This is a genomic window from Burkholderia sp. HI4860, from assembly GCF_002223045.2.
GTDB lineage: Bacteria > Pseudomonadota > Gammaproteobacteria > Burkholderiales > Burkholderiaceae > Burkholderia.
Window position 1 is genome coordinate 341,000 of the sequence record NZ_NKFO02000005.1, and the last position, 57,671, is coordinate 398,670.

The 57,671-nt window shown below is 66.7% G+C and carries 49 protein-coding genes and 3 pseudogenes (2 of these 52 running past the window's edge); 19 read left to right on the plus strand and 33 right to left on the minus strand.

The annotated features are described in order from the left end of the window. On the minus strand, positions 1-418 hold the beginning of the coding sequence (locus CFB34_RS35665) for a DEAD/DEAH box helicase (RefSeq protein WP_179243787.1). The gene continues 1,028 nt to the left of window position 1, outside the view; the window shows 418 of its 1,446 coding nt (coding positions 1-418); its start codon is at positions 416-418; its stop codon lies beyond the left edge, outside the window. Positions 419-797: 379 nt separating this feature from the next. On the opposite strand from CFB34_RS35665, the gene CFB34_RS35670 reads away from it, so the two are divergent. After that, entirely contained in the window at positions 798-1,532 is a 735-nt protein-coding gene (locus CFB34_RS35670; protein WP_089444374.1) for an ABC transporter substrate-binding protein, read from the plus strand. A 227-nt stretch (positions 1,533-1,759) separates the two neighbouring features. Here the strand turns inward: CFB34_RS35670 and CFB34_RS35675 are convergent, their stop codons facing one another. After that, positions 1,760-2,404, minus strand: a complete 645-nt coding sequence (locus tag CFB34_RS35675; protein WP_089429778.1) for a carbonic anhydrase — start codon at positions 2,402-2,404, stop codon at positions 1,760-1,762. A gap of 362 nt (positions 2,405-2,766) precedes the next feature. Between CFB34_RS35675 and CFB34_RS35680 the strand changes: the two genes are divergently transcribed. After that, entirely contained in the window at positions 2,767-3,558 is a 792-nt protein-coding gene (locus CFB34_RS35680; protein WP_089444375.1) for an MHYT domain-containing protein, read from the plus strand. 162 nt (positions 3,559-3,720) lie between these two features. On the opposite strand, the gene CFB34_RS35685 is transcribed toward CFB34_RS35680, so the two are convergent. Further along, positions 3,721-4,650, minus strand: a complete 930-nt coding sequence (locus CFB34_RS35685) for a LysR substrate-binding domain-containing protein (protein WP_089444376.1) — start codon at positions 4,648-4,650, stop codon at positions 3,721-3,723. Between the two features lie 112 nt (positions 4,651-4,762). Here CFB34_RS35685 and CFB34_RS35690 point away from each other — a divergent pair, with 112 nt between their 5' ends. From CFB34_RS35690 to CFB34_RS35710, 5 genes and pseudogenes are all read left to right on the plus strand, one after another. Next, entirely contained in the window at positions 4,763-5,935 is a 1,173-nt protein-coding gene (locus tag CFB34_RS35690; RefSeq protein ID WP_089444377.1) for an acyl-CoA dehydrogenase family protein, read from the plus strand. A 39-nt stretch (positions 5,936-5,974) separates the two neighbouring features. Continuing rightward, a pseudogene (locus CFB34_RS35695) lies at positions 5,975-6,181 on the plus strand (FAD-binding protein); the annotation flags it as partial. Positions 6,182-6,257: 76 nt separating this feature from the next. Further along, entirely contained in the window at positions 6,258-7,115 is an 858-nt protein-coding gene (locus CFB34_RS35700) for a MaoC family dehydratase N-terminal domain-containing protein (RefSeq protein WP_089444379.1), read from the plus strand. Between the two features lie 10 nt (positions 7,116-7,125). Continuing rightward, a complete protein-coding gene (locus CFB34_RS35705) occupies positions 7,126-8,325 on the plus strand; it encodes a CaiB/BaiF CoA-transferase family protein (RefSeq protein WP_089444380.1) in 1,200 nt (399 codons plus the stop codon). Positions 8,326-8,328: 3 nt separating this feature from the next. Beyond that, the gene (locus CFB34_RS35710; RefSeq protein ID WP_089444381.1) at positions 8,329-9,180 is read left to right on the plus strand and encodes a CoA ester lyase; all 852 of its coding nucleotides are present in this window, start codon (positions 8,329-8,331) and stop codon (positions 9,178-9,180) included. Between the two features lie 50 nt (positions 9,181-9,230). Here CFB34_RS35710 and CFB34_RS35715 read toward each other — a convergent pair whose 3' ends face one another. From CFB34_RS35715 to uvrA, 3 genes are all read right to left on the minus strand, one after another. Continuing rightward, positions 9,231-9,566: a hypothetical protein gene (locus CFB34_RS35715; RefSeq protein WP_242808760.1), complete on the minus strand. Its 336-nt coding sequence runs from the start codon at positions 9,564-9,566 to the stop codon at positions 9,231-9,233. 16 nt (positions 9,567-9,582) lie between these two features. After that, a complete protein-coding gene (locus tag CFB34_RS35720) occupies positions 9,583-9,870 on the minus strand; it encodes a DUF1330 domain-containing protein (protein ID WP_089444382.1) in 288 nt (95 codons plus the stop codon). 297 nt (positions 9,871-10,167) lie between these two features. Then, entirely contained in the window at positions 10,168-16,062 is a 5,895-nt protein-coding gene (uvrA, locus tag CFB34_RS35725) for an excinuclease ABC subunit UvrA (protein WP_089444383.1), read from the minus strand. A gap of 373 nt (positions 16,063-16,435) precedes the next feature. Between uvrA and CFB34_RS35730 the strand changes: the two genes are divergently transcribed. From CFB34_RS35730 to CFB34_RS35740, 3 genes are all read left to right on the plus strand, one after another. After that, the gene (locus tag CFB34_RS35730; RefSeq protein WP_179243788.1) at positions 16,436-17,413 is read left to right on the plus strand and encodes a chromate resistance protein ChrB domain-containing protein; all 978 of its coding nucleotides are present in this window, start codon (positions 16,436-16,438) and stop codon (positions 17,411-17,413) included. Next, positions 17,410-18,588, plus strand: coding sequence for a chromate transporter (locus CFB34_RS35735; RefSeq protein ID WP_089444385.1), 1,179 nt, complete (start codon positions 17,410-17,412; stop codon positions 18,586-18,588). Before CFB34_RS35730 ends, CFB34_RS35735 begins: the two co-directional genes overlap by 4 nt. A 101-nt stretch (positions 18,589-18,689) precedes the next feature. Further along, complete coding sequence (locus tag CFB34_RS35740; protein WP_089444386.1) at positions 18,690-18,884, plus strand: hypothetical protein; 195 nt, start codon at positions 18,690-18,692, stop codon at positions 18,882-18,884. 107 nt (positions 18,885-18,991) lie between these two features. Here CFB34_RS35740 and CFB34_RS35745 read toward each other — a convergent pair whose 3' ends face one another. The 12 genes from CFB34_RS35745 to CFB34_RS35800 form a co-directional block, all read right to left on the minus strand. Further along, on the minus strand, positions 18,992-20,449 hold the full coding sequence (locus tag CFB34_RS35745) for an amino acid racemase (RefSeq protein WP_089444387.1): 1,458 nt from the start codon (positions 20,447-20,449) through the stop codon (positions 18,992-18,994). Further along, positions 20,449-21,723 carry a dicarboxylate/amino acid:cation symporter gene (locus CFB34_RS35750; RefSeq protein ID WP_089444560.1) on the minus strand — a complete coding sequence of 425 codons (1,275 nt, stop codon included), beginning with the start codon at positions 21,721-21,723 and terminating at the stop codon, positions 20,449-20,451. Before CFB34_RS35750 ends, CFB34_RS35745 begins: the two co-directional genes overlap by 1 nt. A gap of 183 nt (positions 21,724-21,906) precedes the next feature. Continuing rightward, positions 21,907-22,821 (minus strand): LysR substrate-binding domain-containing protein, encoded by a 915-nt coding sequence (locus CFB34_RS35755; protein ID WP_089444388.1) that lies wholly within the window; start codon positions 22,819-22,821, stop codon positions 21,907-21,909. Between the two features lie 246 nt (positions 22,822-23,067). Beyond that, positions 23,068-23,388: a high-potential iron-sulfur protein gene (locus CFB34_RS35760; protein ID WP_089444389.1), complete on the minus strand. Its 321-nt coding sequence runs from the start codon at positions 23,386-23,388 to the stop codon at positions 23,068-23,070. A gap of 140 nt (positions 23,389-23,528) precedes the next feature. Next, entirely contained in the window at positions 23,529-23,879 is a 351-nt protein-coding gene (locus CFB34_RS35765) for a cytochrome C oxidase subunit IV family protein (protein ID WP_089444390.1), read from the minus strand. A gap of 7 nt (positions 23,880-23,886) precedes the next feature. Beyond that, positions 23,887-24,606 (minus strand): heme-copper oxidase subunit III family protein, encoded by a 720-nt coding sequence (locus tag CFB34_RS35770; protein WP_089444391.1) that lies wholly within the window; start codon positions 24,604-24,606, stop codon positions 23,887-23,889. After that, a complete protein-coding gene (locus CFB34_RS35775; protein ID WP_089444392.1) occupies positions 24,603-25,214 on the minus strand; it encodes a cytochrome c oxidase subunit 3 in 612 nt (203 codons plus the stop codon). Before CFB34_RS35775 ends, CFB34_RS35770 begins: the two co-directional genes overlap by 4 nt. Further along, positions 25,211-26,971, minus strand: a complete 1,761-nt coding sequence (ctaD, locus tag CFB34_RS35780; RefSeq protein WP_089444393.1) for a cytochrome c oxidase subunit I — start codon at positions 26,969-26,971, stop codon at positions 25,211-25,213. Before ctaD ends, CFB34_RS35775 begins: the two co-directional genes overlap by 4 nt. 31 nt (positions 26,972-27,002) lie before the next feature. Next, positions 27,003-28,151: a c-type cytochrome gene (locus CFB34_RS35785; RefSeq protein ID WP_089444394.1), complete on the minus strand. Its 1,149-nt coding sequence runs from the start codon at positions 28,149-28,151 to the stop codon at positions 27,003-27,005. A gap of 104 nt (positions 28,152-28,255) precedes the next feature. Further along, on the minus strand, positions 28,256-28,771 hold the full coding sequence (locus tag CFB34_RS35790) for a hypothetical protein (protein WP_089444395.1): 516 nt from the start codon (positions 28,769-28,771) through the stop codon (positions 28,256-28,258). Between the two features lie 219 nt (positions 28,772-28,990). Further along, entirely contained in the window at positions 28,991-29,500 is a 510-nt protein-coding gene (locus CFB34_RS35795) for a DUF1269 domain-containing protein (RefSeq protein ID WP_089429798.1), read from the minus strand. 209 nt (positions 29,501-29,709) lie between these two features. Then, the gene (locus CFB34_RS35800) at positions 29,710-29,925 is read right to left on the minus strand and encodes a DUF3820 family protein (RefSeq protein ID WP_089444396.1); all 216 of its coding nucleotides are present in this window, start codon (positions 29,923-29,925) and stop codon (positions 29,710-29,712) included. A 123-nt stretch (positions 29,926-30,048) separates the two neighbouring features. On the opposite strand from CFB34_RS35800, the gene CFB34_RS35805 reads away from it, so the two are divergent. Continuing rightward, the gene (locus tag CFB34_RS35805; RefSeq protein WP_069250279.1) at positions 30,049-30,237 is read left to right on the plus strand and encodes a hypothetical protein; all 189 of its coding nucleotides are present in this window, start codon (positions 30,049-30,051) and stop codon (positions 30,235-30,237) included. A gap of 249 nt (positions 30,238-30,486) precedes the next feature. On the opposite strand, the gene CFB34_RS35810 is transcribed toward CFB34_RS35805, so the two are convergent. Beyond that, positions 30,487-30,828 (minus strand): hypothetical protein, encoded by a 342-nt coding sequence (locus CFB34_RS35810; RefSeq protein ID WP_089444397.1) that lies wholly within the window; start codon positions 30,826-30,828, stop codon positions 30,487-30,489. A 226-nt stretch (positions 30,829-31,054) separates the two neighbouring features. After that, a complete protein-coding gene (locus tag CFB34_RS35815; RefSeq protein WP_089444398.1) occupies positions 31,055-31,996 on the minus strand; it encodes a LysR substrate-binding domain-containing protein in 942 nt (313 codons plus the stop codon). Positions 31,997-32,077: 81 nt separating this feature from the next. Here CFB34_RS35815 and CFB34_RS35820 point away from each other — a divergent pair, with 81 nt between their 5' ends. Then, a complete protein-coding gene (locus CFB34_RS35820; protein WP_089444399.1) occupies positions 32,078-32,476 on the plus strand; it encodes a nuclear transport factor 2 family protein in 399 nt (132 codons plus the stop codon). 237 nt (positions 32,477-32,713) lie between these two features. On the opposite strand, the gene CFB34_RS35825 is transcribed toward CFB34_RS35820, so the two are convergent. The 4 genes and pseudogenes from CFB34_RS35825 to CFB34_RS39140 all read right to left on the minus strand — a co-directional run. Further along, the gene (locus CFB34_RS35825; RefSeq protein ID WP_089444400.1) at positions 32,714-33,376 is read right to left on the minus strand and encodes an OmpA family protein; all 663 of its coding nucleotides are present in this window, start codon (positions 33,374-33,376) and stop codon (positions 32,714-32,716) included. A 125-nt stretch (positions 33,377-33,501) separates the two neighbouring features. Continuing rightward, a complete protein-coding gene (locus tag CFB34_RS39135) occupies positions 33,502-33,984 on the minus strand; it encodes a YadA-like family protein (RefSeq protein ID WP_256976978.1) in 483 nt (160 codons plus the stop codon). Continuing rightward, positions 33,959-34,054, minus strand: a complete 96-nt coding sequence (locus tag CFB34_RS39225; protein WP_306427088.1) for a hypothetical protein — start codon at positions 34,052-34,054, stop codon at positions 33,959-33,961. Before CFB34_RS39225 ends, CFB34_RS39135 begins: the two co-directional genes overlap by 26 nt. Before the next feature lie 101 nt (positions 34,055-34,155). Further along, positions 34,156-35,406, minus strand: a pseudogene (locus CFB34_RS39140) (adhesin); the annotation flags it as partial. On the opposite strand from CFB34_RS39140, the gene CFB34_RS35850 reads away from it, so the two are divergent. After that, positions 35,348-36,670, plus strand: coding sequence for a hypothetical protein (locus CFB34_RS35850; RefSeq protein WP_242808816.1), 1,323 nt, complete (start codon positions 35,348-35,350; stop codon positions 36,668-36,670). The pseudogene CFB34_RS39140 and the gene CFB34_RS35850 sit on opposite strands and share 59 nt — an antisense overlap. Positions 36,671-36,676: 6 nt before the next feature. Here the strand turns inward: CFB34_RS35850 and CFB34_RS35855 are convergent. Beyond that, a pseudogene (locus tag CFB34_RS35855) lies at positions 36,677-38,379 on the minus strand (ESPR-type extended signal peptide-containing protein); the annotation flags it as partial. A 1,443-nt stretch (positions 38,380-39,822) separates the two neighbouring features. On the opposite strand from CFB34_RS35855, the gene CFB34_RS35860 reads away from it, so the two are divergent. Together CFB34_RS35860 and CFB34_RS35865 are read left to right on the plus strand one after the other, a co-directional pair. Beyond that, positions 39,823-40,659, plus strand: coding sequence for a response regulator (locus CFB34_RS35860; protein WP_089444402.1), 837 nt, complete (start codon positions 39,823-39,825; stop codon positions 40,657-40,659). Beyond that, complete coding sequence (locus CFB34_RS35865; RefSeq protein WP_089444561.1) at positions 40,652-42,997, plus strand: sensor histidine kinase; 2,346 nt, start codon at positions 40,652-40,654, stop codon at positions 42,995-42,997. The genes CFB34_RS35860 and CFB34_RS35865 overlap by 8 nt, the downstream gene beginning before the upstream one ends. Positions 42,998-43,137: 140 nt before the next feature. Here the strand turns inward: CFB34_RS35865 and yjfF are convergent, their stop codons facing one another. From yjfF to CFB34_RS35885, 4 genes are all read right to left on the minus strand, one after another. Further along, positions 43,138-44,226: a galactofuranose ABC transporter, permease protein YjfF gene (gene yjfF / locus CFB34_RS35870; protein WP_089444403.1), complete on the minus strand. Its 1,089-nt coding sequence runs from the start codon at positions 44,224-44,226 to the stop codon at positions 43,138-43,140. Continuing rightward, positions 44,223-45,263: an ABC transporter permease gene (locus CFB34_RS35875; RefSeq protein WP_089444404.1), complete on the minus strand. Its 1,041-nt coding sequence runs from the start codon at positions 45,261-45,263 to the stop codon at positions 44,223-44,225. Before CFB34_RS35875 ends, yjfF begins: the two co-directional genes overlap by 4 nt. Beyond that, a complete protein-coding gene (locus CFB34_RS35880) occupies positions 45,260-46,774 on the minus strand; it encodes a sugar ABC transporter ATP-binding protein (protein WP_089444405.1) in 1,515 nt (504 codons plus the stop codon). The genes CFB34_RS35875 and CFB34_RS35880 overlap by 4 nt, the downstream gene beginning before the upstream one ends. Before the next feature lie 73 nt (positions 46,775-46,847). Beyond that, the gene (locus CFB34_RS35885; protein ID WP_089444406.1) at positions 46,848-47,810 is read right to left on the minus strand and encodes an ABC transporter substrate-binding protein; all 963 of its coding nucleotides are present in this window, start codon (positions 47,808-47,810) and stop codon (positions 46,848-46,850) included. A 643-nt stretch (positions 47,811-48,453) separates the two neighbouring features. Between CFB34_RS35885 and CFB34_RS35890 the strand changes: the two genes are divergently transcribed. Further along, positions 48,454-49,500 (plus strand): DNA topoisomerase IB, encoded by a 1,047-nt coding sequence (locus tag CFB34_RS35890; protein WP_089444408.1) that lies wholly within the window; start codon positions 48,454-48,456, stop codon positions 49,498-49,500. A 160-nt stretch (positions 49,501-49,660) separates the two neighbouring features. Here CFB34_RS35890 and CFB34_RS35895 read toward each other — a convergent pair whose 3' ends face one another. From CFB34_RS35895 to CFB34_RS35910, 4 genes are all read right to left on the minus strand, one after another. Next, the gene (locus CFB34_RS35895) at positions 49,661-50,485 is read right to left on the minus strand and encodes an alpha/beta fold hydrolase (protein ID WP_089444409.1); all 825 of its coding nucleotides are present in this window, start codon (positions 50,483-50,485) and stop codon (positions 49,661-49,663) included. Between the two features lie 195 nt (positions 50,486-50,680). Beyond that, entirely contained in the window at positions 50,681-51,673 is a 993-nt protein-coding gene (locus CFB34_RS35900; RefSeq protein WP_089444410.1) for a LysR substrate-binding domain-containing protein, read from the minus strand. A 613-nt stretch (positions 51,674-52,286) separates the two neighbouring features. Beyond that, a complete protein-coding gene (locus tag CFB34_RS35905; RefSeq protein ID WP_089444411.1) occupies positions 52,287-53,159 on the minus strand; it encodes a ferritin in 873 nt (290 codons plus the stop codon). A 37-nt stretch (positions 53,160-53,196) separates the two neighbouring features. Next, positions 53,197-54,144, minus strand: a complete 948-nt coding sequence (locus CFB34_RS35910) for a fatty acid desaturase (RefSeq protein WP_089444412.1) — start codon at positions 54,142-54,144, stop codon at positions 53,197-53,199. Positions 54,145-54,560: 416 nt separating this feature from the next. Between CFB34_RS35910 and CFB34_RS35915 the strand changes: the two genes are divergently transcribed. The 3 genes in view from CFB34_RS35915 to CFB34_RS35925 are tightly spaced (each overlapping or abutting the next) and all read left to right on the plus strand, a layout consistent with a single transcriptional unit that may run on beyond the window. Continuing rightward, positions 54,561-56,324 carry a fatty acyl-AMP ligase gene (locus tag CFB34_RS35915; RefSeq protein WP_242808762.1) on the plus strand — a complete coding sequence of 588 codons (1,764 nt, stop codon included), beginning with the start codon at positions 54,561-54,563 and terminating at the stop codon, positions 56,322-56,324. Continuing rightward, positions 56,321-57,031, plus strand: coding sequence for an ABC transporter ATP-binding protein (locus CFB34_RS35920; protein ID WP_089444414.1), 711 nt, complete (start codon positions 56,321-56,323; stop codon positions 57,029-57,031). The genes CFB34_RS35915 and CFB34_RS35920 overlap by 4 nt, the downstream gene beginning before the upstream one ends. After that, positions 57,003-57,671 carry the 5' portion of an ABC transporter permease gene (locus CFB34_RS35925; protein ID WP_089444415.1) on the plus strand. It continues 549 nt past the right edge of the window, so 669 of the gene's 1,218 nt are visible here — the first part of the coding sequence; its start codon is at positions 57,003-57,005; its stop codon lies off the right edge, out of view. Before CFB34_RS35920 ends, CFB34_RS35925 begins: the two co-directional genes overlap by 29 nt.

Genomic DNA, 57,671 nt, shown 5'->3' on the forward strand with positions numbered 1-57,671 from the left:
GATTGAGGTCCAGCAAACGGCCCGGCGTGGCCACGAGCACGTCCACGCCCTTGCGCAACTTCATCATCTGCGGATTGATGCTCACGCCGCCGTAAGCGGCCAGAAACCGCAAATCGAGGCCCTTGCCGTACGCGATGAAGCTTTGCAGCACCTGTTCAGCCAGTTCACGCGTGGGCACCAGCACCAGCACACGTGCGCGGTTGCTGGACACCGCCGGGCCGTGTTGCACCAGCCGCTGCAGCAGCGGCAGCGCAAACCCGGCCGTCTTGCCGGTGCCGGTCTGGGCGCCCGCCATCACGTCCTTGCCACCGAGCACGGCAGGAATTGCCTTGGCCTGCACCGGCGTAGGGGCCTGGTAATTGAGGTCCTGCAGGTTACGCAGCAAGGGATCGATCAGGCCGAGCGAGGCAAAAGACATGGACGTATTCCGGACTAAAACCGCAATTCTAGCGGTTGCCGGGCGAATCAAGGCCCACTGCGCCCGGCGGGACGGCGTCGACAGGGAACCACGCCACAGCCAGCCGACAGCCGCCGCTGGCGCGAAGCAAGCAAATCGCCCCCTCTTCCCGCTTCAAATCGCCTCTCGCAGCCACGTAATCCCATTGCCCGTCCATCGCTGTCGGGGCTGCACGATGACGGGAACGCACCTGTCTCGCGGCTCCAGATGGGCGCCGAAGGCACGCTTGCGCCGCCCGACGCCGCTCGATGACGAAAGCCAGGTGATAAGCTCGATGCCGACGCACGGTTGCGCATCGCCGCGCGCCACACCCTGCCCCTACGACTGCCACGAGCCTCCCATGCCCCTCGCCCCTTCCGTCCTCTCCGCGTTCACGCCGACCGGCAAGCTGCGCGCGTCGATCAACCTCGGCAACCCGATCCTCGCGAACCGCGACCCGGCGACGGGCGAACCGTTCGGCGTGTCGATCGACCTCGCGCGCGCGTTCGCCGAGCGCCTGTCGGCCGAGCTGGAACTGGTCGTGTTCGACACTGCCGGCAAATCGGTGCAGGCGCTGACCGACGAGCGCGCCGACTTCGGCTTCTTCGCGGTCGATCCGCTGCGGGGCGAAACGGTCGCGTTCACGGCGCCGTATGTGCTGATCGAAGGGTTCTATCTGGTGCGGGACGCGTCGCCGATCCGCACGAACGCGGACGTCGACCAGCCGGATAACCGCGTGACCGTCGGCAAGGGTAGCGCCTACGACCTGTTCCTCACGCGCGAACTGAAGGCCGCGCAGATCGTGCGTGCGCCGACGTCGCAAGCCGTCGTGCAGACCTTCGTCGAACAGCAACTGGAAGTGGCCGCAGGCGTGAAGCAGCAGCTCGAGGCCGACGCCGCTAAAACGCCCGGCCTGCGCCTGCTCGACGAGCGGTTCATGGTGATCCGGCAGGCCATGGGCGTGCCGAAGAGCCGCGGCGAAGCGGCCGCGGCGGCATTGAATGCGTTCGTCGAGGAAATGAAGGCGTCAGGCTTCGTCGCGGATTCGCTGCGGCGGCATCGCATCTCGGGCGCATCCGTCGCGCCGCAAGCGTGACGGCACGGGGCGTTGCGCAGCGATCTACAGCTGCGATCGCCCCGCTTTACGGCCGCCCGACTTCGCGCGGCCGCGTCGGGTGCAGGAAGCCGTGATCGAGATGAAGACGTCGGGCATGGGCGGAACCGACCTTCGCGACTGCCTATACAGATCGGACCGCTGATCGGCGCTTTCGATTGTCCGACTCGGCCGGGTGGATACGACCGGCCGGAACGAAGCGCCGGCGCTCAGTACGACTTGACCGCCACCGTGGCCGGCGACTCGCTCAACGGGACGAAGCGGCGCGTGGTGCCGTCGAGTGCGTCGATGCGCCCCATCTCGATGTCGTAGACCCAACCGTGCAGATTCATGCGCCCTTGCTCGAGCGCGAGCGCAACCGACGGATGCGTGCGCAGGTTGGCGAGCTGCGCGATCACGTTCTCGCGCACCAGACCGTCCAGCTTGTCCCGAGGGGAGTCGAACTGATGCGCGGCATTGATCGCTTTCGCGGCATCGGAATGGCGCAACCAGTTCGCGACAGCCGGCATATGGTCGAGACACGTACACCGTGAGATCGCGCCCATCGCGCCGCAATCCGAGTGCCCGCAAATGACGATGTCCCGCACGCCGAGCACAGCGACCGCATACTCGACGGTCGCCGACACGCCGCCCGGTTCCGGTCCGTACGACGGGACGATGTTGCCGGCGTTGCGAATCACGAACAGCTCGCCGGGCTCGCGCTGCGTCAGCAGCTCGGGCACCACGCGGCTGTCCGAGCACGTCACGAACAGCGCCTTGGGATTTTGGGCGGTGGCGAGCTGCTTGAACAGCTCGACACGTTGCGGATAGACCTCGCGCTGAAAGCGCAGGAAGCCGTCGATGATGTCGCGCACGGGACTCTCCTGTTACGAATTCACGGCGGGCGGGCAACGAAATCGTACGCTGCCGTCCGCCAAGGCGGCCGACATTATCGCAGATCGGCGACGTCGTGATGAGGCCGGCGCGGACGGCGGCCAGCCGGACTACCCCCGCGCGCCCCATGCGCGCACGGCGTATTCGATCCGGTCCGCCCGGGACCGCAAAACCGGCACGATCCCGGGATGTCCGTCGCCCCGACGCCCCCCTGAGTCGGCAGCGGCGCCCTTGATTCGATGCCGGGTTTCGGTATATTTGCGGGACACACGAGGGGATGGCGCACTCGCAAAAACAGGGCGCCCTCAAACGACCAAAAAGCCTATAACCGAGAATAACGATCATGTCCGGCACCTACGACCCGACGCTCGTCGTCCTTTCCTGCCTGCTTTCGATCCTCGCATCGTTCACGGCACTCAATATCTCCGACCGCCTGAATCTCATCGGGAATCGTTCGATCTGGCCCTGGATCGCGTTCGGCGGGTGCATCATGGGCCTCGGCATCTGGTCGATGCATTTCGTCGCCATGCTGGCATTTCACCTGCCGGTGGCCGTCGGATACGATATTCCCACCACCGTCGCGTCCTTGCTGATCGCGATTGCGGCTTCGACGGTCGGCTTCGTCCCGCTCGCCCGCTTCGCCCTGCACTGGCCGCAACTCATCGTGAGCGCAATCGTCATGGGGCTCGGCGTCGCCGGCATGCACTATCTCGGCATGCAGGCCATGAGCATCTGCGCCGGTATTCGATACCAGCCCTGGTTGGTCGTGCTGTCCGTCATCATCGCGATCCTCGCGAGCGGCGCCGCCTTGTTGCTGGCCTTCGACCTGCGCAGGCCGAGCACATTCGGCAGGACACGCCAGATCGGTTCGGCCATCGTCATGGGCGTGGCCGTGTGCGGGATGCACTATTGCGGCATGGCAGCGGCCAGTTTCGAACGAGGCAGCGACGCGACGGCGACCCTCGCCAATCTCCCCGCGCCGTGGCTGGCCGGTATCGTCGTGACGGTCAGCTTGGTGATTTTCCTGGTCGCCGCCGTGATCATGCTGCTGGATGCCAGGATCAACACCCAGGCGCGGGAACGCGTTCAGGCAACGTTGAACACCCATCTCGATCGACGGAATCCGACTCGCTGACGGCGCACGCTCGACTGCATCCGGGCCCGTCAAACGGGCCGTTCCCCCGCTCTCCCGGCCCGGCACATCCGGTGCACGGGTGGCCGGCCGCTTCGGCGCGCCGGCCTGTCCCGCCGGGGTAGGACCGCATCCGAGGCGGCTCACCCCGACAACACGCTCGCCCTAGCCCAGCCAGCGCGCATCGGGCCAGTCGCCCTGGTCGAACGTCGCCTTCACGCAATCGAGCAGCACACCGACCACGCACCGCACCGGCGCCGTGGCCTGCCGGCTGCTGGGCGCCGCGAGCACGATCGTGCGCCGGACGCCCGGCGACGCGAGCGGCGCCGCGCTCAGGATGCCGCGCTCGACCTCCTGCGTCACACCAACGGCCGGCAGGATCGTCCAGCCGTGGCCTTGCGCGACCAGTTCCTTCTGCACGCTCAGCGCATTGGTTTCGGCGAACACCTGCAACGTCACGCCGGCCTCGGCCGCCGCGTGCCCGATCGCCGCGCGCAGGCCCTGCGGCGCGGAAGGCAGGATGAACGGCTCGCGCGCGACCCGATCCAGCGACACCGGCCGCTTGTGCGACAGCTTGGCCGATGGCGCGGCGACGGCCCACAGACTCTCGTCGATCAACGCCTTCACGTGCAGCGCGGGCGTCTCCTTCTGCCCGTACAGCAGCGCCGCATCGACATCGCCCGCTTCGAGCCAGTCCTGCAGGTGGCCCGCGTAGCCGATCGTGAGCCGTAGCCGGATGTGCGGGTAGCGCCGCGCCACCTCGCCCGCCAGCCGCGTGGCCAGCAGGTCCGACGTGCTGGCCAGCAGCCCGATGCTCACGTTGCCCGCCACCGGCCCGTCGGTCGGCTGGATCTCGGCCTTGGCGCGCGCCACCTCGTTGAGGATGCGGCGCGCGTATTCGAGCATCGTCTTGCCCGACGGCGTGAGCTGCATGCCGTGGCGGCTGCGGTCGAACAGTTCCGTCCCCATGTCGTCCTCGAGCAGGCGCAGCTGGCGCGACACGGCCGGCTGCACGAGATTCAACAGGCTCGATGCCCGGGTGACGTTGCCCGTTTCGGCCACGGTGACGAACGCGCGCAATTGCTTGAGATCCATCGCGGATACCTCGATACCAAAAACTGATTCGACGATCAGGAAATTCTATTGTTTAAGAAATCCATCAAAACTTATTATGGACTCGACCCATGCCAATGACGAGACACGATTCATGAGCGCCTCCGTTTTTTCCGCCCCCGACCAGTACCAGGCAATCCGCGACGCGGTACGCGGCCTGTGCAATCAGTTTCCGGCCGACTACCACCGCAAGATCGACGAGGCGCGCGGCTACCCCGAAGCGTTCGTCACGGCCCTCACGCAGGCCGGCTGGCTGGCCGCGCTGATTCCGCAGGAATACGGCGGCCCGGGGCTGTCGATGGCCGAGGCGTCGGTCATCATGGAAGAGATCAACCGCTCCGGCGGCAATTCGGGCGCGTGCCACGGCCAGATGTACGTGATGAACACCATCGTGTTCAGCGGCACCGACGCGCAGAAGCGGCGCTACCTGCCGCGCATCGCGGCGGGCGAACTGCGCGTGCAGTCGATGGGCGTGACCGAGCCGACCACCGGCAGCGACACCACCAAGCTCAAAACCACGGCGGTGAAGAAGGACGGCCGCTGGGTCATCAACGGCCAGAAGGTGTGGATCTCGCGGGTTCAGCACAGCGACTTGCTGATCCTGCTCGCGCGCACCACGCCGCTCGACCAGGTGCAGAAAAAGAGCGACGGGCTGTCGTGCTTCATCGTCGAGCTGGACAAGGCGATCGGCAACGGGCTGACGGTGCGCCCGATCCTCAACATGGTCAATCACGAGACCAACGAGCTGTTCTTCGACAACCTGGAGCTGCCGGAAGACGCGCTGCTCGGCACTGAAGGCAAAGGGTTGAAGGTGATCTTCGACGGCCTGAACGCCGAGCGTACGTTGATCGCGGCCGAGTGCATCGGCGACGGCTACTGGTTTCTCGAGAAAGCGCGCGATTACGCGGTCGAGCGCAAGGTGTTCGGCCGCCCGATCGGGCAGAACCAGGGCATCCAGTTTCCGCTCGCCGAATCGTTCATCGAGCTCGAGGCCGCGAACCTGATGCGCTGGCGCGCCTGCGAGAAGATCGACGCGCGCCAGAACGCCGGGGGCGAGGCCAACATGGCCAAGTACCTGGCGGCGAAGGCAAGCTGGGAAGCGGCCAATGCTTGCCTGCAGACGCACGGCGGCTTCGGCTTCGCCTGCGAATACGACGTGGAGCGCAAGTTCCGCGAAACGCGCCTTTACCAAGTTGCGCCGATTTCCACCAACATGATCCTCGGGCATGTGGCCGAGCACGTGCTGCAGCTGCCCCGTTCCTACTGATTCCGGAAGGATTCCTCTCCATGAAGATGCTCGTCCCCGATCGGCCAGAACGGCAAGATCGTCGCGCCGCAGCGGTACGTCGCGGTCGGTATCTCGGTGGCGATCCAGTGTTTGGCCGGCATGAAGGATTCGGCGGTGATCGTCGCGATCAACAAGGATTCCGAAGCACCGATCTTCATCGTGATCGACTACAGCCTCGAAACCGGCCTGTTCGAGGCCGTGCCAGAACGGGTCAACGCATGGTGACGGCCAGGGGAGCCGGCACCGGAAATACAGGCGCCGGCTGCCTGCCGGACACTTCCATCATCGAGCACGAAACACCATGAGTGTCGCGCCTTCCGAATCCTTCGACGCGTGGATCGGCCACAGCATTGACTGCGCCGACCGGATTACCCAGGCACCCATCCGCCTGCTGCAGGCGGCACTGGACTACGCATACCCATCCGAACTCCCCGCGACGCTGCCGCCGCTGTGGCACTGGCTGTACTTCCTGCCGGGCGAGCGACAGTCGAACATCGGCGTCGACGGTCACCCGCAGCGCGGCGGCTTCCTGCCGCCCGTCACGCTGCCACGCCGCATGTGGGCCGGCGGACGGCTGCGGTTCATGCGCCCGCTGGCCGTCGATGCGCCCGTGCAGCGCCGGTCGACGATCCTGAGCGTGCAGAGCAAGTCCGGCCGCAGCGGCCGGCTCGTGTTCGTGACTGTGCTGCATGAGATCGGCGACGCGCAAGGCATGGCGATCCGCGAAGAACAGGACATCGTGTATCGCGACGCGCCACCTCCTGCCACTGCCGGCATACCGGCACCGCAGCCGGCCCCAGCGCCGACCGACGAACAGTATTCGCGCATCGTCCTGCCCGATCCGGTGCTGCTGATGCGCTTTTCCGCGCTCACCTTCAACGGCCATCGGATTCACTACGACCGGCCCTACGCGATGCAGGAAGAGGGCTATCCGGGCCTCGTGGTGCACGGCCCGTTGATCGCGATGCTGCTGCTGGAGGAACTGCGCCGCACACACCCCGGTAAGACCGTCCGCACCTTTGACTTCAAGGCAGTCAGCCCGCTGTTCGACACCGCGCCGTTCACGGTGAACGGCAAGCTCGAAGAACCTGCCGCGCGCCTGTGGGCGCGCGGCCCGCAAGGGCAGCTGGCCATGCAGGCCAGCGCCGAACTGGAATAACGATCCGACCATGCAAGCTCGCAAAGCTCACCCCGGCCCGCTGAGCGGGATGACCGTCGTCACGCTCGAACACGCGATTGCCGCGCCGTTCTGCACGCGCCAGCTCGCCGATCTCGGCGCGCGCGTCATCAAGGTGGAGCGCCCCGGCGTCGGCGATTTCGCGCGGGCGTACGATCACCGCACCCGCGGTCTCGCGTCGCATTTCGTGTGGACCAACCGGTCGAAGGAAAGCCTCACGCTGGACCTGAAACAACCGGCCGCGCAGGCGGTGCTGGGCGAACTCGTGGCCCAGGCCGACGTGCTGGTGCAGAACCTCGCGCCCGGCGCGGCCGCGCGCATGGGCCTGTCGTTCGATGCGCTGCACGCGAAGCACCCGCGGCTGATCGTCTGCGACATCTCGGGCTATGGCGCCGACGGCCCCTACCGCGACAAGAAAGCGTACGACCTGCTGATCCAGAGCGAGGCGGCGTTCCTGTCGATCACCGGCACGGCCGACGAGCCCTGCAAAGCCGGCAACTCGATCGCCGACATCGCGGCGGGCATGTACGCGTACACGGGCATCCTCAGCGCGCTGCTGCAGCGCGGCGTCACGGGCATCGGCTCGCACGTGGAAATTTCGATGCTCGAGGCGCTGGCCGAGTGGATGGGCTTCCCGATGTACTACGCGTACGACGGCCAGCAGCAGCCGGGCCGCAACGGCGCCGCGCACGCGACCATCTATCCGTACGGCCCGTTCAAGGCCGGCGACGGCCGCGTCGTGATGCTCGGCCTGCAGAACGAGCGCGAATGGAAGGCTTTCTGCGATGTCGTGCTGCGCGACCCGGCGCTCGCGACCGATCCGCGCTTCGACGCCAACGTGCACCGCTCGGAACACCGTGCGGAACTGAAGGCCGTGATTGAACAGGCGTTTTCCACACTCACCGCGCAGGACGTGATCGCGCGGCTCGACGAAGCGCAGATCGCGAACGCCGCCGTGAACCAGATCGGCGATCTCTGGACGCATCCGCAACTGCACGCGCGCCAGCGCTTTCGCACGATCGACTCGCCGGCCGGCGAACTGCAGGCGCTGCTGCCGCCCGCCACGATCGACAGCTTCGACGTGCGCATGGACGCGGTGCCCGCGCTGGGCGAACACAGCTCGGCCATCCTGCGCGAACTCGGGCGCACCGACGCCGATATCGAACAACTGCGCGCCGCCGGCGTGATCTGAGCCATGTCCAAGCCCCTTTCCCCCGCCCATCACGCACGCAGTCTGCTGTTCGTGCCGGCCACCCGCCCCGAGCGCTTTGCGAAGGCGCTCGATTCGGGTGCCGACTGCATCGTCGTCGACCTCGAGGATGCCGTTAGCCCCGACAGCAAGGACGACGCACGCGCGCAGCTTGCGCAGCACCTGCCGCTACTGACGGCCGAGCAGCGTGCGCGCACCGTCGTGCGCGTGAACGCGGTCGGCACGCCGTGGCACGACGCGGACATCGCGCTGCTACGCGACTGGGTCGCGGAAGGCGTAGTCGTGATGCTACCGAAGTCCGAAGAGGCGGGCGCGCTGCGCAAGGTTGCGGCGCAGCTCGGCGAGCATGCGCAACTCGTTGCGCTGATCGAATCGCTGGCCGGGCTCGACGCGGCCGATGCGCTGGCGCGCGACCCACAGGTCGTGCGCGTCGCGTTCGGGCATCTGGATTTCCAGCTCGACCTCGGCATGCGCGCGACGCCCGACGAGCCGGAGCTGGCCTTTGCGCGCAATGCGATCGTGGCCGCGTCGCGTCGCGCGCAGTTGCCCGCGCCAATCGACGGCGTGACCACGCGCACCGACGATGCCGAGCGTCTGACAGCCGATGCGCGGCGTGCGCGCGCGTTCGGTTTCGGCGGCAAGCTGTGCATCCACCCGGCGCAGGTCGCCGGCGTAAACGATGCGATGGGTTATTCGGAAGACGAGCAGGCGTGGGCGCGCCGCGTGATCGACGCAGCCGCGAAGCACGGCGGCGCCGCCTTCAGCCTGGACGGCCGGATGGTCGATCTCCCGGTGATCCGGGCGGCCGAGGCGATCATCGCCGGTACGCGGAAATAATCGATCGCGACTACGCGGCGCGCTCCATCGGCCCGCATCCGCGCCGCCGCTCAGGCCGCAACCGGTTCGCGCCGATCGGCGGGCCGCCAGCCGCGTGCCGGCGCGATATGCGTGATGACATCGTCGAGAATCTGCAGATAATTCTCGAACGGCAGGTTGTAGGGCAGTTCGACGCGCAACTCCCGCACCTGGCCGACCACCGGATCGGCCAGCAGCCGCTCCAGGATTCCGTCCGAGGTGCCGACGAGATCCGGCGCCGACGCCTCGCACTTCGACACCTTTGCGTGACAGCGCTGCCGGGAAGCCGTCGGGCGGGAGGCCCAGCTCGCCCTTGAACAGCGACACGACGGTCCCGCCGAAGGCGGAGTCGCCGCGACGATCGACAAGCGGCTCGCCCCCCGGTTAGACGCCTTCGACCAGCACGGCCCGAAAGCGTGCGCCCTTGAAGCGATGCGGAACGATGGCCTGATATGCCGGGCTGCCATACCACGCGTGCGCGGCGTCCCTGGACGGAAACTCGACGATCACCACCCCTTCCGGGCCTTCGCCCTCGAGCGTTTCCTGCGGGCCATACGCGGCCAGCACCTTCAACGGGTGGCCGGCGGTCGTCGCGCCGACCTTGTCCTGGTAGAGATCGAGTTCCTGCTGATCGTGCGTGCTTTCATGCGTGAAGACGATATAGGTCGCCAAGATTGCGCTCCTGATGCGTTCGAGAATGATGGGCCGATCCGGAGATCGTCCGCCGGACAACGGCACTCATCCTAACCATCGGGCGCGTTTTCTCTTAGCCCCCTGCTTCCAACTCTCTATTCGAGCCGGATTAACAATGGAGGCACCCGGTCGGCCGGGCGCGTGTCGCAGCACCAAAAGAAAACACCCCTCGACGAGGGGTGCATGAGCCGGAACGCGGTACGCCCCCAGCCGATGGCAAGTCAGCTGGGGGAAATCACCGCCCGGTGCCGGGGCCGTCGAGACGCAGCGTCGTGCTCACCCTACCCGCGCTTCTCCTTCGCGCTCGGCTTCCCCTTCGTCCGACCTCGTTCGCGCCAGCACCGGCTTGAGCGCCTGCCCGGTGTGGCTTGCGCTCACCTGCGCGAGCGCTTCCGGCGGCGCCGCCGCGACGATCGTGCCGCCGCCCACGCCGCCCTCCGGCCCGAGATCGATGATCCAGTCGGCCTCGGCAATCACGTCGAGGTCATGCTCGATCACGACGACGCTGTGCCCCGCATCGACGAGCCGGTGCAGCACGCGAATCAGCTTCGCGACGTCGGCCATGTGCAGGCCGACCGTCGGTTCGTCGAGCACGTACAGCGTGTGCGGCGCCTTCTGGCCGCGCCGCGTGATGTCGTCGCGCACCTTCGTCAGCTCGGTGACGAGCTTGATGCGCTGCGCCTCGCCGCCCGACAGCGTCGGCGACGGCTGGCCGAGCGTCAAGTAGCCGAGCCCGACATCCTTCATCAGCTGCAGCGGATGCGCGATGTTCGAAATCGGCGCGAAGAATTCCACCGCCTCGTCGATCTCCATCGTCAGCACGTCGCCGATGTTCCGGCCGCGCCACGTGACGGCGAGCGTCTCCGGGTTGAAGCGCTGCCCGTGGCACACGTCACACGGCACCTTCACGTCGGGCAGGAAGCTCATCCCGATCGTGCGCACGCCTTGCCCCTCGCATGCGGGGCAGCGCCCGTCGCCGGTATTGAACGAGAAGCGCGACGCCGTGTAGCCGCGCGCCCGCGCTTCCAGCGTATCGGCGAACAGCTTGCGGATCGTGTCCCACACGCCGATATAGGTGGCCGGGCACGAGCGCGGCGTCTTGCCGATCGGCGTCTGGTCGACTTCCAGCACGCGGTCGATCTGCTCCCAGCCGCTCAGCGACTCGCAGCCCTGCCACGCATGCGTGACGTTCAGCGACGGCCGCGGCGCGCTGCGCGCGAGCACGCTCGAACGACGGTTGGCGGCCGGCGCGTCCTGCTGCGCGGCCTTGCGCGCGCGGCGCGTGGCCGGCGACGACAGCACCGAGCGGCCCACCGCGTCGAGCAGGTTCGTCATCAGCACGTCGCGCGCGAGCGTCGACTTGCCCGAGCCGCTCACGCCCGTCACCGCGACGAGCCGCGCAAGCGGAATGCCGACCGTGACGTCACGCAGGTTGTGCAGCCGCGCGCCATGCACGGTCAGCCAGGCCTCCGGCACCGCGGCGCCGCCTTTCTTGCCCGGCAGGCTCACGCTGCGGCGCGGCTGCAACGGGTGCGTCATCGGCTGCGCGAGCAGGCGCCCCGTGACCGAATCGGATTGCGCGGCCAGATCCGCGACCGCGCCCTGCGCGACCAGCGTGCCACCGCGCTTGCCGGCGCCCGGGCCGACGTCGATGATGTGATCGGCGCGGCGGATCGTGTCCTCGTCATGCTCGACGACGACGAGCGTATTGCCCTTGTCGCCGAGCTTGCGCAGCGCGTCCAGCAGGATCTGGTTGTCGCGCGGATGCAGGCCGATCGTCGGTTCGTCCAGCACGTAGCAGACCCCCTGCAGGTTGCTGCCGAGCTGCGCGGCGAGCCGGATCCGCTGCGCTTCGCCGCCCGACAGGCTCGGCGCCGCGCGATCGAGGCTCAGGTAGCCGAGCCCGACTTCCTCGAGAAACGCGAGGCGGCTGCCGATTTCGCTGACGATGTCGCGTGCGATCTGCGCGTCGCGCCCCGTCAGTTCCAGCCCGTCGATCCAGCGCCGCGTGTCGGACACCGTCCATTGCGCGACCTCGACGATCGGATGCGCGTCGAACGTGACCGCGCGCGCGGACGGGTTCAGCCGCGTGCCATGGCAATCCGGGCACGGCTCGTTGCCCACGCCTTCCGGCTCCTGCTCGTCGGACGGCAGCGTCTGCTCGCGGCCACGGTCATCGCCGGCGAGCACCGTATCGTCGTACGCGGCGCGCTGTTCGCGCGTAAGCGTGACGCCGGTGCCGACGCAAGTCGTGCACCAGCCATGCTTGCTGTTGTACGAGAACATCCGCGGGTCCAGCTCCGGGTAGCTCGTGCCGCACACCGGGCACGCGCGCTTGACCGACAGCACCTTGACCGTGCCGACGCGTGCGGTCGAATGCGCGTTCTGCATCGCAGCGTGCAGCCCGTCGAGCGGCGCGAGCAGATGCATCACGCCCTTGCCGAGCTCGAGCGTCTCGTCGAGCACGCGCCGCAGTTCGGCCTCGTTGTCCGGCGACACGACGATGTCGGCCACCGGCAGCTCGATCGTATGCTCGCGGAAGCGGTCGAGCTTCGGCCACGGATCGACCGGCACGAACTCGCCGTCGACGCGCAGATGCGTGCTGCCGCGCGCCTTCGCCCACTTCGCGAGATCCGTATACACGCCCTTGCGGTTGACGACCAGCGGCGCGAGCAGCCCGACGTGCTCGCCGCGATGATCGCGCAGCAACTGCGCGGCGATCGATTCGACGGACTGCGACGTGACGGGCGTGCCGTCGTGGATGCAATGCTGCAGGCCGAGCTTCACGTACAGCAGCCGCAGGAAGTGCCAGACTTCGGACGTGGTCGCGACCGTGCTCTTGCGCCCGCCGCGCGACAGCCGCTGCTCGATCGCGACGGTCGGCGGAATGCCGTACACCGCATCGACTTCGGGGCGGCCCGCCGGCTGCACGATCGAGCGTGCATACGCATTCAGCGATTCGAGGTAGCGGCGCTGCCCTTCATGGAACAGGATGTCGAACGCGAGCGTCGACTTGCCGGAACCCGATACGCCGGTGATCACGTTGAACTTGCCGTGCGGGATGTCGACGTCGAGCGCCTTCAGGTTGTGTTCGCGCGCATTGACGATCCGCACGACGTCTTCGCCTTCGATCGCACGCCGCTCGCGCGCCGCGTTCAGCACGGCCTGCAGCGGCTTGCCTTCATCGGCGAGCGCCAGCTCGGCGTCCATTGCGCGGTCGTATTGCAGCAGCGCCACGCCGGTATGCGATTCGGCACAGGCCTTCACGTCGTCGGGCGTACCCGCGCACAGCACGAGGCCGCCGCCGTCGCCGCCTTCCGGGCCGAGATCGATCAGCCAGTCGGCCGCGCGGATCACGTCGAGGTTGTGCTCGATCACGATCAGCGAATGGCCGGCCGCGAGCAGCTTGCCGAACGCCTGCATCAGCTTCGCGATGTCGTCGAAGTGCAGCCCGGTGGTCGGCTCGTCGAACATGAACAGCTTCGCCCGCGCGATGCGCGCTTCTTCCGTGACGACCCGGCGCCCATTGACGGCCGCCGCCGATTCGGCGAGGAAGCCTGCCAGCTTCAGCCGCTGCGCTTCGCCGCCCGACAGCGTCGGCACCGGCTGGCCGAGCTTCACGTATTCGAGGCCGACGTCGACGATCGGCTGCAGCACGCGCAGCACCTCGGCGTCGGTCGCGAAGAACGCGGCCGCTTCGCTGACGGTGAGGTCAAGCACGTCGGCGATGCTCAGCGCGCGGCCGTTGCGCTCGATGCGCACTTCGAGAATCTCGGCGCGGTAGCGGCTGCCGTCGCAATCCGGGCAGCGCAGGTAGACGTCGCTCAGGAACTGCATCTCGATGTGCTCGAAGCCCGAGCCGCCGCAGGTCGGGCACCGGCCGTCGCCCGAGTTGAAGCTGAACGTTCCGGCGCCGTAGCCGCGTTGCAGCGCGAGCGGCGCCTTCGCGAACAGCTTGCGGATCTCGTCGAACGCGCCGACGTAGCTCGCCGGGTTCGACCGCGTGGTCTTGCCGATCGGCGACTGGTCGACGAACACGACGTCGCCGACCTGGTCGGCGCCCGTGAGGCTGCGGTACGCGCCCGGCGACTCGGTCGCCTTGCCGTGGTGCCGCGCCATCGCCGGATAGAGCACGTCCTGCAGCAGCGTGGACTTGCCGGACCCCGACACGCCCGTCACGCAGACGAGCCGCTGCAACGGGATCTCGACCGTCACGTCGCGCAGGTTGTGTTCGCTCGCGCCTTCGAGCACGATGCGCGGCGTGTTCGCGTCGACCACCCGGCGCGCCCAGTTCGACGCATGCGCGACATGCTTGCGGCCGCCGAGATACTCGCCCGTCAGCGTGTGCGCGGAGCGGATATCGCCCGGCGTGCCGTCATAGACGATCGTGCCGCCGCGCTCGCCCGGGCCGGGCCCCATGTCGATCAGCCGGTCGGCCGCGAGCATCACCGACGGATCGTGCTCGACGACGACCAGCGTGTTGCCCGCGTCGCGCAGCCGCTGCATCGCCTCGACGATCCGCGTGAGGTCGCGCGGATGCAGGCCGATACTCGGTTCGTCGAGCACGAACAGGGTTTTCGTGAGCGACGTGCCGAGCGCCGTCGTCAGGTTGATCCGCTGCACCTCGCCGCCCGACAGCGTGCGGCTTTGCCGGTCGAGCGTCAGGTAGCCGAGCCCCACGTCGCACAGGTATTTCAGGCGCGTGCGCACCTCGGCGAGCAGCAGCTTCAGCGCATCGTCGAGCAGCGCGCTCGGCAAGGTGATGTCATCAAAGAAACGGCGAATGCGCTCGATCGGCAGCAGCATCAGGTCGTGCACGGTCAGGCCCGGAAGCGCTTCGAGCTGCGCGCGGCTCCACTCGACGCCGCGCGGCATGAAGCGGCCGGCCGGCGCGAGCACGCCGTCGGCGTTTTCCTTCGAGCCGAGCCGCCATTGCAGCGATTCCGTCTTCAGGCGCGCGCCGCCGCACACGTCGCACGGCGTGTAGCTGCGGTATTTCGACAGCAGCACGCGGATATGCATCTTGTACGCTTTCGACTCGAGATAGCCGAAGAAGCGCTTCACGCCGTACCACTGGCTCTGCCACTTGCCGTTCCAGTCCGGCGACCCGTTGACGACCCAGTCGCGCTCGGCGTCCGACAGCTCGGACCACGGTGTGTCGCGCGGGATGCCGGCTTTCGCCGCGTAGCGCATCAGGTCATCCTGGCACTCCTTCCAGGCAGGGGTCTGCATCGGCTTGATCGCGCCGCCGCGCAACGTCTTGCGCGCGTCGGGGATCACGAGGCCGAGATCGACGCCGATCACGCGGCCGAAGCCGCGGCAGGTTTCGCATGCGCCGTACGCCGAATTGAACGAGAACAGCGCCGCCTGCGGCTCCGCGTAGCGCAGGTCGCTGTCGGGATCGTGGAGCCCGGTGGAGAAGCGCCATACCTGCGGCTCGGCAACCGCGTGCTCGGCGTCGGCCGGCAGCACATAGACGTTCACGCGCCCGCCGCCGCGCTTCAGCGACGCCTCGATCGCCTCGACCACGCGCACCTTGTCGGCACCCTGCACGCGGAAGCGGTCGGCCACCACGTCGAGCATCTTGCGCGGCCCGGTGGGCGACGCGACCTCGCGCTGCGCCTGCACGCGCGTATAGCCGCTCGCCGACAGCCACTGCGCGATTTCTTCATCGGACACCGCTTCCGGCAGCTCGACCGGGAACGTGACGACGACGCGCGGGTCGTCCGCCTGCGTGCGCGCGACGAGCTCCGCGTAGATCGTCTCCGGCGTGTCGTGCCGCACCTGCCGCGCGGTCTTGCGGTCGAACAGCTCGGCCGCGCGCGCGTACAGCAGCTTCAGGTGATCGTTCAGCTCGGTCATCGTGCCGACGGTCGAGCGCGAGCTGCGCACCGGGTTGGTCTGGTCGATCGCGATGGCCGGCGGCACGCCGTCGACACGTTCGACCTGCGGGCGATCCATCCGGTCGAGGAACTGCCGCGCGTACGCGCTGAACGTCTCGACGTAGCGCCGCTGGCCTTCCGCGTACAGCGTGTCGAACACGAGACTCGACTTGCCGGAGCCCGACGGGCCGGTGACGACCGTCATCTCGCCGGTGCGCAGGTCGAGATCGAGATTCTTGAGGTTGTGCTGACGTGCTCCGCGAATGCGGATCAGATTGCTGGATGACAATTTGCCTGCCCGTCTGAATGAGTTAGCCAGAGTGCTCGGTGCCGGAACGCTGCGGCGGATGCCCGCAGGCGCGGCGCACGGGCCGCCACGGTGACACGTGCGCGGCTCGATTGCGACGGACACTATACTGTATATTCATACAGTTTTCCATGACGACCCTGGCGCCGTCATGGGCAGACGGCTGGCGAGGAAGCGAGACGCCTTTGCCGAACAGGCGACCCGCGGCATGCCGGTGCGCAGCGGTCATGGGCGCGTCCCGCCAACCATTTCCCCCCCGTCTCCGGCTGACTGTTGACTGGTGCAGCCCTCCCCTGCGTGCAGCGCTCGAAAAGTTAACTTGTAGAAGTTGTGACGTATTAGTAGCATTTTCTACATGAACACTTTATCGATCTGGTCACTCCTCGTTCTGACCCTTCCGACAGAAAACGCGACGGCCCGCATGCGGTTCTGGCGTGCGCTGAAGGCGAAGGGATGCGCGGTGCTGCGCGACGGCATCTACCTGCTGCCGTACACCGCAGAGCACGAGGCGACCCTGCGCGAGCTCGCGGACGCGATCGCCGACAGCGGCGGCACGGCCTACCTGCTGCGTGCGCCCAGTCTCGACACGTCACAGGAACAGGAATTCCGCGCGCTGTTCGACCGCGACGCCGACTACGCGACCTTCACGCGAACCCTCGTCGATGCGCGCAAGACCCTGGCCGGGCAGTCCCCCACGGAACTCACCCGCCTGCTGCGTCGCCTGCGCAAGGAGTTCGACGCCATCCGGGCGATCGACTATTTCCCGGGCGATTCGGCCACTCGCGCCGAAGTCGCGCTGCAGGATTTCGTCACGCGGGTCGACACCGTGCTGTCGCCGGGCGAGCCGCACGCCGCGGACCGCGCCATTCGTCCGCTGACGATTGGCGAGTACCAGGGTCGCACGTGGGCGACGCGGCAGCGGATGTGGGTCGATCGCGTCGCGAGCGCATGGTTGATCCACCGATTCATCGACGCGCGCGCCCGCTTCATCTGGCTGGCGTCGCCGGCGGATTGCCCGGCCGACGCGCTCGGCTTCGATTTCGACGGTGCGACGTTCACGCACGTCGGCGAGCGCGTGACATTCGAGGTGCTACTCGCCAGTTTCGGGCTCGAAAACGACGCCGCGCTGACGCGGCTCGGCGAGATCGTGCATGCACTCGACGTAGGCGGCCCCGCCGCGCCTGAAGCGGTGGGCTTCGAGGCCGTGATGGCCGGCACGCGCCAGCGCACGGAGACCGACGACCAGTTGCTCGAGCAGATGGGCGCCGTGCTCGACGCCCTGTATGCGCACTTCACGTCGAACGGCAAGAACCCAACCACCGCCAGATCATGACGACTACCATCGCCACCACCGAACCGACCTACTCGCTGGGCGAACTGGTCGCCTACATGCTGCGTCTCGGCACATTCGGTTTCGGCGGGCCGGTCGCGCTCGCGGGCTACATGCGTCGCGACCTGGTCGAGCGTCGCGGCTGGATCACGGAGGCCGACTACAAGGAAGGCCTCACGCTGGCCCAGCTCGCACCGGGGCCGATGGCGGCCCAGTTGGCGATCTATCTCGGCTTCGTCCACTACCGCCTCCTCGGCGCGACGCTCGTCGGTTTCGCGTTCGTGCTGCCGTCGTTCCTGATGGTGGTCGCGCTCGGGTTCGCGTATGCGCATTTCGGCGGGCTGTCGTGGATGCAGGCCGTCTTCTACGGCGTCGGCGCCGCGGTGGTCGGCATCATCGCGATGAGCGCGTACAAGCTCACGACCAAGACCGTCGGCAACGACAAGCTCCTTTGGGCGATCTTCCTGACCTTGGCTGCGGTGACCTTCATCACGGAATCGGAAATCGCGTGGCTGTTCGTCGCTGCCGGCCTGATCGGCTGGCTGTGGCGCGCTCCACCCAAGTGGCTGCACAAGGGCGGCCTGAATGCCGTTGCCGCTGCCAATCTTCCCGCGGCCAGCGGGATGCTGAGCGGCATCGATTTGCCGCAGCTCGTTCAGCTCGGCGCCTTCTTCATGAAGGCCGGTGCGTTCGTGTTCGGCTCCGGGCTCGCGATCGTGCCGTTCCTCTATGGCGGCGTCGTCACCGAGCATCACTGGCTCAACGACAAGCAGTTCGTGGATGCCGTCGCGGTCGCGATGATCACGCCCGGCCCGGTCGTGATCACCGTCGGCTTCATCGGATATCTGGTCGGGGGATTCCCGGGCGCACTCGTCGCTTCGCTCGGCACGTTCCTGCCTTGTTATCTGTTCACGGTCATCCCCGCGCCTTATGTGAAGAAATACGGGCACCGGCCGGGCGTCAAGGCGTTCGTGAACGGCATCACGGCGGCGGCCGTCGGTGCGATCACGGGTTCCGTTCTCGTCATTGCGAAGCGATCGATCGTCGATATCCCGACTGCGCTGCTCGCCGTTGCAACCGTGCTGCTGCTGTGGCGTTTCAAGAAGCTCCAGGAACCGGTGATCGTGACGGCAGCCGCCGTCATTGGACTCGTGGCGTTCCCGCTGCTCCACCACTGACTCGAGTCGATGTGAGGCGGAGGTGACGTACCGGATGAAAGCGCGGGCAAGCGATCGCCTTAGATACGGCTTGCTTTCGGCTGACACGATACGGTATCTCCATGCAGCCACTGATGAAGGCGGTTCGCGCGACCGTGACGGTCGAGGAGATTCTCGCGAGCCGGCGCCGGGTCGTGCTGGAAACCCGCTGCGAAGTCGATGGCCTCGTCGTCGTGGAAGGCACGGCGGTGGTGATGCCCACGAATGCCGCGGCGCGCCGGAAAGAAACGGCGCGCGTGCAGGATCAGGAGGCCTGACTGCCGCCTGAAGCGGGCGTGCTGGCATCGCGGGCGCGCGGCCGGCGCTCACGCGAGCCTGCTTCGTCGCCGCTGATCGACGCGCGGCAGGCGACATGTGAGCGGGCTCAGCCCGCCGCCGCCATCGCGCGGGCAACGCACGCGCGCGCCAGCACGTCGGTCGGGTCGACCAGCGTCGCCCGCCCACCGTTTCGGGCGACGTATTCGCCCCCCGGCAGCAGGATCGGCAATTCGGTACATCCGAGCACGATCACGTTCACGCCGTCGGCAATCAGCGCGTCGACGGCAGCGTCGATATCTTCCTTGCACTGTCCGGCCGTGAAGCCCGCCTTGACACCCGCCTTGCCGTAGATCGCTTCCATCACGCGCGCCTGCAACGCCGGTGCGGGCGCGACTTGCCGGAGTCCTTGCTGCGCCAGCGCCCTTTCATACACACCGCTTTCGATCGTGCCGGACGTCGCCAGTACACCGACGTCGCGTAGCGCCGGGTAGGTGTCGCGCAAGTGAGCGACCGTGACGGTCAGCATGTTGACGATCGGGACGTCGAGATACAGCTGGATCCGCTCGACGAATGCATGCGCGGTATTGCACGGAATCGCGATGACGTCCGCATCGCCGTCCTCGAGCTTCTTGCAGGTCGCGTACAAGGCGATCGTCGGGTCCACGCCGGCACCCACCAGATTCTCGGTTCGATCGGGGATTTGCGGATTCTGTTCGACCAGCAGCTTGATATGGTCCTGGTCGCGCGACGCCGGCGTGTTGCGCACGATCTTGTCCAGGAAATCGACTGTCGCGGCCGGACCCACGCCGCCGACCACGCCGATCTTGAACGTCGATGCACGGGAGCCGTGCGGCGCCGATACCGCGTACTGCGCGTAGGCGAGATTCGAATCGATCAACGGCACCGGCAACGGCCCGATTTCATCCGCGACCAGCGCAATCTCGGTCAGCCCCGGAACGATGACCTGCACGCCCTGATCGACCAGGTCCTCGCAGGCGCGGCGCAACAGTTCGACCGGCCGACCTCGAAGCGTGCCGCGCTTGATGCCGTCGGCACCGTAGACGGCTTCCGTCACGAGATCGACGCCCTCGTGCGTACGCGGATGGACGATGTCGAATGGCGGCGACGGGAAATACGCATCGAAGAGCCGCTTGTCCCGCACGTAATCGGACGCGAGCACGCCGATGCGCGTCGCGTCGGGATACTTGCGTTGCACGTGGCTGCGAACGGCTTCGACGATATCCACGATCGGCAGCCTCGTATTCGCTTTCAGCTCGTCGATGAACGTGTGGCTCAGGAAACACGGGAGCACGACCGTCGTCACGCCGCGCGCCTCGAACGCCCGGATCATGTCGAACACGTACAGCTTGCGTTCGATGGTCGCGGCACTGCCCGACCCCGCGCCATTGAACGGGTATTGCTCGAAAATCGCTTCGACATGCTCAGCGTCGGAAGACGCCGGCGTCGCCTTCACCATCTTGAAGAACACGTCGGCGCTCCCCAGCGGCCCGAGGCCGCCGACCACGCCGAATTTTCTTCGAGTGTTCACGCTGTCCGTGCCCATCACGCATTCAGCTCCGGCTCGTCGAATACGGCGCCGCTCGACTTCACGGCTCGCCGGCCCTCCCACTTCGCGATCACGGCCGTCGCCACGCTGTTGCCGATCACGTTCGTCATCGTGCGCCCCATGTCGAGGATCTGGTCGATCGCGAGGACCATCGCGACGCCGGCCACCGGCAGATGGAACATCGGCGCGACCGCCGCGACCACGACCACCGAGCCGCGCGGCACGCTCGCCATGCCCTTGCTGCTCAACATCAGCACCAGCAGCATGAACACCTGCTCCGACAGCGGCATATGCACGCCGAACGCCTGGGCGATGAAGATGGCGGCAAACGCCTGGTACATCATCGAACCGTCGAGGTTGAATGCGTAACCCAGCGGCAACGTGAAACCCACCACCTTCTTGTCGACGCCGAACCGCTCGAGCTGCTCGGTCAGGCGCGGATAGGCGGCCTCGCTGCTCGCGGTCGAGAAGGCGATCAGCGCGGGTTCGCGCACGGCCTTCAGCAGGCTCACGACGCGTCGCCCGAGAAACGCATAGCCGGCGCCGATCAGGATCGTCCAGAGGACGAGCAAGCCGAGATAGAACGCGCCGATCAGCTTGCCATACGTGTAGATCACGTCGAGCCCGCGCAGCGTGACCGACGACGCGATCGCACCGAATACGCCGAGCGGCGCCGCGCGCATCACGTAGTTCGTCAGGCGCAGCATCACCGGCACCATCCCGTCGATCGACTGGATCACGACGCCGACGCGCCTGTCGTGCTTCAGCGCACTCAGCGCGACGCCGAGAAAGACCGAGAACACCAGGATCTGCAGGATGTCGTTGCGCGCCATCGCGTCGAGCAGGCTGGTCGGGAACGCGTGCGTGATCACGTCCCGGGCGTTCAGCGCGGCCGTGTTCAAGCCGATATTGACTTCGCCGGCGGTTGCCGTGAGGTTCAGGCCGGCGCCCGGCTCCAGCGCATTGGCCATGACGAGGCCGAGGCTCAGCGAAATCAGCGACGCGCAGATGAACCACCCGATCGAGCGCAGGCCGATGCGCCCGACGTCCTCGCCGCTGTCCATGCCGGCCAGGCCCGACACGAGCGTCACGAACACCAGCGGCGCGATGATCATCTTGATCAGGCGCAGGAAGATGTCGGTGACGATCGAGAAATAGCCGGCAGTCGTCTTGAGCGCGCCCGGGTCCGCGATGTGGGTGTGGCAGAGATAGCCGGCGACGACCCCGAGAATCATGCCGACTGCGATGCTTAAGGTAAGGCGATTTTTCATGTCCATCCGTCCGTGGTGGCACCCGGCCGCCGGAAGGCGGGCCGTCGCTGCGATGCAGGCAGCGCGATGCGGGTCACGCATCACATCTGCCGTTGGAACGAATGGTAGGGATCGTCGATAAAACCGTGATGCCGGTGCAACATGGCGGTATGCGAGCGCCGCATAAGGCGGGAAAACCCTGACTCAGCCGAGCTGCGAAGGCGCCGCGCGCAGGTGCTGCCAGAGCGTGTCCAGGAATTCACTCCGATTGGACACGTCGCGATACACGCGCAGTTCGACGTCGAGGTTCCACGCCGCCGGCCCGGCCGGCACGAGTTCGCCGGCCGCCAGTTCCGCCGTGATCGCGCTCCGGGGCAGCCACGCGACACCCTCGCCCTCCATCACGAGTTTCTTCAGCACCTCGGCCATGTCGGATTCGTAGTGCAGTTGCAAGGCCGGCGCATCCGTTGCGCGACCGAGCAGCAGCGCGAGGCACCGCCCGAAGTAACTGGTTTCCGTATAGGAAATCAGCGGCAGCGGATGCTGCTTCGTCCCGGGAAGACGAAAGGCCGGCGCCGATCGACGGTCGGGCCTGCATGCCGGCATCAGCGTATCGAGGCCCACGGTCAGATGTTCGTATTTCACCGGATCGAGATGGAGCGGCAGTTCCGGGTGGTGATACGCAAACATGAGCTCGCAGTTGCCGTTGACGAGCATCAGGATCGAATCGTGGACATTGGTCGGAATGACACGCGCCCGCACTTCACCGAAATGCGGCGCGAGCGCCTTGAGCCACGCCGGCAGGAAACTCAGCGCGATCGTGTGGCCCGCGGCAATCTGCAGGCTCTTGCCGGCGATCCGCTGCTCGGTGCGGATGATCGCGCGCGTGTCGAACAGGCGGCTGAGCACATCTTCGGCCGTCTCGCGAAACAGGCGGCCCGCCGGCGTCAGCACCGGCGGAAAGCTGCTGCGGTCGATCAGTTCGGCTCCGATCCACTGTTCGAGAGACTGGATGCGGCGGCTGAAACCCGACTGCGTGACGTTGCGGAACTCCGCCGCCCGGGAAAAGCTTTGATACTGAGCGAGGGCGAGGAAATCCTCGATCCATTTGATTTCCATATCGGCCTTGGAGGATCGCGGTGGGATCGGCCTGCGCGTCACCGTAGTCAGGGCGACGCGCAGGCCGGCGGACGCTCACATTGTATGTGTTCGATCCGGCGTATCGCGCCGACGTTTGCCATGGCGCCCGTGGCCGATCTGGACGTCGCCGTTCTGCGGGCTCGACGACGGCGACGAAATGCGCGGGCGACAACCCCGGCGACGACGGCGTTTCAGTTGCACGGCCGTCAGCCCATCCTTCCCTTGCTACGCCTTCTTCGTATAACCGTTGCACCAGCCTTTCGCACTCACCTGCTTGCCGCCGAAAATCGCGCACGCCCCCGTCGTGGCGCCGGCCTTGCCCTGGAAGAACTGGCAATTCGCACAGGCCTCGCCTGCCTGGAATTTCGGGTACTTCGCATGATCGACGCGGCCGGCATCCGCCTTGTAGCCGAGCGCCTGGGCATTGGCATCGGTTTCCTGCACGACACCGGCCCCGGCATCCGCCGCCGTCGCGCGGCGTCCAACGGCGAGCGCGGAGGCGAGCACGGTGGTGACTGCAATGAAACGTCGACGAGAAAATTTCATGGATCCTCCCTTCAGGTTCGCGTGAACGGATGTCCGGAATGCGCCATTTCCCGATGACGAAACGCCGCCCCCTCCGAAACAGCGCCCGTCGATCGCGCACGTATCGCGCCCATCACACCGACGCACGATCAATGACGGAATCAGCGAAAGAACAGCTCCCGCATCCCGAACGTGTGATGCGCTTCGGCCGCCATCAACACCATGAGCACCAGCAGGGTCAGCGGCGGGATCAGGATCGCGTACACGAGCGCCAGCCGCTCCCACATCATGTGCATGAAGATCGACACGATCAGCCCGGCCTTCGCGATCATCAGCACGACGATCAGCACCCAGCGCATCAGGCCCTGCACGTTGAAGTAGTCGACCAGGTACGACAACGTGCTCAGCACGAACAGCAGGCCCCAGATCTTCAGGTAGAGGCCGATCGGATGCTGCTGGCCGTGCGCGGCGTCGGGTCGATCGGCGGGATCGGCGGGATCGGTGTGGTCCATGGCTGCCTCACCACAAATAGAACAGCGCGAAGATGAACACCCACACCAGGTCGACGAAGTGCCAGTACAGCCCGGCGATCTCGACGATCTGGAAGTTGCCGTGTTCGGTGAATCCCGGCTGCAGGATCTTGCGCGCGATCAGCAGCAGGTAGATCACGCCGCAGGTCACGTGAAAGCCGTGGAAGCCGGTGATCGTGAAGAAGCACGCGCCGAACTGCGCCGCGCCCAGCGGATTGCCCCACGGGCGGATGCCTTCACGGAAGATCAGGTTGCTCCATTCGAACGCCTGCAGCGACACGAAGGTCGCGCCCAGCAGCGCGGTCGCCAGCAACAGCGCGGCGGCGGGCCGCGCGTTGCGCCGGTAGCCGAAGTTGACGGCCATCGCCATCGTGCCGCTGCTGCTGATCAGCGTGAACGTCATGATCGCAATCAGCAGCAGCGGCACTTCCACGCCGCCCACGCTGAGCCCGAACACCTTCGCGGTATCGGGCCACGGCGCGGTGGTCGACATGCGCACCGTCATGTAGCCGATCAGGAAGCTGCTGAAGACGAAGGTGTCCGACAGCAGGAAGATCCACATCATCGCCTTGCCCCACGGCACCCTGAAGGCTTCGCGGTCGGACGACCAGTCCGTGACGATGCCGCGCCAGCCGTCGGGCCGCGCGTCGGCGGGCGGCACCGCAGACGATTCGGCATCGGATTCGGTGTAGACGGAGGGCGCGGTCATGGCGCGGCTCCATACAGCGGCCCACAGATGGCGGCGACGATCCCGGGAGTCAGCCACTGCATCGCCGCCAGCAGCACGAGCCAGACCGCGAGCAGGAAATGCCAGTAGCGCGCACACAGCGCGATGGCCCGTTGGGCGCGGAACGGGTCCGCGCGCCGGAGCGTCGCGATCGTCACGCCCCACGCCGCCAGCCCGCCCAGCACATGCAATCCGTGCAGGCCGGTGAGCAGGTAGAGGAAGCTGTTGGACGGATTGACGGTGACCGTCTCCCCGGCTGCCGACAGCATGTGCCACGCAACCAGCTGCCCGCTCACGAACACGGCCGCCAGCACGCCGCCGGCTAACAGCCACACCGTGCGGGACGGGCCGATCCGCCGGGCGCGCTGCATCGCGATGCTGGCCAGCGCCAGCGCGCCGGTGTTCCACCACATCAGCGCCGGATGCGGGATCGGCTGCCAGTCGGGTTCGCGCATGCGCATCGCATAGGCGAACAGCAGCAGCGAGAACAGCGTCGTCGCCACCGCCATGAACACGGCCAGGCCGGTGCGGCCCGCATTCGGCAAGCCGGGTGGCGCATCGGGAACGAAGGGGCGCGGCAGCGTGGTCATTCGTGTGCCTCGCCCGGGTGCAGCGTCGGATGGCGCGCCTTGGATTCAGGCGCCGTCGCCGGCGGCTGATTCTGCGGCACGAAGTCTTCCTCCTGCCCCGGCGGACTGTATTCGTATGCCCAGCGGTAGACGACAGGAAGCGTCGGCCCCCAGTTGCCGTGTACGGGCGGCGTTTGCGGCGTCTGCCATTCGAGCGTGGTGGCCCGCCACGGGTTGCCGTCCGCACGCCGGCCGTGGCGAAGGCTCCACGCGAGGTTGAACAGGAACAGCAGCTGTGCCGCCGCGACGATCAGCGCGACGATCGTGATGAACGTGTTGAGCGTCTGCGCCGAATGCGGAATGAAGCTGTAGCCCTGATACGCGTAATACCGCCGCGGCATCCCCAGGATGCCGAGATAGTGCATCGGGAAGTAGATCGCATAGGTGCCGACGAAGGTGATCCAGAAGTGCGCGCGCCCGAGCGTGTCGTCGAGCAGGCGGCCCGTCACCTTCGGGTACCAGTGATACAGGCCGCCGAACACCACGAGGATCGGCGACACGGCCATCACCATATGGAAGTGCGCGACCACGAAATACGTGTTCGACAGCGGGATGTCCACGCTCACGTTGCCGAGGTAGAGCCCGGTGAGCCCGCCCAGCACGAAGGTGCTGATGAAGCCGATCGCGAACAGCATCGGCACGGTCAGGTGGATATCGCCGCGCCACAGCGTCAGCACCCAGTTGTAGACCTTGAGGGCGGTCGGGACGGCGATGATGAGCGTGGTGGTGGCGAAGAAGAAGCCGAAGTACGGGTTCATGCCGGCGATGAACATATGGTGCGCCCAGACCACGAAGCTCAGCGCGCCGATGATGACGATCGCCCACACCATCATCCGGTAGCCGAAGATACTCTTGCGCGCGTGCGTGCTGATGAGATCCGACGCGATGCCGAAGGCCGGCAGCGCGACGATGTAGACCTCCGGGTGCCCGAAGAACCAGAACAGGTGCTGGAACAGCAGCGGGCTGCCGCCGGCGTGCTTGAGCGTCTGCCCCATCGACACCACGGCCGGGACGAAGAAACTGGTGCCGAGCGTCCGGTCGAACAGCATCATCACCGCCGACACGAACAGCGCCGGAAACGCCAGCAGCGCCATGATGGTCGCGATGAAGATGCCCCACACGGTGAGCGGCATGCGCATCAGCGTCATGCCGCGCGTGCGCGCCTGCAGCGTGGTGGTCACGTAGTTCAGGCCGCCCATCGTGGCCGCGACGATGAAGATCGCCAGCGACACGAGCATCAGCACGATGCCCCATTCCACGCCCGGCGTGCCCGGCAGGATCGCCTGCGGCGGATACAGCGTCCAGCCCGCGCCGGTCGGCCCGCCCGGCACGAAGAAGCTCGCTACCAGCACCAGCACGGCCAGCAGGTAGACCCAGTAGCTCAGCATGTTGAGAAACGGAAACACCATGTCGCGCGCGCCGAGCATCAGCGGGATCAGGTAGTTGCCGAAGCCGCCGAGGAACAGCGCCGTCAGCAGGTAGATCACCATGATCATTCCGTGCATCGTGACGAACTGGTAGTAGTGATTCGCGTCGATGAAGGCAAACTTGCCCGGAAAGCCGAGCTGCAGCCGCATCAGGTCCGACAGGACGAGGCCGACCAGGCCGATCGCGATGGCCGTCAGCGCGTACTGCACGGCGATGACCTTGTGGTCCTGGCTCCACACATAGCGGGTCCAGAAGCTGTGCGGACCGTGGTCGGTGTGCGCGTAGGTCATGGCGTCTGCTCCGTCTGCTTCGTCCGTTCCGCTAGGGCTGGGCCGCGGTGCCGGCGGGCGTCCCGCCTTGCGCCTCGATATAGGCCACCAGTGCGCTCAGTTCCTGCTCGCTCAGGTCGAAGTGCGGCATGATCGGCGAGAAACCCTTCACGACGCGGGCCGTCGGATTGCGGATGAACGCGCGCAGATAGGCGTCGTCCACCTTCGCGGTGCTGCCGTCGGCCATCGTTTCGGTCTTGCCGTACAGGCCCTTCCAGGTCGGGCCGACGAGCGGGCTGCCGTCCACGGTATGGCAGGCGACGCAGCCCTTGGCCGCCGCGAGCGTCTTGCCCAGGTTGGCCAGCGCCTGCGCGCTGCCGCCCGCGGCGGCGGGGGCGGCCTGCACGTGGGCCATCTGCTGCTGCGCGAACGTGGTCTGCTGCGCCAGCCAGCGCGAGAACGCGGCTTCGTCTTCCACCACCACCACGCCGCGCATGCCGGAATGCCCGATCCCGCAGAGCTGCGCGCACAGGATGTCGTAGCGCCCAGCCTGGGTCGGCGTGAACCAGAAGGTGGTCACCATGCCCGGCACCATGTTCATCCGCGCGCGGAACGGCGGGACGTAGAAGTCGTGCAGCACGTCGCGCGACCGGGTGAGGACCTGGACCGGCCGGTTGAGCGGCAGGTGCACTTCGGGACCGTCGATCAGGTAGTTGTCACGGCCGTTCGGGTCGGCGGGGTTCAGGCCGAACGGGTTGTCGTTGCTGATGTAGCGCACGTCGGTCGTCCCCAGCTTGCCGCCGGGCCCGGCGAAGCGAAAGCGCCATTGCCATTGCTGGCCGAGCACTTCCATCTGCAACGCGTTGCGCGGCGGCCGGATGTAATCCGCGTAGACGAACAGGCCCGGCGCCAGCAACGCCGCGACGCCGACGATGGTCAGGCCGATCAGCCACCATTCCAGTTTCCGGTTGTGCGGTTCGTAGGCCGCGCGGTGCCCGCTGCGGTGGCGATAGCGCACCAGGGCGACCACGATGAACAGGTTGATGGCGATAAAGAATGCGCCGGTGATGACGAGCGTGATCGTCAGCATGTCGTCCATGCGCACCCAGTTCGACGCGATCGGCGTGATCCACCACGGACTGGCAAAGTGAAACCCCACCGCCAACACGATGATCAGGACCAGGGCAATCGCAAGGGCCATGGGCCGCCTCGCTGCATCTCACTCGCCGGCGCCGCCGACACCCGGTTCCGTGTTTCCCGTGGGCGCCGCGTGGTCAAGCGCGGCGCGGCGGGAAGCGCGCTGGGTCAATCGTCCACGTTCTGCTTGCGCAATCGCTCCAGCCTGCCGTAGGTGATGGCCGCCACCACGCCGAACAACAGGTTGGCCAGCAACGGCCCGGAACCGCGCTCGGAGACGAACCACGGGAACACGGCCGTCATCACGTAGAAGTTCCACCCATACGCGACGATCCCGAACGCCAGCCCGATGACGGCTTCCATCCCCACGCTCGAATCGAAGCGGAAAGGCGCCATGATCGCGGCGAGCATCATCCCCATGATCGCGCCGAGCACGTAGTGCAGCAGCAGCGCCATCGCGACGATTTCGAGGTTGAATTGCGTCATCTGGCCGAGCGCGCTGCGGCCCATCACCATCGCCGCGATCTTGTGGGTCGGTTGCCACGGGCTCGAGCCGAGCACCAGCGTCGACCAGACGAATTCCAGCGCGATCACCAGCGCGCCGCCCGCGAGGCCGGCCACGGCAGCGGCGACCCAGTCGGGCGTACGACGCGCCCAATGGTGCGATTGAATGTGCAGTTCCATACGGCCTCCTTGCCGACGGTTCGACGTTGGCACTTCGATTCCCCCAAGGCATCACGCGCGTCGGCCCCGCGTCTCTTGCGCGCTTCGGCATGGCGGACATGAGTTGCCTGCGCAACGAGCGCACGCCCCGCTCCCCGCGCGGCCCGCGGCCGCGGCTGTGCGCTCGGCGAAACGCGTCAATCGACGCGTTTGTCGGGCAGGCCGATTGGCTGTCGCGTGTCAGGGGAAGATCGGTGACGTAGGTTCGGCGCCCTCCAGGTCTGCCTTCGGAAAATGCTGGGCGACCATTTCTTCGATTTCCTGCTCTCGCAATGCCGGCACGTCGGCCATGATCAGGATCTGGCCTGCCTGGATCGCCTCGCGAAATCGCTGGAGTCGCGCGTTCGGCTCGGCAATGCCGATCATCGCGGCGGTCCACGCCCCAAAACCCGCGCCGGCCAGCGTCAGGCCGACGACGGCGCCGCCCGCGATCACGAGCTCCGCCGGCGGAAAGACGAGCGCGACGAGGCCGATCAGCGCACCGGCCGCGCCGCCGAGCGCGACGCCGCGCTCGAGTGCATGCACGACGTCGCTGCTTTGCAGCAACGATGCTTCGGGTAACTGATCGAGTGTGACGCTGTGGTCGGCGAGAACGTGGATATGGCGCCAGACGATGCGTGCGCGCAATAGATCGTCGACGATGGCCTTCGCCATCTGGGTATCGGGTACGAGGAAATAAAGGCGTCTCATGTTGGCACCCCTTTTCTTGCCATCAACGCGTCCAAGGGACTGTTTTCTATTCTATGTCAGCCTCGGCGACACGCTAGTGGCATGCGAACCGCGGACGGGGTCGCATGCGAGCGTTCGGCCACGCGTGGCCGGTGCGGGTGGATGCGCGGTGGTCGTTGTCGACCACGGACGAACGATGCGGGGGCCGGGACATTCGGCCCCGATGGGCGCTATCCGCGCTTTCGCAACGGCGCCAGCAAGTCCCGCAGGCCGTTGTGGTCGATCTCGTGCATCAGCGCGAGCTGCCGGCCGATTTCGCCGCGCGGAAACCCTTCGCGCGCCAGCCAGTTGAGGTAAGGCCCGGGCAGGTCGGCAATCAGCCGGCCTTTGTATTTCCCGAAGGGCATGGTGACGGTGACGAGTTGTTCGAGGTCTGGATTTTGCATGCGGGTATTGTGCCCGGCTTTTCGGTCCTGTCGCAGATCTCGCGAAAAGGACTGGGCGAACCGCCTGCGCCCCTTTTCTCGCCTGCTAGACTGGAATTCCCCCTGCACACGATGGAGGGAATCATGTTGTCCGTCTACGTCGTGAAAACCGGCGAGCAGTTCCTCTGCACCGCCGAGGATGGCGATATCGGCATGGCACCGGCGGTTGAGGATGCCACGTCGTTTGGTTCGTATGAAGAAGCAGAAAAGGCGGCGCACGTGCATGCCGACCCCGGATACGAAATCGTGGCCGTCTGCGTGATCAGGCACTGACAGGGCGCCCGCTGCCGGGCGCCCGGCGACGCGATGCGGCTCGCCATTCCGTTGGCGCGATGAGCTGTGCCCGGAATGACCTGGCAACGGATGGATTGCGTGTCGGGGTTCTCACGCCGGGATCGCCGCGCGCGTCGGCAACTCCGCTGTGTACGGTCCGACGCTATGCGCCTTCCCTGAAATGCCCGGCATCCGGCGCGCGCGCCTCGTAGGCGGCGCTGCGGGAATTCGGCGCGTCGCGGCTCCGCGTTATCGTCTGGGCCCTTTCATGCCCTCCGACTCCATGGCCGCATGCCATTCCTCATTCGCCTCGATCGGATCCATCGCTTCGTCGACCGAGGCCGTCGCGCGCTCGGCGGCCGCTCTGGCTTCGTCTGCCGGTGAGGCAAAATCACCGTCGCCTTCGCGATCGTCGTCGCCATCACCGTCGCCCGGGGGATGCAGCATGTCCTTGAGCATCGCGCTCAGCTCCGACGTGTCCCATGGCAACCCACGCCGAGTCCGATCCTTGATGTAGTGCCGCACTTCCGCGTCCTGCTCCACGGTCAGCGGCAGTCCTCGAAAGGTGCTTTGGGGGCCAGCGTCGATCATCGCATTCTCCTGCTTCCAGGGCATTGTCAGTGTACTCGCCATTGGGAACGCGGGAGCCATAATCGCTGCGCGCTTGCGGCAGATCAGACGTGCGGGCTCGACAGGCGGCCCGATTGGCAATGCGTCACGTGGTCATCGAGAATTTGAACGCCGGCATGGGCCGTGTTCGCGCTCGCGTCACCTGCCAACGGCGAACCCGCGGTACAGGGTGCTTCCCCGATAACCCTCAGTGATCCTGCGCAAGCCGAAACAAGACGTCAGCGAGCGCGCGAATCTTGGACTGTGCGGCTCGTTGGGATGGATAGACGACGTAGTACGACAAGCCGTTTTGCGCCACGTCGGCAAAGGGTGTCGTCAGTGTCCCTGCCTGCAGGCGGTCCCTCGCCATCCGAGGATCGCCGATTGCCACGCCATGCCCTTCCGCCGCAGCGGAGAGCGTCAATTCGAGGGTATCGAAAACGAGTCCACGGCTCGCGTCGATTTGCCGAGCCCCAACGCTTTCCAGCCAGCATCGCCACTCCTCGTGGCCGTGTCCGGGATGGAGCAATGTGACATGAGCAAGGTCGGCGGCCGAGCCAAGCGATGCGGCCATTGCGCGTGTACACATCGGTGTGAGTTGCTCGCCAAACAACGGAACCGCGTCCATACCCGGCCACTGCCCGGTTCCACGCACAACGATGGCGTCGACGTCAGGGGTCGTGAAATCCGGCGTGTCGTCCGCCGATGTGGAGATGCGAAATTCTGTTCCAGGCAACGCGTGATTGATGTCTGCCAGCCGTGGGAGCAACCAGCGAAGCGCAAACGTGGAGGGCAACCGCAGCGTGACGACGGGCGCTGTCTTGGCGTGAACGTCCGCATGCTGAACGAGTTGCGTGAGTACGCCGACGGCCACGGTCAACAGTTCGCTTCCTTCCGCCGTCAGCGTCAACCCTGACGCATGGCGTACGAAAAGTGCACACCGGTAGTGCGATTCCAGTTGCTGGACCTGACGGCTCACCGCGCCCTGCGTTCGACACAGATGGTCGGCGGCTTTGCTGATGCTCCCGAGTTGCGCCGCGGCGACGAAGGACTGGAACGCCGTCAGCGGCGGCAGCGGCCGTGTCAGGTCGCCCAATGGATATGCATGCGTTGCATACCCGGGTTGCGGATTTTTCGATTGTTCGGTCATCGGTGCATCGCTATCTTGCCTGTACCGGATGCGCGTCTGTTCGAATGCGCGGCGTTGTCAACGAATGATCGGAGAAAAAAGATGGTCTCATCGTCGGAAGCACTATACACCCGGCAGGTTCGCAACTATCTCGCGGAGCTGGAGCGTGGCGACGTCGCGGCGATCTGTGCGTTGTTCACGCCGGACGCCCAGGTCTTCTCGCCGTTTCTCGGCTGGATGAACGCCGCGCCCTTCTTCGCGAAGGTCAATGCAGCGTCCGGAGCGAGCAAAATAACGCCCATCGACATCTGCGTCAGCACGACGGGGGCTCGACGTGCGGCCGGCTACTTCGTCTACGACTGGGCGCTGAAAGATGGGTCCGCGGTGCGTTTCGAGTGCGTCGATGTTTTCGAATTCGACGACGATGGGCGCATCGAGCGGATGATCATCGTCTACGACACCCATCCGATTCGCAGTACCGTGGGCGACAAATACGCGTAGCCGAATCGAGGTCGCTCGATACCGAAGGCTGGTTTGCGGAGGGCGGGTGCCGACTTTGATCGCCACGCACGCAGGGCATTCGGTGAACACGCCGACATCCGCTGCGATGGCGGCACCGCACTCGCTCGTCGCGACGCATCGCCTGACTCGACCGCCTGCGCCCCCGGACGGCACCGCTGTCGCAAGCGAGCCGTCGGTTCTCGACGGCCACGCCTGCGTCAAGCCGATGGCGACGCCCTACTTCTGCAACGAGATCTCCACCCGGCGATTGCGCGCCCGCCCTTCGGCGGTCTCGTTAGACGCCGCCGGGTTGGTTTCTCCATGCCCCGTCGCCGCGACCGCATCCGCCTTCAGCCCGTGTTCGCGCAGATACCCCGCGACCGCATCGGCGCGACGCTTCGACAGTGCCTGGTTGTGGGCATCCGAGCCGGTCGCGTCGGTATAACCGTCCACTTCCACACGCGAGAAATGCCTGTCGCCCTGCTGGCTCAGCAAACTGTCGAGCGCAGCGGTGGCGGCGGGCGTCAGCACGGCGGAGTCGGTCGCGAAGTACGCATCGCCGGTCAGGCTCACCTTCTCGACCGCGGCGGGCGCCGGCGCGGCCGCCGCGGCGACCGGCGCGGGTGCCGCACCGCACTGGAACACGATCGAGTGCGGATCGGCGCCGTCGCGGTACGGCGTCGTGGAATCGACCTTGCGCACGGTCTCGTTGCCGCACATGCGCGTCGCGACCTTCGTGCAGGTATTGGCGCTCGACAGGATGCCGTGACAGTCGACACGGAACGTCCGGATGCCGTCGCGCGGCTGAAGTTCGTATGCGTTGTACGTCGGCCCCGATGCGCTCGAACAGGCCGCGAGGGAAACGACGGACGCCAGCAGTGCAAGATGAATGTTTTTCACTTGAGGACTCCGAAAATGCGAGGGGCGCAACGCGGGCGGTGCAATGGCGCAGCCGCCTCCGCGTGCGTGTGCGTTCGACGCGGTCCGCCCCGGCACTGCATGCCGGCGCGAACCGCTGCGCGCGTTTACTTCCACTGATACAGCATGCCCGCGCCGACGACGCGCTGGCTGCCGGCGAAACCGCCGTTCAGCGTCGCCTTCAGGTTTTCCGTGACTCGCGCCTGCACGCCGACCGCCATCGCCTTCTGCCCCTGGAACGTCGCCGTACCGACCCCCATCGCGAAGTTCGAGTCGCGGTCCATATGCGGGATCGACGCCATCGCGGCGGTGGCCGCGATCCCCTCGCGTGCCATCGAATCGGTCTGCTGGATCTGCTGCTGCATCTGCGTGAGCTGGTTGTTGACGGTGTTCAGCGACTGCGTGAACTGGTTCGACACCGCGTTCAGCTGGTTCACGTTCACCGCATCCGTGCCCTGCGTACCGGCCGCGACGTTGACCACCTGGCGCGCCGATTCCGCCGAGCCGACCGCGACGACGTTCGAGCGCCCGCCGTCGTTGCTGCCCGTGCCGATCGCGGTCGAATTACTGCCCGACGCCGTCGAGCCCACGCCGAAGGCGGTGGAACCGTTGCCCGATGCGAGCGCATTGTTGCCGACCGCCGTGCTGTTCGAGCCCGATGCCACCGCGCCCGACCCACCCGCCGACGAATTCGGGCCGGTCGAGCCCGGCGGCACGTTCGCGCCGTTCGGGTTCGTCGTGTACTGGCCGCCGAGGTTGGTCGTGCGCTGGTCGATCAGCGTCGTCAGCTGGTTCGCGACCGAGTCGAGCTGCGACACGTTCACCGCATCCGTGCCGTTCTTGCCGGCCGCGAGGCCCGTGATCTGCCGGTTGCCGATGTTCACTTCGCCGGCCGACGATTGCGGGCTGCTCAGGCCGTACGCGACGTAGTTCGTCAGCGCGCCGACCGTCGTCAGCGAACCGGCGCCCAATGCCACGCTGTTCGCGAACGTCGCGGACGCACCGGCGCCCAGCGCGAGCGCATCGGTCGCGTTGCCGAGCGCGCCGGAACCCAGTGCGACGCTGCCCACGCTGACTGCCTTCGCATTCGCGCCTTGCGCGACCGACTGCGCGCCGAGCGCCGTCGCGCCGCTGCCGAGCGCGAGCGCGTCGGCCTGCGCGGCACTCGCCGCCTGCCCGATCGCGACGCCGCCAGGCGCGGTCTGGTCGACGATCGCGCCGTTGCCGATGCCCACGCCGTTATCGCCGTTGACGACCGTCGTCGGCCCCACCGCGACCGATTCCGCGCCGACGGCGAGCGAGTCGGCCGCCGTCGAATTCGCGTGGAAATACTTCTGGCCCGTGACCGCGAACGACTGCAACGCGCCGGCCAGCTGCCGCACGGTCACCGCATCCTGCTGCCCGGTGCCGTCCGCGACGTTGGTGATCTGGCGATACGTCTTGCCGGTCGCGTCGCCGACCGATACCGCACCGAGCAGCGTCTGGTCCGTCGTGTTGAACGGGATCGATGCGGTGCCGTTGCGGAGGATGCCCGATGCCGGCGTCGTCGCGCGGTCGGATACCGATCCCGCACCGAGCGCGATGCTGCCGTCCACCTTCGAGATCGCATTCGGGCCGATCGCGACGCTGTCGAGCCCGATCGCCTGGCTGTCCGGCGCGGTCGAGTTCGCGTGGAAATACTTGATGCCGTGCGCGTTGATGTTGTCGATCGCCGAGCCGACGTTGTTGTTGATCGTCGCCGAACCGTCGCTGTTGTACGTCACGTACGACGGAGCCGAAATCGTGCCGGTCGTCGGATCGTAGGTGGCCCCGCCGCCGATCGCGCCCGCCGTGCTGTTGCCGAGGTTGGTGTTGTTGCTGGCGATCGAGCTGAGACCGGTGGACAGCGAGCCGAGGCCCGTCGACGTCGCGGTGGACAGCGACGTCAGGTTGCTGTTGGTGCTCGACAGCCCGGTGGACAGCGATCCGACGGTCGTCGAGGTCGACGTCGACAGCGACGCGATCGAGCTCATCGTCGAACTGAGCCCGGTCGACAGCGAACCGATGCTCGTCGAGGTCGCGGTCGACAGCGACGTGACGGTGCTGTTCGTCGAGCTCAGGCCGGTGGACAGTGATCCGACCACCGTCGAGGTGGACGTCGACAGCGACGTGACCGCGCTGTTCGTCGAACTCAGGCCGGTGGACAGCGAGCTGATGCCCGTTGACGTGGACGTCGACAGCGACGTGACCGTGCTGTTCGTCGAACTCAAGCCGGTGGACAGCGAGCTGATGCCGGTTGACGTCGACGTCGACAGCGACGTGACCGTGCTGTTCGTCGAACTCAGGCCAGTGGACAGCGAGCTGATGCCGGTTGACGTGGACGTGGACAACGATGTCACTGAGCTGTTGGTCGAACTCAGGCCCGTCGACAGCGAACTGATGCCCGTCGAAGTCGAAGTCGACAGTGACGTCAACGAGCTATTGGTCGAACTCAGGCCGGTCGAAGTCGACGTGGACAGTGACGTGATCGCGCTATTGGCCGACGACAAACCGGTCGACGTCGATGTCGACAATGACGTCACGGCGCTGTTGGTCGAACTCAGGCCCGTCGACAGTGAGCTGATGCCCGTCGAGGTCGAAGTCGACAACGACGTGATCGCGCTGTTGGCCGACGACAACCCGGTCGACGTGGATGTCGACAATGACGTCACCGAGCTATTGGTCGAACTCAACCCCGTCGACAGCGAACTGATGCCCGTCGAAGTCGACGTCGACAACGACGTGATCGCGCTATTGGCCGACGACAACCCGGTCGACGTGGACGTTGACAATGACGTCACCGAGCTATTGGTCGAGCTCAACCCCGTCGACAGCGAGCTGATGCCCGTCGACGTCGAGGTCGACAACGAAGTCACCGCACTATTGGTCGAGCTCAACCCCGTCGACAACGAGCTGATGCCCGTCGACGTCGAAGTCGACAACGACGTGATCGCACTATTGGCCGACGACAAGCCGGTCGACGTGGACGTTGACAATGACGTCACCGAGCTATTGGTCGAGCTCAACCCCGTCGACAGCGAGCTGATGCCCGTCGACGTCGAGGTCGACAACGACGTCACCGAGCTATTGGTCGAACTCAACCCCGTCGACAGCGAGCTGATGCCCGTCGAAGTCGACGTGGAAAGCGACGTGATCGAGCTGTTAGCCGACGACAACCCGGTCGACAGCGACGACACCCCCGTCGACAACGAACTGACACTCGACGCCGTGGAAGTCGACAGCGAATTCACCGCCTGATTCGTCGCATCGAGCTGCGACCCGTTGATCGCATCCGTGCTCGCCGAACTGATGCGCCCGGCCGCGACGTTGGTGATCTGGCGCTCGGTACCCGCTGCACCGACACTGACGACGCTGGTCGGATTCGTGCCCTTGAACGTATACGTCACGCCGCCGATCGTCGCGCTTGCGGTCGGGTTCGGCGCGGCCGTCGTCGAGCCCGAGCCGAGCGCGACGTCGCCGGCATTGTTCGCCACGGCCGACGCGCCGAACGCCAGCGCACCGGCCGCCGCCGCCGTCGACGTGTTGCCGAGCGCGAGCGAACCGGTGCCCTGTGCGATGTTCGAATTGCCGATCGCGACCGCGCCGTCGCCGTTCGCCGTGTTGTTCGACCCGGCCGTGACCGCGCCGGTGCCGATCGCGGTGCTCGGGTCGCCGATCGCCACCGCACCGTTGCCGCTGACAGTCTGCCCCAGGCCCAGCGCGACCGCGCCGATCCCGCCCAGCACCTTCGAGTTGTTGCCGCCGGCAATCGAGCCCGCCCCCGCCGCCGCCGCGACCGAGTTCGAATCGCCGATCGCCACGGTCGACCCCGCCGCCGCGACGCTGTTGATGCCGACGGCCGTTGCATTCGTGGCCGACGCCGTCGCACCGGGCCCCAGGGCGCTCGCCGACACGCCGGTCGCACGCGCCAGATTACCGACCGCGGTCGCGAACTGCTGCGTCGCGGTCGACTGCACGCCCATCGCGATCGAGCTGACCCCCGACGCATTCGCGTTCAGGCCGAGCGCCATCGCGCTGTCGGCGCCGGCCGTCGTGGCCGAACCCAATGCGATCGAACTGGTGCCGAGCGACTGCGTGCCCGAGCCCGGTACGCCGGCCGTCCCGCCCCAGCCGATCGCGATCGACGACGTGCCCTTCGCACCGCTGTTCACCCCCATCGCCACGCCCGAATTGCCGGAAGCCAGCGCGCCGCTGCCCACGGCAACGGCGGCCGCGCCGGAGCTGGTCGACTGGTTGCCGAGGGACACCGAGCCCGTCTGGTCCGCATGCGATGCATAGCCCAGCGCGACGCTTTGCGCGCCGGCGGCGCTCGCCCCGAGGCCGAGCGCGGCCGCGTACTGGCCGGAAGCCAGCGCATTGTTGCCGAGCCCGATGGCCGACACGCCGGTTGCGGCCGCACCGCTGCCCATCGCCACCGACCCGCTTTGCGTCGCGCTCGACAGGTTGCCGATGGCAACCGAGTAATCGCCCGAACCGATCGCCTGCACGCCCATCGACGTGCTGTTGACGCCGGTCGCCTGCGCATTGATGCCGACGGCCGTCGAAGCGTCGCCCATCGCATGCGCGCCGGGCCCAAGCGCCGTGGCCGACACGCCCTGCGCCGTCGACAGGTTGCCCAACGCGGTGGAGTTCGTCTGCGCGGCGCTCGACCCGACGCCGATCGCGATCGACGAGACGCCGCCGGTGGCCGTCCCGCCATCCGGGTTGTACTGCGCATGCGCACCGACATGGAACAGCGCGAGATACGCGGACGCCATCAGCATGGTGAGCCGCCTGAGCGACGGGGCCGAGGTCGCGCCTGCGCGAACCGCGGCCGCTCCTTCGATGTCGCGCTCCGGCGTGCCACGCGACGACGCAACGCGCTTGCCGCGCGCGCGATCAAGCTCCGAAGCCGCAACCCAGGCTCCCAATGCTTCGTTCCAGATCGACTTGAACGTCTTGTTCATCTTGTCTTCCCTCGGTTCTCATGTGCTGGATGACGCAACGGCGAACACGGCAGCCGGCGAGAACGTCCTCTGCACGTTCCCGTCCGCCTCGCGACGCCCGCCACTCACTTTGGATCACTAACTAAACAGCCGGGTAACGCTGCACGCCACGCGCGATGGGTATCGCGATCACGCAATCGCGCGCCGCCCGTGCCGGTCGACACGAGGCGAGGCGACGATCGCCGGTTATCGAATCATGGAAGCCGACACGGCAAGCCCGGCGGCTCGACGCTGGGCGTGCGGTTCATCCGCGCACGCGCGCGCCATCGCGCCGAACCCGCGACGACCTCGTATCTCATGGGAAAGCGTCATTCAGACGCCGGATGGGCGGAAGCCGGCTCGCACTCCGGGGCGGCCCGCCGTGTTTCATTCAGGAGGAGGATGGCGCCGTGCGATCCCCGGGACTGAAGCATGCGCCACCGGTTCGTGCGAACCGGTGCGTTGGCCTGTCATGCCTGTTGTGTTCATCGTTTTCGTACCCGCCTGGTTCGAGAGCGCGCCGCGCGCGACCGTCCCCCGATGGATCGAACCCTCGGACGGCCCACGCGCAGCCACTCACCCTTTTTCGTCCCGCATTCAAACGCATTTCCGGAATCCCGGAACGGCATCGACGACTTGCCGGACGACCCCTGCACCGAATTAATCGATCGAATTTCCTTGACGATTTCGTCTCGACCGGTGCGTCATTCCCAACCGCATTCCAGAACTTACCGATTTCTCTTATATAGCAACGTATTCGGTGAAGGACGGAATCTGCATTACCCTCGTGCCAGTTATTCGTTCGTCGATGCAGCCCCACATCATGGGATCTGACATCGATCAATGTCTCATTGGTATCGCATGCCTCGGAATAGAATTTCGGCGTGCGATCCGCGCGATTCCGACCGTTTGAAAGAACCGATTCCAGCCGCGCCGGGGCTAGTTTGCTGGCATCCTTCAGAACGAACCTTTTCCCGAGCGGAAAAATCCTTTTCCCGAGCAGACAGCATTTACATTCATACATTCCGACGCCAATTGCGCTTTCACGACTAACACGATTCCGATCCGACATCAGAAAAAAATTAATCGTGCAACCCACAATTTCTTCATTATTTTCACATAGAAGGCATCGACTTCGGAACGCATGTCAAGCTGATTCTCCCGCGCCTGCTCATTCCAATTATTTAGAATTGACCCGGCAATAAAGACCGATTATCAAAAGCCGATTCGGCATGTTTTTCCACTTCCGTTTCTTCCGGCGGGACACGGTGGCGGCAAACACGCAACACCCCACCGCACAAGCCCCCACGGGCCACACGGAATCCTCACAATGTGACCTGTTGTCGGCATATAATTTTTCGCAACAATCGTGCAGACCGCGATGCACGTCATCTGACCGGCCACCCTTCCACCGCCTCCGCAACCATGCCATCCCGCTCGTCCAGTCCGGCGTCGCCTCGTCCCACGCCGGATCTTGCTGACGCACATATTCTTGTCGTCGACGATCGCCCGAACGACCTGCGGCTTCTCACGGAAATCCTGCGTGCCGCACGGTGCCGGATCAGCGTCGCGTTCGACGGGCTGCAGGCGTATCACCGTGCGCAGGCGATCGCGCCCGACCTGATCCTGATGGATGTCCGCATGCCGCGCATGGACGGCTTCGCGGCGTGCCGGCTGCTGGCGTCGACGCCGTCGACGCAATCGATCCCGGTCATCATCCTGACGGCCGCGGGCGATCTCGAGGATCGCATCGCGGGGCTCGAAACCGGCGCGATCGACTACATCATCAAGCCGTTCGAGCCGACCGAAGTGCTGGCCCGGATCCGCAATCACCTGAAACGCGCGCGGCGCAGCCAGCCGTTCGCGCATCTGCCCGAGCTGCCCGACAACCCGGATGCGGCCCTCGTGCGCGCGGCGTCCGAGGTCCTGCTGCGCGACCTGCGCCATCCGCCGGCGCTCGAGGATCTCGCCAGACAGGTCGGCACGCACGAGAAGCGCCTGTCCCGCGTATTCCGCGACCATCTCGGCCAGACCGTGTTCGAATATCTGCGCGACACGCGCCTGCGCGCCGCAATGCACTTTCTCGCGGAGACGTCGATGGGGATCGGCGACATCGCCGAGGAAATCGGCTTTTCCACGCCCGGCAACTTCGCCACCGCCTTCCGCGAACGCTTCGGCATCACGCCGTCCGACTGGCGGCGCCAGCGCCATGCGGTCAATGCCCCGCCCGCCGCACCCGGGGCGCACCATCACGATGGGTAAGCGCCACGCGGCATGGGCAGCCGGCTGTCGCGCGGTGCTGCTGCTCCTGCTCGCGATGGCCGTCACCTGCGCGGCGGCGCACGCCGCGTCGACGCCGAACCCCGCGCAACTGGACGCCGTGTCGGTCTTCGAGGACGCGAGCACGACGATGTCCGCCGCTCAGGTCGCCGCACGGCTCGCCGATCCGGCGCATGGCACGCCGGTGGCCGGCACGTCGTCGTTCAACGTCGAGTTCTCGCGATCGGCGTGGTGGATTCGCGCCACGCTGACCAACCGCGACAGCGCCGCGCGCCCGCTGGTGCTGGTGATTCGCGACGCCCGCATCGACCAGGCGGACTTCTATCTCGGCCGGAACGGCGGGTGGACGCTCGACAGCCGCTTCCCGGCCGCCGGCGCCGGTAGTGACGCCCGACCGTCATCGCGCTACCCGGCGCTCGACGTCACGTTACGTGCCGGCGAAAGCGTCCCCGTGCTGATCCGCGTCACGTCGCGCAAGGAAATGCGGCTCGCGCCGGCCGCGTTCACGCGTGCGGCGTGGGATGCGCTGGAACGGCGCGCGACGATGTGGGACTTCGGCTTCTTCGGCGGGCTGCTCGCGCTGATGTGGTGCGCGCTGCTGATCGGGTTCTTTTCGCGCAGCGGCGTGTTTCACGTGCTGGCCGCGGTGGCGCTGGGCACGACGCTGTTCGAAGCGGCGTACCGCGGCTATCTGGCGATGGCGTTGCCGCCTGCGCTGCGTGAATGGTCGGCGCGCGGCGAAGTGATCTTCGCGTACCTGGCCGTGTCGTGCTTCGTCGTCTTCATCCTGATGGTCGCCCGGCGCGAGCAGGCGAAGCTGCCGATGCGCGCGATCTACATGGCGTTCCTCGCGCTCGAAGGAATCGGCATGATCGGCGCCGCGTGCGGCGACCTGCTGACGTTCACGTGGTTCTGCCTGCGGCTGAACGCCGTGCTCGCGATCGTCAACATCAGCCTCGCGCTACTGCTCGCGATCCGCCGGACGCCGACCGGCCGCGTGATGCTGATCGCCATCGCGATCGCCACCTTCAACATGCTGATCCGCGTGCTCGACGGCATGAACACGCTGCCGCCGGTGCTTGCCTGGCTGAAATCCGACATCTTCCCGAACCCCGTCACCGCGGTCGTCGGGCTCGCCACGCACCTGCTGGTGCTGGCCGCATGGATTCATCACGTCGGCCGCCAGCGTACCGAGGCGAGGAAGCGGCTCGAACACTGGCAGCTCACCGAACAGGATCGCCTGCGCGACGAAGTTGCACGCCGCACGCTCGCGCTCAACGACGCGCTGCAACAGGTGACGACCCACATGCAGCAGAAGATCGAGACGCTCGGCTACGTCAGCCACGACCTGCGCGCGCCGCTGTCCACGATCAACGGCTACGCGAAGCTGCTGCTGCAAGGCGCGACGCGCGGCCAGGCGCGGCTGATCCGGTCGATCGACCGCAGCATTCGCTACCAGCTCACGCTGATCGACGAGCTGCTCGCGTTCACGAAGGCCGAGCTGCAGCCGCTCGGCGTGACGCCGGACACGACCGACCTGCCCGGCCTGCTCGACGACATCGGCCACTATGCGCTCGCGCTGTGCGCGCAGCAGGACAACCGGTTCGTCTACCGGCCGGCCACGCCGCTGCCGCGCACGGTGTCGATCGACGGCATGCGGCTGCAGCAGGTGCTGCTCAACCTGCTGTCCAACGCATCGAAGTTCACGCGCGACGGCACGGTCACGCTGTCGATTCATGCCGCGCGCGAAGGCAACAGCTGGCGCCTGCTGTTCGAAGTGGCCGATACGGGCATCGGGATCGACATCAGCGGCAATCGCGACATCTTCCGCGCGTACCAGCAGGTGCAGGCCGTGAACGGCGGCACCGGGCTCGGCCTGTTCATCGCGCAGCGCATCGTCGGCGCGATGGGGGGCGAGCTGGCCGTCGCCAGCCAGCCGGGCGTCGGCACGGCATTCTCGTTCTCGATCGTCGCGCCGGCCGTCGGGCACGCGCTCGTACCGGTGTCGGAGCTCGTCAGGCGGTTTCATCCGGACGGCGAGGCCGAGCCGGATGACACCACGCCCACGATGCCGTGCCCGCCCGACGATGCGCTCGACCAGCTGATCCTGCTGGCCGGCAACGGGCAGCTGACCGATATCGAGGCATGGCTCGGCCCGTATGCGGACGAGCCGGATTACGCGGCCTTCGTGCGGGACGTGCGCGAACACCTCGATGCACTGGACCTGGACGCGATCGGGACACTGGCCGGCTCGCTGAAACAGGCGCGCCGCGCCGCGACGGCGTTCGACGCCGAAGCCGACGCGGCCGGCCCGGCCTGACGGCACGGGCCGCCGCGGCGCGCACGCGCCGATCGGGCACCGGCCGGCCGCCGGATGCGACCGCCCGCGCATCGGCACCGCCTACCGTCGCGCCAGGTTGCTGCGTGCCGCTGCCGCCCCCCTGCCGGCCAATGCGTGCGCTACAGCCGCCGCATCGTCGAAACCAGCGCGGCATCCTCGTCGGGCGATGCTGGCCGCGCCGGTGCGGGGCTGCGTTTCGGCCGCGGCGCCCCAAGCCCCGTGCCGCCCGTGCGCCGCCGCGCGGCGTGCCGCTCGATCACCCGTTGCAGCACGCAGAACACGCACAGCAGCGCGCCGATCACGATCCGCGTCCACCACGAACTCAACGTGCCGTCGAACGTGATCAGCACCTGGATCGTGCCGAGGATGCCGACACCGAATACCGAGCCGAGCACATAGCCCACCCCGCCGGTGAGCAGCGTGCCGCCGATCACGGTCGCGGCGATCGCGTCGAGCTCCATCCCCTGGGCCTGCAACCCGTAACCCGACAGCACGTACAGCGTGAACACGACGCCGCCGAGCGCCGAACAGAAGCCGCTCAGCGCGTACACGCCGACCTTCGTGCGCGCGACCGGCAGCCCCATCAGCAGCGCCGAACGCTCATTGCCGCCGATCGCGTAGACGTTGCGGCCGAAGCGCGTGAAATGCGCGACGTAGATCGCGCCGGCCAGTGTCGCGAGCGCGATCAACGCGCCCGCGCTCAGCGTGCCGCCGCCCACCGGCACGCTGAAGCCCGCGATCGCATGAAACACCGGCTCGTTGATCGTGATCGACTGCGTCGTGATCAGGAAGCACGCGCCGCGCGCGAGAAACATCCCGGCCAGCGTGACGATGAACGGCTGCAGCCGGAAATAATGAATCAGCGCCCCCATCGCCGCGCCGTACAGCGCGCCGAACGCGAGCACCAGCGGCACGATCACCCACACGGGCCAGTGCAGCCGCTCGGCGCCGACCGCGCAGAAGATCGTCGTCAGCGCGACGACCGAGCCGACCGACAGGTCGATCCCGCCCGACACGATCACGAACGTCATCCCGAGCGCGACGATCAACAGGAATGCGTTGTCGACGAGCAGCCCGGTCAGCACCTGCATCGAGAAAAAGCCCGTGTAGGTCACGGACCCGAAGCCGAACAGCGCGGCGAACAGCACGATCGTCACGACGATCGGCAGCGTGCGCGGGTCGGCGAGCCGGCCAAGGAATCGGTTCATCGCGGCGTCGCTCCGGAAGTGGCGCGCGAACGCGCGGAAGACAGCAGCCGCGACGCGTGCCGGACGACCGACGCACGGGCGGCCTCCGACTGGATCAGCGTCACGACGATCACGACCACCGCCTTGACGACGAGCGTCGCCTCCGGCGGCACGCCGATCGAATAGGTCGTGTAGGTCAACGTCTGGATGATCAGCGCGCCGAGCACCGAGCCGGCGAGGCTGAAGCGGCCGCCGAGCAGCGACGTGCCGCCGAGCGTCACCGCGAGGATCGCGTCGAGTTCGAGCAGCAGCCCCGCGTTGTTGCCGTCGGCGCTGCGCACGTTCGAGCTGGCCAGGATGCCCGCGAGCGCCGACATCACGCCTGAAAACAGATACACGCCGAACACGATCGCCCCCGAGCGCAGCCCGACGAGCCGGGTCGCGACCGGGTTCACGCCGATCGCACGGATGAACAGCCCGAGCGCCGTGCGGTTCACCAGTAGCGCGGTCGCGGCGATCGTCGCCAGCGCGATCCACACCGCGCACGGCACGGCCGCGAGATAGCCGCCGCCGAGCGCGAGGTAGCCGGGCGCGCCGATCGGGATGATCTGGCCGCCCGTCAGCAGTTGCGCGACGCCGCGGCCGGCCACCATCAGGATCAGCGTCGCGATGATCGGCTGCATCCCGACGAACGCCACCAGCAGCCCGTTCCAAGCGCCGGCCAGCAGCCCGACGCCGAGCGCGGCGGCCAGCGCCACGCCGATTCGCGACGGGTCCGCGTCGAGCACGATCGCCGCGGCCGCCCCTGCGATCGCGACGATCGCGCCGACCGAGATGTCGATTCCGCGGGTCGCGATCACGAGCGTCATCCCGAGCGACACGATCACGAGCGGCGCCGCGCGGTTCAGGATGTCGATCGGCGCGCCGAACAGGTGACCATCGAGCAGCGTGATCGACAGGAAGCCCGGGCGATACGCGACGTCGAGCGCGAACAGCAGCGCGAGCGTCAGCACCGGCCACACGAGCGAATGACGGAACAACGTGCGCAGCCGCGTCATGACTGGCCTCCCGCGATCAGCCGGTACACCTGCTCCTCGGATGCGTCGGCGCCGGTCAGTTCGGCGACCTTGCGCCGGTCGCGCAGCACCGCGATCCGGTGGCTGACGCGCACGACTTCGCTGATCTCCGACGAAATGAACAGGATCGCGAGCCCTTGCGCGCACAGCGCGAGCACGCGCTCCATGATGTCGAATTTCGCGGCGACGTCGATGCCGCGCGTCGGCTCGTCGAGGATCAGCAGCTTGGGTTCCGTCGCGAGCCAGCGCGCAAGCAGCACCTTCTGCTGGTTGCCGCCCGACAGCAGCCCGATCGGCTGCTCCGCGTCGCGCGCCTTGATGCCGAGCCGCGCGATGTACGTATCGGCGAGCTCGCGCTGCCGCGCGCGCCCGATCAGCCGCCACCAGCCGCGCCGCGCCTGCAGCGCGAGAATGATGTTCTCGCGGATCGACAGCGCGGCGACGATCCCCTCCTTCTTGCGATCCTCCGGGCAATACGCGATGCCATGCCGGACCGCGTCGTGCGGCGACGCGAGCCGCGTGCGCGCGCCGTCGACCTCGATCGCGCCGGTGTCGGCGCGCTCCGCGGCGAATGCCAGCTGCGCGGTTTCGGTGCGCCCCGAGCCGAGCAACCCAGCCAGCCCGACGATCTCGCCGGGCCGCACGTCGAGGTCGAGCGGGCTCATCATCCCGCGCCGGCCGACCTGCTGCATCGACAGGAACGGTTCCGCGTCGCCGGCGGTGCGTTCGACCGCCGCCGCGCCCGCCTGCAGCGTGTCGGACATCCGTTCGCGGCCGGTCATCTTCGCGACCAGCACGTCGACCGGCAGGTCGCGCGCGAGATACTCGCCTTCGCGCTCGCCGTTGCGCATCACGGTGATCCGGTCGGACACCGCGTAGGTCTGCTCGAGAAAGTGCGTGACGAACAGGATCGCGATGCCCGACGCCTTCAGCCGGCGCAGCACGTCGAACAGCCGCGCGACCTCGCCGTCGTCGAGGCTCGACGTCGGCTCGTCGAGAATCAGCACACGCGCGTCGACCGACACGGCCCGTGCGATCGCGACCATCTGCTGCACGGCGATCGGATACGCGTCGAGCGAGCGCGTGACGTCGAGCGACAGGTCGAGCTCGGCCAGCGCCGCACGCGAGCGTGCATGAATCGTGTTCCAGTCGATCGCGCCGCGCCGCATCGGCTGCCGGCCCGCGAAGATGTTCTCCGCGACCGACAGGTTCGCGCACAGGTTCACTTCCTGGTAGAGCGTCTGGATGCCGGCCGCCTCGGCTTCGCGCGGCGCGGCGAAATTCACCGGCGCGCCGCCGACGCGAATCTCGCCCGCATCGTGCGCATGCACGCCGGTGAGCACGTTGATCAGCGTCGACTTGCCCGCGCCGTTCTGGCCCATCAGCGCGTGGATCTCGCCCGGAAACAGCCGGAAGTTCACGCGCTGCAGCGCGTTCACGCCCGGAAACGACTTGTCGATGCCGATCATCTCGACCACCGGCGCACTCTCCATGCATCCTCCCTCGAAGCGGTTGGCGCCCGGGCGGCCGCCACGCCGCCGCCCGCGCCGGATCGTCGTATGTGGCTCAGTACTTGCGGGTCGGCAGCACCTGGGCCGCGACGTTCATCGGGAACACCGTCTCGTTCGTCACGATGCGCTTGGGCAGTTGCTTGCCGGCGACCACGTCCTTCACCGCGGTCATCAACTGCGGGCCGAGCAGCGGGCTGCATTCGACGTCGACGTTGATCTTGCCGGCCACCATCGCCTGGAAGCCGCCCTTCGTCGCGTCGAACGACACGACGCTCACGTCCTTGCCGGGCTTGATCCCCGCCTCTTCCATCGCCTGGATCGCGCCGAGCGCCATGTCGTCGTTGTGCGCGTAGACGACGTTGATCTGCTTGCCGTAGGTCTTCGCGAACGCTTCCATCACCTGCTTGCCGCCCGCCAGCGTGAAGTCGCCGCTTTGCGACGCGATCACCTTGAACTTAGGATTGCTCTTGATCACTTCGAGCAGGCCGGCCCGCCGGTCGTTGGCCGGCGCCGAGCCGACCGTGCCCTGCAGCTCGACGATATTGATCGGACCCGGGTCGTTCTTGTAGCGCTCTTCCATCCAGTGGCCGGCGCGCCGCCCTTCCTCGAGGAAGTCCGAGCCGATCATCGTCACGTACAGCGACGGGTCCTTCACGTCGACCCCGCGATCGGTCAGGATCACCGGGATGTGTGCGGCTTTCGCTTCGGTCAGCACGGGCTCCCAGCCCGATTCGACGACCGGCGAGAACGCGATCACGTCGACCTTCTGCGCGATGAACGAGCGGATCGCGCGAATCTGGTTCTCCTGCTTCTGCTGCGCGTCGGAGAATTTCAGGTTGATGCCGGCGTCCTTTGCCGCGCCCTTCACCGACACGGTGTTCGCGGTACGCCAGGCGCTTTCCGCGCCGACCTGCGAGAAGCCGAGCGTGATCGGTTTCTGCTGCGCGTGCGCGCCGCCGGCCAGCACCGTCGCCGCGGCAACGATCGCGCCCGCCGTCAGCTTCCTGATGAATGTCATGGTTCGTCTCCGATGATGTCGTTGTGTGCCGCTGCGCTGTTCTGTTTCTGCGTGGCGCAGGCGCGGATCGGGGTTGTAAGCCGGCCGAGGGCTTCGCGCCGGCCCGGTCTGCATGCCCCGCATCAGTCTAGAAACAAGTCCGATAACCTTCTAATGAAATATTGGATTGGGGCGATATCGGATTCGGCATACGTATAAACACCTAAGCATATGGGTAGACCCGTTCTAGCCGGCCTTGCACGGCCTTTGCACGCGCCACGCGCACCACCGGCGCGTGGCCTCGCGGCATCGTCAAACGCTCGTTCCAGCCGACATCGACGATCTGTGCGGCAGCGTCGAGGTTCGTTGAACGCGACACGGCATCGACACGATCCGCCCGATGCCGGCACCGGGCCGCAGTCATCTTGCCCGGGCGAAGCCGTTGCGTCATTTCGTCCATGCAGCGGTAACAAACGCCCGAACGCCCGTCCGGCGCGCGCTCGCGCCGGGCCTCCTCGCGCGTGCCAGGAACGGCGCACGTTTCTTGCTGCGCGACGCCGGAACGTACGCATAAACAGGAGAAAACCGTGCGCGCAGGATGTCCGAGCGGAACGCAGCCCGACGATACGCGGATCGGCACCGACGTCGATCGCCGCGCCGCAGCATGAAGCAGCGCGCCCCGTCGCAGCCGAATGCACGCATGCCCTCCGGGCCGCTGCGTCATGTCGACGACCGTCGCCCCGGCTATACGCGCCGGCCGCTCCGCAACGGCTTCGCGTATTACGGGCCCGACGGTGTGCGAGTGCGCAATGCCGACGAAATCGCCCGTATCAACGCGCTGGCGATTCCACCCGCGTACACCGATGTGTGGATCTGCATGGACCCGCGCGGTCATCTTCAGGCAACCGGCCGCGATGCACGCGGGCGCAAGCAGTATCGCTATCACCCGCTGTGGCGCGAGACGCGAGACGCGAACAAGTACGCGCGGATGGCCGCGTTCGCGCGTGCGCTGCCGCGCATCCGCGCGCGCGTCACGCGCGATCTGGCGTTGCCGGGCATGCCGCGCGACAAGGTCGTGGCGACGATCGTTCGCTTGCTCGACACGACGCTCGCGCGGATCGGCAATGCGGAATACGCGCGCGAAAACGACTCGTACGGGCTGACGACGCTGCGCAAGCGACATGTGAAAATTCAGCCCGGCCAGGTGCGGCTGCGCTTCGCCGGCAAGAGCGGGATCGAACACGACGTGACGGTCGACGACGCGCGGGTCGCGCGGATCGTGCGGCGCTGCGCGGAGCTGCCAGGGCACGAGCTGTTCCAGTATGTGGACGACGACGGCGTACGCCGTCCGGTCGGGTCGTCCGACGTGAACGACTACCTGCGCGAGGCCGGCGGCGCGGATTTCACCGCGAAGGACTACCGGACCTGGGCCGGCAGCGTGCATGCGCTTGGGTTGCTGCGGCGCACCGAGCATCGCGGCGTCACGCACGCGCGCAAGCAGATCGTCGAGACCGTGCGTGCGGTGGCCGAGCTATTGCGCAACACGCCGGCCGTGTGCCGGCGCTGCTACATCCATCCGGCCGTGCTCGACGCGTTCGAGGCGGGCACGCTCGCCGCGCTCGCGATCCGGCGTACGCCGCGCGGCTTGCGCGTGGACGAAGCGGCGTTCGTGGCGTTGCTCGTCTCTGCGAGCCGGCGCACGGCGAGATGACCACTCACATCATGCCGACGCCCGTTCCGGTACGACCGGCACTGCCCGGAACCCGTGTCGTTTTCAATCGGGTGCGGAGCGCATGACCGATAACGGGTTGCGCCCGTTTCCTTGAACTCGTTGATACAACAGGTTCGCACGGTGGCAGCGCCCCCCCGCGTCAGCCTGCCGACAGCCGCTGCGCGTCGAACCAGTCGAGCAGCATGCGCGTGACGAACGCGGGATTTTCCAGATTCGAAATGTGGCCGGCGTCCGGCACCAGCGCATGGGTGCAGCCGATCACGCTCGCCATCTTCACCGTTTCCGACGGCGGGCGCGCCATGTCGCCCGCGCCGCACATCAGCAGCGTGCGTTCGGCGTCCAGTTCGGCGAGTGCCGGTAGCGTGTCGGGCCGGCCGAAGATCAGCCGGCCGAGCGGAACGATCGATTGCCGCAACCGGTCGGCCGGCAGATTCGCGAGCGCGTCGCGAAACGCGGACGGCACCGGGCCCGCCAGATTGACATCCGGCCGGAAGAACAGCGGCACGATCGCATCGAGCAGCGGCGGCGCGATACGGCCCGCGGCGGCGATGGCGTCAAGCATTCCGAAGTAGCGCAGCCGCGTCGCGTCGGGCTCGGCCTCGAGCGACGCATCCATCAGCACGAGCGAGCGCACGCGCTGCGGTTCGCGCAACGCGAGCCGCGCGCCCCACATGCCGCCGACACTGAGCCCGACGAGCGCGCACTGTTCGATCGCCAGCGCGTCGAGCAACGCACTCGCCTGCGCGGCGAGATCGTCGAGCGTCTGCGTGCCTTCCGGCATCGCACCCGATGCACCATGTCCCCACAGGTCCGGCACGATGACACGATACTGACGCGACAGCGCGTCGATCTGCGGCGCCCACATTGCTGAATCCCACAGATAGCTGTGCCCGAGCAGCACCGGGAAGCCGGTACCGTGATCCTGGTAATGCAGGGTGCTGCCATGAATGTTCACTGCGGGCATGTCGTCTCCGGTGTCGGTGCGATCGGCAGCGGCCCGGAACCGGGCGCCGCGCTCGGCGGCGTGCTGCAACGAAGGCGAAGCGGCGCATCATCGCACAGGTTGCGGGCGCGGCGCATGACGGTTCGCACCTGCGTGCGCGTCGACCCTGCCGCATGCCCCTTCGACACGCACGCCCGACGGCGTAGCGCGACCGTACTATCCGACGCGATACATCGGCACCACGTTGCTGCCGGCCGTTTCCGGGTCCGACGCGAGCGGTTGACTTGCCTGTTCGAGCAGCCAGTTGGTCAGCACCGCGATATCGAACTCGTTGCATGCATCCGGGTTCTGCACCAGCACGTAGCTGCCCGATGCGACCGTGCAGTGCGGGAACAGTTCGACGAGCCGGCCCTGCTTCAGCAGCCCGTCGACCAGCGGCCGCCGCCCGATCGCGATGCCGTGCCCGTCGACCGCGGCCTGCACCAGCTGGTCGTATTGGCTGAAATGCAGCGCGCCGGCGGGCCGCAGGCGCGGCACGCCCAGCTCCTTCAGCAGATGGCTCCATCCGTGCCACGGCCACTCGCCGCGCGGATCGTCGAGATGCAGCAGCACGTGCTTGTCGAGATCCTCCGGCTTCATCGACGCGACGTCGCCCGGCGCCGGCATCAGGCTCGGGCTGCAGACCGCCACGACACGCTCGCGAAACAGCACGTCCGTCTCGTCCGTCGACGTATACGGCCCGGCATATCGCACGGCCAGGTGCAAACGTTTGCGTTTAAGATCTTCAATTTCGCTCGTGGCCGATACGCGTACGTCGATGTCGGGGTAGCTGGCGCGGAACGAACCGAGGCGCGGAATCAGCCACAGCGCCGCGAACGACACGGTGGTCGACAACGAGATCGCGCGCTGGCCCACGCTCGACGACAGCTTGCCGATCACCGATTCCAGGTCGGACAACGCGAACGAGATCGCGTCGTACAGTTCGCGCCCCTTGTCGGTCAGCGTCAGGGAACGAATGTGCCGGTGAAAGAGCTCGATCCGGAGCTGCTCCTCGAGCGCCTTGACCTGCCGGCTCACGGCGGATTGCGTGACGTTCAGTTCCTGCCCGGCACGCGTAAAGCTCAAATGGCGCGCCGCGCATTCGAAGCCTCTCAGGAAATCCAGCGAAGGCATACTTCTCAATCGCTTTGCCAATCTCACATTAGCCATACCGCCGCCTCAAAGTTGCACCCACCGACAGACAAGTCGCCGTTCGTCTCCCTGATTCGTTTCTCCTTATTGGATTCGGAAACGATTTTATATTGAAGCATGGATGCGGATCATTCTTATTTTCAATCGTGACACTCGTATTTATCTATCGATTTTCATCGGCCAGATATTCTTACATCAACCTTATCGAGTAGTGATTTTGTAAATCACCATGCAGTCGAAACGGCGCGAAAGATGATCGGCGAAGTGGCATAAAAACAGGGGATGACAGGCACAATTCGGCGTCACGTCAACCGTACCGGTGCTACAACAGACGCCCATTCGCATACCTACAATCAAATTTCAATTACCAGACAATTTTATTCATTTACCGTATTACGAAAAGAAAACGCACTTCAACATACACGCGGAATACCATTTAAATTCGCGTTTTCATGTTTACGAAAACATACTAAACGAATGAAATTGAATTGCGCCATTCAATTTCCGCAATTGATGAACCAATTATGTCCGGCAATGAATATTTCACCGACCGGAAAGGGCAACGCGCGTGCATGACGCGGCCCAATTGTCCGGAATCGGTTCCGCCCTTTACCGGACGGGATGCGCGTCGCTATACGCTGTCCACCACGTCGTCCGTCACATGGGGCGTTCGCGCGGTCACTTCGCGGCGATAGCGGTTCAGTTCCTGCGCGGTCGCGAACGGGCGCTCGAACAGGATCGACAGGTTGTGCAGGATCCGCTCGACGACCTTCTTTTCCCATTCGCCGTCGAAGCGGATCTGCTCGTCGAGCCAGCGCTCGAGCCATTCCGGATCGGGCAAGCGCGACTGCACGGTGTCGCGCGGGAACAGCGCCTGGTTCACGTGCAGGTTGGTCGGATGCAGCGGCTTCTCGGTGCGTCGCGCCGACGCCATCAGCACGCCGATCTTCGCGAACGCGGCACGCGCGACGTCGCCGCAATCGTTCAGCGCCTTCTTCATATAGCGCAGGTATGCGCCGCCATGGCGCGCTTCGTCGCGCGAGATCGTTTCGTAGATCTGCTTGATGACCGGCTCGGTGTGCCAGTCGGCCGCGCAACGGTACCAGTGGTTCAGGCGGATCTCGCCGCAGAAGTGCAGCATCAGCGTCTCGAGCGGCGGCGCCGGGTCGAATTCGAAGCGCACCGCGTGCAGTTCCGCTTCGGTCGGCACCATCGTCGGCTTGAAGCGGCGCAGATACTCCATCAGCACGAGCGAATGCTTCTGTTCCTCGAAGAACCACACGCTCATGAACGCGGAAAAGTCGCTGTCGTGCCGGTTGTCGCGCAGGAACATTTCCGTCGCGGGCAGCGCCGACCATTCGGTGATCGCGTTCATCCTGATCGTCTCGGCCTGCTCGTCGGTGAGCAGCGACGCGTCGAAGCGGTCCCACGGAATGTCCTTCTCCATGTCCCAGCGCACCGCTTCCAGCGACCTGAAAAGTTCCGGATAGAGCATCGTCGTCACCGTCGTTGAAAGGCATTCGGGCCCGGCACCGGCCCGGTCATGCCGATTGCGTGGACGCCGGCGCCGCCACTTCGGCGTCGGGCGCATGGTCGTCCGCGTCGTCGTCCACCGTGCGCGGCGATAGCCTGCCGCGCAGCAGCGCGTAATAGAACTGCCGATAGGTGCGGTGGTAGTAGCGGATGCGCGGCCCGATCGCGCCATGCAGATCGTGCAGCCGCTCGATCGGCAGGTTCGGCATCATGTGGTGCTCGACATGATAGTTGTTGCCGTTCGTGAACCACGTCATGAATGCGTTGCTCTCGATCGTCCGCGTATTGCGGAACGGATCGGTGCTCGTCAGGTCGCAGCGGTAATGCTCGGGCATCTCGACCAGCGCATGCACGGGCGCGGCAACGAACACGAGCGGCACGACCCACACCCACACGGCGAACCACGTGTGCAGCGCGAACGACACGCCGGCCAGCAGCGCGATCGCCGCGACCATCAGCAGGTGATCGCGGCGGATCGCACGCGACACGAGCGGGTTGTCGCCGAAGCTTGCGCCCGGCACGACGAGCTTCGCGACGTTCTTCGCGAACTGGATATAGTGCGCGGCCATCGACAGCCGCCACGCCCACAGGCCGAGATTCACGACGGGGCTCGCGCCGTACTGGTCGCCGTAATCGAAGAACTCCTTGTTCTCGGGCGTGCCGAGCAGCCGGTGATGGCGCAGGTGGCTGTCCTGGTACGCATGGAACGACACGAGCATCGGCATGCCGAGCAGCACGCCGAACACCATGTTGAGCCGCTTGCTCCTGAATCCCTGGTAATGCAGCGCCTGGTGCTGCAGCTCGACCCCGTGCGCGTACATCGCGCCGATCAGCAGGATGCCGACGATCTTCAGGACCACCACCGTCGACAGCGCGAACAGCATGCCGTGCGCGATGAGCGCGACGTAGACCGCGAGCTTCAGCGAGAAGACGACGCCGCTCGGGCGGCTCTTCATGTCTGCAACCGGTTTCTGACGAGCGAGAAGCGATGAGGTGACGGACAAAATGCTCTCCTTGGCCGGACCCTGCCCGGCACGATGACGCGGCGACACTGGCGCGCTGCCGGGTTGCAATTCTTCTGTGAGTCGATGCTTCGGACAAACGAATTTTCCGAACGCATTGCATGACGCCCGCGCATGAGCGCACCACATCGTGAACTAGACGACCGGTCGAATGCGTACCGACCATTCACCTCGCACGGGCTCGCACGTATACCCATGGCCGTGCCGAGTGGATGCGTGCCGCTCATGCATAGCCTGCAAATATTCCGTTTGTCGTGCCATGTCGATCCGGCAAGAATCCCCCTCACTCGACGAACGGCGCCGCCGGCACCGTGGCGCGAGCGGCCGTGTTCCTCAAGGGGAGAATCCTCGTGACGAAGTGCGCATCCACCATTCATCGCCTCATCGAATCGCTCGAGGACGTCCCGGGCGCCATGCATCGCATGACGTTCGTCGACGATGCCGGCAACGAGGCGAGCATCACGTACCGGCGCTTCGCTGAAGAAGTGTTTCGCCAGGCCGGCGCGCTGCGCGAACTCGACGTGCGCGAGAACGACATGGTGATGCTGGCGTTGCCCGCGTCGGTCGAGCATGCGGCCGCGATGATGGCCTGCGTGATGACGGGCGCACTGCCCTGCACCGTGCCGGTTCCCGTGCGCCGCGCCACCGCCGGGCGGCAGGTGATCGACGTCGCCTGCGAGTTGTACCGGCCGCGCCTCGTCATCGCCTCGGATGCGCAGTCGGCCGCCTGGCGCGACGACGCGTTTCCCGCTGCGTCCACGCGCGTCGTCGATCTCGACACGCTGTCGCTCGTCGCGGATGCCGGCGCGCGCGCACTGATCAGCGCGAAGCATGGCCGCGATCCGCATCATGTCCAGCTCACGTCCGGCTCGACGTCGCATCCGAAAGCCGCGGTGCTCAGCCACGAGAACGTGATCGCGAACGTGCTCGGCATCGGCGGGTCGGTGCGTTTCGACGTCGCGGCCGGCGACGGCACCGCGTCGTGGCTGCCGCTCTATCACGACATGGGGCTGCTCACGCTGCTGTCGAACATGCATTACCGTGCGCCGCTGCTGATGATGCAACCGAACAGCTTCATCCGGAATCCGCTCGGCTGGTTGAAGCGCATCGCGTCGGCGCGCGCGACGACGACGTCGGTGCCGACCTTCGCATTGCGCTACTGCGTACGCCGTTTCAACGCCGCCGCGATGGAAGGCGTCGATCTGTCCGCGTGCCGCAACATCTTCATCGGCGGCGAACGCGTGGACGACGCGACGCTGCGCGACTTCGCCGCGACGTTCGCGCCGTACGGTCTCGCGGCATCGGCGCTGCAGCCGTGCTACGGGATGGCCGAATCGACGCTCGCGGTATCGATGCATCGTGCGTGGCACGACGGCACCGTTGACGGCGCGCCGTACGTGATCGCCGACACGCTCGACCGTCGCGCGCTGATCGAGCGCCGCGACGCGCAACCGGCCGCCGCGAACGACGGCGCGGACGCCGACACCGAAACCGTGCTCGCGATGGGCACGCCGATCGAGGGCATGGCGTTCCGCATTCTCGACGACGGCGACCACGCGCTGGCGAACCGCGCGGTCGGCGAAGTCGCGATCCGCGGCACGTCGTTGATGCTCGGCTACCTGAATCCCGACGACGGCTCGATCGCCGCGCCGCTGACGGCCGACGGCTGGTTCCGCACCGGCGACATCGGCTACGTCGCGGACGGCCAGCTACATATCCTCGGGCGCAAGAAGGAAGTCATCATCATTCGCGGCAGCAACTACTTCCCGCATGAAATCGAGGAAGCGCTGGCCGCCCATCGCACGCTGCGCAAGAGCACCTGCATCGCGTTCGGGCTGCCCGATCCCGAGACGGGCACCGAGCGGCTGGTCGTCGCGATCGAGGCGCGACCCGTCGACGCGACGCCGCAGACGCGCGCCGAGTGCCAGCAGCTGCTCGCGTCGCGGATCGGCTTCGCCGCGCAGGATCTGTGCTTCGTCGAACCCGGCTCGCTGCCGCGCACGACGAGCGGCAAGCTGCAGCGCCTGAAGTGCCGCGACCTCTATGCGAGCGGCGCGCTGTCCGTGATTCACGCGACGGCCGCCGTCGAAGCCGGCCAGGGAGCGTACGCATGACGACCGCCACGCTCACGCCGGTGCTCGAACTGCGCGACGTCTCGCGCGTGTACGAGGGCGCGGGCCGCGTCGTCGCGGTGCGCGGCGCGACGATCTCGATTAGCCGGCGCGACGTCGTCGCGCTCGTCGGCCCGTCGGGCAGCGGCAAGAGCACGCTGCTCAACCTGGCCGGCTTTCTCGACGTGCCAAGCAGCGGCGAACGCTGGCTCGAAGGCCGGCGGATCGACGATGCGCCGGACACGCTCGAACGGATTCGCCGCGAACGCATCGGCTTCGTGTTCCAGCAGTTCAACCTGATTCCGGTGATGTCCGCGCTCGAGAACGTCGAGCTCGGCTGCTTCGCGTGGGGCACGCCGCGCACACGGCGCGAGCGCGCCCGCGCGATGCTCGACGCAGTGGGACTCGCCGCGCGTGAACGTCATCGCCCCGGCGAGTTGTCCGGCGGCGAGCAGCAACGCGTTGCACTGGCGCGCGCGCTCGCCAAGGAGCCGGCGATCGTGATCGCGGACGAGCCGACCGCCAGCCTCGACAGCACCAATGCACGGGCGGTGGCCGAGCTGATCCTCGACACCAACCGCACACTGGGCACCGCCTTTCTGATTGCGTCGCACGACGATCGTCTGTGCGCGCACCTGCCGCGCCGCATCGAGATGCGCGACGGCGTACCGGGAGTGAATCGTGAACTGGTCGACGTTTGCGTGGCGTAACCTCTGGCGCAACAAGCGCCGCACCGTGCTGACGATGGCGATGATCGGCGTCGCCGCGTTCGCGTCGAGCCTTGCGCTCGGCTACGTGATCGCGACCTTCGACGCGGTGCGCGAAGGGTCGATCGACAGCGGCGTCGGCCACGTGCAAGTGCTGCACCACGGCTATCTCGACCTGATCGGCGAACGGCCGCTGCAGTACGGGCTGACCGCCGACGAGCAGGCCACCGCCACGCGCGCGATCGCGGCGCTGCCCGGTGTCGCGACCACCGCGCGCGGCATCGACTTCGACGGGCTGATCTCGAACGGCGATCTCAGCTACGGCTTCGTCGGCGAAGGCATCGAGCCGAACCGCGAGCCGCCCGGCTTCTTCGACTATCACACGGTGCTGTCGGGCCGCTACCTGTCGCCGACGAATCCCGGCACTGAAGTCGTCGTCGGCGCGGAACTCGCGCGCAAGCTCGGCGTACACGTCGGCTCGGTCGTGCAGCTGATGGCGTCGACCGCGCACGGCGGCATCAACGCGACCGATGCGCAAATCGTCGGCGTGATGAGCACCGGCAACAAGGACGTCGACGAACGGATCGTCAACGTGACGTTCACGGCCGCGCAGGCGCTGCTGCGCACCGACCGCGCGTCGCGC

Excerpts from the sequence above, each read along its gene's own strand:
- CFB34_RS35670 (WP_089444374.1), top strand. The coding sequence starts at position 798 with ATGCCCCTCGCCCCTTCCGTCCTCTCCGCGTTCACGCCGACCGGCAAG.
- CFB34_RS35680 (WP_089444375.1), top strand. The coding sequence starts at position 2,767 with ATGTCCGGCACCTACGACCCGACGCTCGTCGTCCTTTCCTGCCTGCTT.
- CFB34_RS35685 (WP_089444376.1), bottom strand. The coding sequence starts at position 4,650 with ATGGATCTCAAGCAATTGCGCGCGTTCGTCACCGTGGCCGAAACGGGC.
- CFB34_RS35690 (WP_089444377.1), top strand. The coding sequence starts at position 4,763 with ATGAGCGCCTCCGTTTTTTCCGCCCCCGACCAGTACCAGGCAATCCGC.
- CFB34_RS35700 (WP_089444379.1), top strand. The coding sequence starts at position 6,258 with ATGAGTGTCGCGCCTTCCGAATCCTTCGACGCGTGGATCGGCCACAGC.
- CFB34_RS35705 (WP_089444380.1), top strand. The coding sequence starts at position 7,126 with ATGCAAGCTCGCAAAGCTCACCCCGGCCCGCTGAGCGGGATGACCGTC.
- CFB34_RS35710 (WP_089444381.1), top strand. The coding sequence starts at position 8,329 with ATGTCCAAGCCCCTTTCCCCCGCCCATCACGCACGCAGTCTGCTGTTC.
- CFB34_RS35730 (WP_179243788.1), top strand. The coding sequence starts at position 16,436 with ATGAACACTTTATCGATCTGGTCACTCCTCGTTCTGACCCTTCCGACA.
- CFB34_RS35735 (WP_089444385.1), top strand. The coding sequence starts at position 17,410 with ATGACGACTACCATCGCCACCACCGAACCGACCTACTCGCTGGGCGAA.
- CFB34_RS35740 (WP_089444386.1), top strand. The coding sequence starts at position 18,690 with ATGCAGCCACTGATGAAGGCGGTTCGCGCGACCGTGACGGTCGAGGAG.
- CFB34_RS35745 (WP_089444387.1), bottom strand. The coding sequence starts at position 20,449 with ATGGGCACGGACAGCGTGAACACTCGAAGAAAATTCGGCGTGGTCGGC.
- CFB34_RS35750 (WP_089444560.1), bottom strand. The coding sequence starts at position 21,723 with ATGAAAAATCGCCTTACCTTAAGCATCGCAGTCGGCATGATTCTCGGG.
- CFB34_RS35755 (WP_089444388.1), bottom strand. The coding sequence starts at position 22,821 with ATGGAAATCAAATGGATCGAGGATTTCCTCGCCCTCGCTCAGTATCAA.
- CFB34_RS35760 (WP_089444389.1), bottom strand. The coding sequence starts at position 23,388 with ATGAAATTTTCTCGTCGACGTTTCATTGCAGTCACCACCGTGCTCGCC.
- CFB34_RS35765 (WP_089444390.1), bottom strand. The coding sequence starts at position 23,879 with ATGGACCACACCGATCCCGCCGATCCCGCCGATCGACCCGACGCCGCG.
- CFB34_RS35770 (WP_089444391.1), bottom strand. The coding sequence starts at position 24,606 with ATGACCGCGCCCTCCGTCTACACCGAATCCGATGCCGAATCGTCTGCG.
- CFB34_RS35775 (WP_089444392.1), bottom strand. The coding sequence starts at position 25,214 with ATGACCACGCTGCCGCGCCCCTTCGTTCCCGATGCGCCACCCGGCTTG.
- ctaD (WP_089444393.1), bottom strand. The coding sequence starts at position 26,971 with ATGACCTACGCGCACACCGACCACGGTCCGCACAGCTTCTGGACCCGC.
- CFB34_RS35785 (WP_089444394.1), bottom strand. The coding sequence starts at position 28,151 with ATGGCCCTTGCGATTGCCCTGGTCCTGATCATCGTGTTGGCGGTGGGG.
- CFB34_RS35790 (WP_089444395.1), bottom strand. The coding sequence starts at position 28,771 with ATGGAACTGCACATTCAATCGCACCATTGGGCGCGTCGTACGCCCGAC.
- CFB34_RS35795 (WP_089429798.1), bottom strand. The coding sequence starts at position 29,500 with ATGAGACGCCTTTATTTCCTCGTACCCGATACCCAGATGGCGAAGGCC.
- CFB34_RS35800 (WP_089444396.1), bottom strand. The coding sequence starts at position 29,925 with ATGCAAAATCCAGACCTCGAACAACTCGTCACCGTCACCATGCCCTTC.
- CFB34_RS35805 (WP_069250279.1), top strand. The coding sequence starts at position 30,049 with ATGTTGTCCGTCTACGTCGTGAAAACCGGCGAGCAGTTCCTCTGCACC.
- CFB34_RS35810 (WP_089444397.1), bottom strand. The coding sequence starts at position 30,828 with ATGATCGACGCTGGCCCCCAAAGCACCTTTCGAGGACTGCCGCTGACC.
- CFB34_RS35815 (WP_089444398.1), bottom strand. The coding sequence starts at position 31,996 with ATGACCGAACAATCGAAAAATCCGCAACCCGGGTATGCAACGCATGCA.
- CFB34_RS35820 (WP_089444399.1), top strand. The coding sequence starts at position 32,078 with ATGGTCTCATCGTCGGAAGCACTATACACCCGGCAGGTTCGCAACTAT.
- CFB34_RS35860 (WP_089444402.1), top strand. The coding sequence starts at position 39,823 with ATGCCATCCCGCTCGTCCAGTCCGGCGTCGCCTCGTCCCACGCCGGAT.
- CFB34_RS35865 (WP_089444561.1), top strand. The coding sequence starts at position 40,652 with ATGGGTAAGCGCCACGCGGCATGGGCAGCCGGCTGTCGCGCGGTGCTG.
- yjfF (WP_089444403.1), bottom strand. The coding sequence starts at position 44,226 with ATGAACCGATTCCTTGGCCGGCTCGCCGACCCGCGCACGCTGCCGATC.
- CFB34_RS35875 (WP_089444404.1), bottom strand. The coding sequence starts at position 45,263 with ATGACGCGGCTGCGCACGTTGTTCCGTCATTCGCTCGTGTGGCCGGTG.
- CFB34_RS35880 (WP_089444405.1), bottom strand. The coding sequence starts at position 46,774 with ATGGAGAGTGCGCCGGTGGTCGAGATGATCGGCATCGACAAGTCGTTT.
- CFB34_RS35885 (WP_089444406.1), bottom strand. The coding sequence starts at position 47,810 with ATGACATTCATCAGGAAGCTGACGGCGGGCGCGATCGTTGCCGCGGCG.
- CFB34_RS35890 (WP_089444408.1), top strand. The coding sequence starts at position 48,454 with ATGAAGCAGCGCGCCCCGTCGCAGCCGAATGCACGCATGCCCTCCGGG.
- CFB34_RS35895 (WP_089444409.1), bottom strand. The coding sequence starts at position 50,485 with ATGCCCGCAGTGAACATTCATGGCAGCACCCTGCATTACCAGGATCAC.
- CFB34_RS35900 (WP_089444410.1), bottom strand. The coding sequence starts at position 51,673 with ATGGCTAATGTGAGATTGGCAAAGCGATTGAGAAGTATGCCTTCGCTG.
- CFB34_RS35910 (WP_089444412.1), bottom strand. The coding sequence starts at position 54,144 with ATGAAGAGCCGCCCGAGCGGCGTCGTCTTCTCGCTGAAGCTCGCGGTC.
- CFB34_RS35920 (WP_089444414.1), top strand. The coding sequence starts at position 56,321 with ATGACGACCGCCACGCTCACGCCGGTGCTCGAACTGCGCGACGTCTCG.